General features: G+C 74.4%; 57 protein-coding genes (1 of these 57 only partly in view). 45 read left to right on the top strand and 12 right to left on the bottom strand.

Features of this window, described 5'->3' with window-relative positions; translation table 11 throughout:
- The 5 genes from ACFT5B_RS08330 to ACFT5B_RS08310 all read left to right on the top strand — a co-directional run.
- On the top strand, positions 1–379 hold the 3' portion of the coding sequence (locus ACFT5B_RS08330; protein WP_386797523.1) for a DivIVA domain-containing protein. It extends 254 nt beyond the left edge of the window; the window shows 379 of its 633 coding nt (coding positions 255–633); its start codon lies off the left edge, out of view; the stop codon is at positions 377–379.
- 214 nt (positions 380–593) lie between these two features.
- A complete protein-coding gene (locus tag ACFT5B_RS08325; RefSeq protein ID WP_386797552.1) occupies positions 594–1,055 on the top strand; it encodes a TraR/DksA family transcriptional regulator in 462 nt (153 codons plus the stop codon).
- An 82-nt stretch (positions 1,056–1,137) separates the two neighbouring features.
- On the top strand, positions 1,138–1,803 hold the full coding sequence (locus tag ACFT5B_RS08320) for a signal peptidase II (protein WP_386797522.1): 666 nt from the start codon (positions 1,138–1,140) through the stop codon (positions 1,801–1,803).
- 2 nt (positions 1,804–1,805) lie between these two features.
- Positions 1,806–2,744, top strand: coding sequence for an RluA family pseudouridine synthase (locus tag ACFT5B_RS08315; RefSeq protein WP_386797521.1), 939 nt, complete (start codon positions 1,806–1,808; stop codon positions 2,742–2,744).
- 13 nt (positions 2,745–2,757) lie between these two features.
- Positions 2,758–3,252: a GNAT family N-acetyltransferase gene (locus ACFT5B_RS08310; RefSeq protein WP_386797520.1), complete on the top strand. Its 495-nt coding sequence runs from the start codon at positions 2,758–2,760 to the stop codon at positions 3,250–3,252.
- 188 nt (positions 3,253–3,440) lie between these two features.
- Here the strand turns inward: ACFT5B_RS08310 and ACFT5B_RS08305 are convergent, their stop codons facing one another.
- Positions 3,441–4,235: a hypothetical protein gene (locus ACFT5B_RS08305; RefSeq protein WP_386797519.1), complete on the bottom strand. Its 795-nt coding sequence runs from the start codon at positions 4,233–4,235 to the stop codon at positions 3,441–3,443.
- A 189-nt stretch (positions 4,236–4,424) separates the two neighbouring features.
- On the opposite strand from ACFT5B_RS08305, the gene dnaE reads away from it, so the two are divergent.
- On the top strand, positions 4,425–7,958 hold the full coding sequence (dnaE, locus tag ACFT5B_RS08300) for a DNA polymerase III subunit alpha (RefSeq protein ID WP_386797518.1): 3,534 nt from the start codon (positions 4,425–4,427) through the stop codon (positions 7,956–7,958).
- 18 nt (positions 7,959–7,976) lie between these two features.
- Here the strand turns inward: dnaE and ACFT5B_RS08295 are convergent, their stop codons facing one another.
- A complete protein-coding gene (locus ACFT5B_RS08295) occupies positions 7,977–8,612 on the bottom strand; it encodes a maleylpyruvate isomerase N-terminal domain-containing protein (RefSeq protein ID WP_386797517.1) in 636 nt (211 codons plus the stop codon).
- A gap of 89 nt (positions 8,613–8,701) precedes the next feature.
- Here ACFT5B_RS08295 and ACFT5B_RS08290 point away from each other — a divergent pair, with 89 nt between their 5' ends.
- The gene (locus ACFT5B_RS08290; protein ID WP_386797516.1) at positions 8,702–9,109 is read left to right on the top strand and encodes a pyridoxamine 5'-phosphate oxidase family protein; all 408 of its coding nucleotides are present in this window, start codon (positions 8,702–8,704) and stop codon (positions 9,107–9,109) included.
- 16 nt (positions 9,110–9,125) lie between these two features.
- On the opposite strand, the gene ACFT5B_RS08285 is transcribed toward ACFT5B_RS08290, so the two are convergent.
- Positions 9,126–9,980 (bottom strand): alpha/beta hydrolase, encoded by an 855-nt coding sequence (locus ACFT5B_RS08285; protein WP_386797515.1) that lies wholly within the window; start codon positions 9,978–9,980, stop codon positions 9,126–9,128.
- Between the two features lie 4 nt (positions 9,981–9,984).
- A complete protein-coding gene (locus ACFT5B_RS08280) occupies positions 9,985–10,224 on the bottom strand; it encodes an RNA-binding S4 domain-containing protein (RefSeq protein WP_386797514.1) in 240 nt (79 codons plus the stop codon).
- Positions 10,225–10,340: 116 nt separating this feature from the next.
- On the opposite strand from ACFT5B_RS08280, the gene hisD reads away from it, so the two are divergent.
- The 3 genes from hisD (at position 10,341) to ACFT5B_RS08265 (ending at position 12,609) form a co-directional block, all read left to right on the top strand.
- Positions 10,341–11,696, top strand: a complete 1,356-nt coding sequence (gene hisD, locus ACFT5B_RS08275) for a histidinol dehydrogenase (RefSeq protein ID WP_386797513.1) — start codon at positions 10,341–10,343, stop codon at positions 11,694–11,696.
- Positions 11,693–12,130 (top strand): ubiquinol-cytochrome c reductase iron-sulfur subunit, encoded by a 438-nt coding sequence (locus ACFT5B_RS08270; RefSeq protein ID WP_386797512.1) that lies wholly within the window; start codon positions 11,693–11,695, stop codon positions 12,128–12,130. The genes hisD and ACFT5B_RS08270 overlap by 4 nt, the downstream gene beginning before the upstream one ends.
- Positions 12,131–12,204: 74 nt before the next feature.
- Positions 12,205–12,609, top strand: coding sequence for a VOC family protein (locus ACFT5B_RS08265; protein ID WP_386797511.1), 405 nt, complete (start codon positions 12,205–12,207; stop codon positions 12,607–12,609).
- On the opposite strand, the gene ACFT5B_RS08260 is transcribed toward ACFT5B_RS08265, so the two are convergent.
- From ACFT5B_RS08260 to adhP, 3 genes are all read right to left on the bottom strand, one after another.
- Positions 12,537–13,295 carry a helix-turn-helix domain-containing protein gene (locus tag ACFT5B_RS08260; protein WP_386797551.1) on the bottom strand — a complete coding sequence of 253 codons (759 nt, stop codon included), beginning with the start codon at positions 13,293–13,295 and terminating at the stop codon, positions 12,537–12,539. The genes ACFT5B_RS08265 and ACFT5B_RS08260 overlap by 73 nt on opposite strands.
- Before the next feature lie 108 nt (positions 13,296–13,403).
- Positions 13,404–15,611: a RecQ family ATP-dependent DNA helicase gene (locus tag ACFT5B_RS08255; protein WP_386797550.1), complete on the bottom strand. Its 2,208-nt coding sequence runs from the start codon at positions 15,609–15,611 to the stop codon at positions 13,404–13,406.
- Positions 15,612–15,698: 87 nt separating this feature from the next.
- Positions 15,699–16,727 carry an alcohol dehydrogenase AdhP gene (adhP, locus tag ACFT5B_RS08250; protein ID WP_386797510.1) on the bottom strand — a complete coding sequence of 343 codons (1,029 nt, stop codon included), beginning with the start codon at positions 16,725–16,727 and terminating at the stop codon, positions 15,699–15,701.
- Positions 16,728–16,954: 227 nt separating this feature from the next.
- On the opposite strand from adhP, the gene ACFT5B_RS08245 reads away from it, so the two are divergent.
- The 6 genes from ACFT5B_RS08245 to ACFT5B_RS08220 all read left to right on the top strand — a co-directional run bounded on the left by ACFT5B_RS08245 (position 16,955) and on the right by ACFT5B_RS08220 (position 21,523).
- Entirely contained in the window at positions 16,955–18,142 is a 1,188-nt protein-coding gene (locus ACFT5B_RS08245; protein WP_386797549.1) for a histidinol-phosphate transaminase, read from the top strand.
- A complete protein-coding gene (gene hisB, locus ACFT5B_RS08240) occupies positions 18,139–18,801 on the top strand; it encodes an imidazoleglycerol-phosphate dehydratase HisB (RefSeq protein ID WP_386797509.1) in 663 nt (220 codons plus the stop codon). Before ACFT5B_RS08245 ends, hisB begins: the two co-directional genes overlap by 4 nt.
- A complete protein-coding gene (locus ACFT5B_RS08235; RefSeq protein ID WP_386797508.1) occupies positions 18,798–19,295 on the top strand; it encodes a hypothetical protein in 498 nt (165 codons plus the stop codon). The genes hisB and ACFT5B_RS08235 overlap by 4 nt, the downstream gene beginning before the upstream one ends.
- Positions 19,292–19,969: an imidazole glycerol phosphate synthase subunit HisH gene (gene hisH / locus ACFT5B_RS08230; RefSeq protein ID WP_386797507.1), complete on the top strand. Its 678-nt coding sequence runs from the start codon at positions 19,292–19,294 to the stop codon at positions 19,967–19,969. The genes ACFT5B_RS08235 and hisH overlap by 4 nt, the downstream gene beginning before the upstream one ends.
- A 91-nt stretch (positions 19,970–20,060) precedes the next feature.
- Positions 20,061–20,792 carry a bifunctional 1-(5-phosphoribosyl)-5-((5-phosphoribosylamino)methylideneamino)imidazole-4-carboxamide isomerase/phosphoribosylanthranilate isomerase PriA gene (priA, locus tag ACFT5B_RS08225; RefSeq protein WP_386797506.1) on the top strand — a complete coding sequence of 244 codons (732 nt, stop codon included), beginning with the start codon at positions 20,061–20,063 and terminating at the stop codon, positions 20,790–20,792.
- Entirely contained in the window at positions 20,789–21,523 is a 735-nt protein-coding gene (locus ACFT5B_RS08220) for an SseB family protein (protein WP_386797505.1), read from the top strand. Before priA ends, ACFT5B_RS08220 begins: the two co-directional genes overlap by 4 nt.
- Before the next feature lie 2 nt (positions 21,524–21,525).
- On the opposite strand, the gene ACFT5B_RS08215 is transcribed toward ACFT5B_RS08220, so the two are convergent.
- Complete coding sequence (locus tag ACFT5B_RS08215) at positions 21,526–22,203, bottom strand: spore germination protein GerW family protein (protein WP_386797504.1); 678 nt, start codon at positions 22,201–22,203, stop codon at positions 21,526–21,528.
- 166 nt (positions 22,204–22,369) lie between these two features.
- Between ACFT5B_RS08215 and ACFT5B_RS08210 the strand changes: the two genes are divergently transcribed.
- Positions 22,370–22,924: a hypothetical protein gene (locus tag ACFT5B_RS08210; protein ID WP_386797503.1), complete on the top strand. Its 555-nt coding sequence runs from the start codon at positions 22,370–22,372 to the stop codon at positions 22,922–22,924.
- Between the two features lie 29 nt (positions 22,925–22,953).
- Here the strand turns inward: ACFT5B_RS08210 and ACFT5B_RS08205 are convergent, their stop codons facing one another.
- Positions 22,954–23,340, bottom strand: a complete 387-nt coding sequence (locus ACFT5B_RS08205) for a DUF1844 domain-containing protein (protein ID WP_386797502.1) — start codon at positions 23,338–23,340, stop codon at positions 22,954–22,956.
- A gap of 339 nt (positions 23,341–23,679) precedes the next feature.
- On the opposite strand from ACFT5B_RS08205, the gene infC reads away from it, so the two are divergent.
- The 17 genes from infC to ACFT5B_RS08120 all read left to right on the top strand — a co-directional run bounded on the left by infC (position 23,680) and on the right by ACFT5B_RS08120 (position 41,045).
- A complete protein-coding gene (gene infC, locus ACFT5B_RS08200) occupies positions 23,680–24,720 on the top strand; it encodes a translation initiation factor IF-3 (protein ID WP_386797548.1) in 1,041 nt (346 codons plus the stop codon).
- Positions 24,721–24,805: 85 nt separating this feature from the next.
- Positions 24,806–25,000, top strand: coding sequence for a 50S ribosomal protein L35 (gene rpmI / locus ACFT5B_RS08195; protein WP_036951275.1), 195 nt, complete (start codon positions 24,806–24,808; stop codon positions 24,998–25,000).
- A gap of 90 nt (positions 25,001–25,090) precedes the next feature.
- Positions 25,091–25,477, top strand: coding sequence for a 50S ribosomal protein L20 (gene rplT / locus ACFT5B_RS08190; RefSeq protein ID WP_284294669.1), 387 nt, complete (start codon positions 25,091–25,093; stop codon positions 25,475–25,477).
- Positions 25,478–25,530: 53 nt separating this feature from the next.
- Entirely contained in the window at positions 25,531–26,412 is an 882-nt protein-coding gene (locus tag ACFT5B_RS08185) for a TrmH family RNA methyltransferase (protein WP_386797501.1), read from the top strand.
- Between the two features lie 102 nt (positions 26,413–26,514).
- On the top strand, positions 26,515–26,988 hold the full coding sequence (locus ACFT5B_RS08180) for a nitroreductase/quinone reductase family protein (RefSeq protein WP_386797500.1): 474 nt from the start codon (positions 26,515–26,517) through the stop codon (positions 26,986–26,988).
- 7 nt (positions 26,989–26,995) lie between these two features.
- A complete protein-coding gene (locus ACFT5B_RS08175) occupies positions 26,996–27,520 on the top strand; it encodes an RrF2 family transcriptional regulator (protein WP_386797499.1) in 525 nt (174 codons plus the stop codon).
- 139 nt (positions 27,521–27,659) lie between these two features.
- The gene (locus ACFT5B_RS08170) at positions 27,660–28,670 is read left to right on the top strand and encodes an extracellular solute-binding protein (RefSeq protein WP_386797498.1); all 1,011 of its coding nucleotides are present in this window, start codon (positions 27,660–27,662) and stop codon (positions 28,668–28,670) included.
- Positions 28,667–29,563, top strand: coding sequence for a sulfate ABC transporter permease subunit CysT (gene cysT / locus ACFT5B_RS08165; protein ID WP_386797497.1), 897 nt, complete (start codon positions 28,667–28,669; stop codon positions 29,561–29,563). The genes ACFT5B_RS08170 and cysT overlap by 4 nt, the downstream gene beginning before the upstream one ends.
- Positions 29,556–30,395 (top strand): sulfate ABC transporter permease subunit, encoded by an 840-nt coding sequence (locus tag ACFT5B_RS08160; RefSeq protein WP_386797496.1) that lies wholly within the window; start codon positions 29,556–29,558, stop codon positions 30,393–30,395. The genes cysT and ACFT5B_RS08160 overlap by 8 nt, the downstream gene beginning before the upstream one ends.
- The gene (locus ACFT5B_RS08155; protein ID WP_386797495.1) at positions 30,392–31,420 is read left to right on the top strand and encodes a sulfate/molybdate ABC transporter ATP-binding protein; all 1,029 of its coding nucleotides are present in this window, start codon (positions 30,392–30,394) and stop codon (positions 31,418–31,420) included. Before ACFT5B_RS08160 ends, ACFT5B_RS08155 begins: the two co-directional genes overlap by 4 nt.
- Entirely contained in the window at positions 31,389–32,003 is a 615-nt protein-coding gene (thpR, locus tag ACFT5B_RS08150; RefSeq protein WP_386797494.1) for an RNA 2',3'-cyclic phosphodiesterase, read from the top strand. Before ACFT5B_RS08155 ends, thpR begins: the two co-directional genes overlap by 32 nt.
- Positions 32,004–32,309: 306 nt before the next feature.
- Entirely contained in the window at positions 32,310–33,428 is a 1,119-nt protein-coding gene (gene pheS / locus ACFT5B_RS08145; protein WP_386797493.1) for a phenylalanine--tRNA ligase subunit alpha, read from the top strand.
- Positions 33,428–36,025: a phenylalanine--tRNA ligase subunit beta gene (pheT, locus tag ACFT5B_RS08140; protein WP_386797492.1), complete on the top strand. Its 2,598-nt coding sequence runs from the start codon at positions 33,428–33,430 to the stop codon at positions 36,023–36,025. Before pheS ends, pheT begins: the two co-directional genes overlap by 1 nt.
- A 23-nt stretch (positions 36,026–36,048) precedes the next feature.
- Positions 36,049–36,699, top strand: coding sequence for an alpha/beta family hydrolase (locus tag ACFT5B_RS08135; protein ID WP_386797491.1), 651 nt, complete (start codon positions 36,049–36,051; stop codon positions 36,697–36,699).
- A 107-nt stretch (positions 36,700–36,806) separates the two neighbouring features.
- Positions 36,807–38,918, top strand: a complete 2,112-nt coding sequence (locus tag ACFT5B_RS08130) for a penicillin-binding transpeptidase domain-containing protein (protein WP_386797490.1) — start codon at positions 36,807–36,809, stop codon at positions 38,916–38,918.
- A gap of 10 nt (positions 38,919–38,928) precedes the next feature.
- Positions 38,929–39,774 carry a bifunctional hydroxymethylpyrimidine kinase/phosphomethylpyrimidine kinase gene (thiD, locus tag ACFT5B_RS08125; protein ID WP_386797489.1) on the top strand — a complete coding sequence of 282 codons (846 nt, stop codon included), beginning with the start codon at positions 38,929–38,931 and terminating at the stop codon, positions 39,772–39,774.
- A gap of 2 nt (positions 39,775–39,776) precedes the next feature.
- Entirely contained in the window at positions 39,777–41,045 is a 1,269-nt protein-coding gene (locus tag ACFT5B_RS08120) for an MFS transporter (protein WP_386797488.1), read from the top strand.
- Positions 41,046–41,072: 27 nt separating this feature from the next.
- Here ACFT5B_RS08120 and ACFT5B_RS08115 read toward each other — a convergent pair whose 3' ends face one another.
- The 3 genes from ACFT5B_RS08115 to ACFT5B_RS08105 all read right to left on the bottom strand — a co-directional run bounded on the left by ACFT5B_RS08115 (position 41,073) and on the right by ACFT5B_RS08105 (position 43,507).
- Complete coding sequence (locus tag ACFT5B_RS08115) at positions 41,073–41,900, bottom strand: NADP-dependent oxidoreductase (protein ID WP_386797487.1); 828 nt, start codon at positions 41,898–41,900, stop codon at positions 41,073–41,075.
- A gap of 151 nt (positions 41,901–42,051) precedes the next feature.
- Complete coding sequence (locus ACFT5B_RS08110) at positions 42,052–43,035, bottom strand: quinone oxidoreductase family protein (RefSeq protein ID WP_386797486.1); 984 nt, start codon at positions 43,033–43,035, stop codon at positions 42,052–42,054.
- 10 nt (positions 43,036–43,045) lie between these two features.
- Positions 43,046–43,507 carry a GNAT family N-acetyltransferase gene (locus ACFT5B_RS08105; protein ID WP_386797485.1) on the bottom strand — a complete coding sequence of 154 codons (462 nt, stop codon included), beginning with the start codon at positions 43,505–43,507 and terminating at the stop codon, positions 43,046–43,048.
- Positions 43,508–43,567: 60 nt separating this feature from the next.
- On the opposite strand from ACFT5B_RS08105, the gene ACFT5B_RS08100 reads away from it, so the two are divergent.
- From ACFT5B_RS08100 to tyrS, 11 genes are all read left to right on the top strand, one after another.
- Positions 43,568–44,662 (top strand): N-acetyl-gamma-glutamyl-phosphate reductase, encoded by a 1,095-nt coding sequence (locus ACFT5B_RS08100; RefSeq protein ID WP_386797484.1) that lies wholly within the window; start codon positions 43,568–43,570, stop codon positions 44,660–44,662.
- Positions 44,659–45,882, top strand: coding sequence for a bifunctional glutamate N-acetyltransferase/amino-acid acetyltransferase ArgJ (gene argJ, locus ACFT5B_RS08095; protein WP_386797483.1), 1,224 nt, complete (start codon positions 44,659–44,661; stop codon positions 45,880–45,882). Before ACFT5B_RS08100 ends, argJ begins: the two co-directional genes overlap by 4 nt.
- Entirely contained in the window at positions 45,879–46,853 is a 975-nt protein-coding gene (gene argB / locus ACFT5B_RS08090; RefSeq protein ID WP_386797482.1) for an acetylglutamate kinase, read from the top strand. The genes argJ and argB overlap by 4 nt, the downstream gene beginning before the upstream one ends.
- Positions 46,850–48,139 (top strand): acetylornithine transaminase, encoded by a 1,290-nt coding sequence (locus ACFT5B_RS08085; RefSeq protein WP_386797481.1) that lies wholly within the window; start codon positions 46,850–46,852, stop codon positions 48,137–48,139. Before argB ends, ACFT5B_RS08085 begins: the two co-directional genes overlap by 4 nt.
- A gap of 1 nt (position 48,140) precedes the next feature.
- Entirely contained in the window at positions 48,141–49,088 is a 948-nt protein-coding gene (argF, locus tag ACFT5B_RS08080) for an ornithine carbamoyltransferase (protein ID WP_386797480.1), read from the top strand.
- A complete protein-coding gene (locus ACFT5B_RS08075; RefSeq protein ID WP_386797479.1) occupies positions 49,085–49,624 on the top strand; it encodes an arginine repressor in 540 nt (179 codons plus the stop codon). Before argF ends, ACFT5B_RS08075 begins: the two co-directional genes overlap by 4 nt.
- A 51-nt stretch (positions 49,625–49,675) precedes the next feature.
- A complete protein-coding gene (locus tag ACFT5B_RS08070; RefSeq protein ID WP_036952437.1) occupies positions 49,676–50,905 on the top strand; it encodes an argininosuccinate synthase in 1,230 nt (409 codons plus the stop codon).
- A gap of 3 nt (positions 50,906–50,908) precedes the next feature.
- The gene (gene argH, locus ACFT5B_RS08065; RefSeq protein WP_386797478.1) at positions 50,909–52,411 is read left to right on the top strand and encodes an argininosuccinate lyase; all 1,503 of its coding nucleotides are present in this window, start codon (positions 50,909–50,911) and stop codon (positions 52,409–52,411) included.
- A 34-nt stretch (positions 52,412–52,445) separates the two neighbouring features.
- Positions 52,446–53,021 carry an AAA family ATPase gene (locus tag ACFT5B_RS08060; RefSeq protein WP_386797477.1) on the top strand — a complete coding sequence of 192 codons (576 nt, stop codon included), beginning with the start codon at positions 52,446–52,448 and terminating at the stop codon, positions 53,019–53,021.
- On the top strand, positions 53,018–53,695 hold the full coding sequence (locus ACFT5B_RS08055) for a DNA-3-methyladenine glycosylase (protein ID WP_386797476.1): 678 nt from the start codon (positions 53,018–53,020) through the stop codon (positions 53,693–53,695). Before ACFT5B_RS08060 ends, ACFT5B_RS08055 begins: the two co-directional genes overlap by 4 nt.
- A gap of 132 nt (positions 53,696–53,827) precedes the next feature.
- A complete protein-coding gene (gene tyrS, locus ACFT5B_RS08050) occupies positions 53,828–55,111 on the top strand; it encodes a tyrosine--tRNA ligase (RefSeq protein ID WP_386797475.1) in 1,284 nt (427 codons plus the stop codon).
- Positions 55,112–55,701: the final 590 nt, after the last annotated feature.

The following is a 55,701-nucleotide window of genomic DNA, read 5'->3' as shown; positions in this document are numbered from 1 at the left end:
CGAGCCGGTGGCCGTGCCCGATCAGCAGCAGCCCGCGGAGCCCGCGTCGGCGACCGGCATGCTGCAGCTGGCCCAGAAGGTGCACGACGACTACGTCAACGCCGGCAAGGCCGAGGGCGAGCGGCTCCTCGCGGAGGCGCAGGAGGAGAGCACCCGCATCGTCCGCGAGGCGGAGAACCAGTCGCAGCGCACGCTCTCGCAGCTCGAGCAGGAGCGTTCGCTCCTCGAGCGCAAGATCGACGAGCTGCGGATCTTCGAGCGTGACTACCGCACCCGGCTCAAGAGCTACCTGCAGAACCTCCTCGGGGACATCGACGCCCGGGGCAGCGCGCTGCCCGCGCGCGGCGGGTCCTCCTCGGACATCACCGCGGGCATCTGAGCCGCGCGGGCAGTACGGGCAGCGCGAGGCACTGGCCGGCACGCCCGGCCGCCGAGCCGTCATCCGCCCCCGGGCGGATGGCGGCTCGTGCTGTCTCATGCGTGACGTCGCAGGTCGAGCGGTCGTTCGACGCGCGCAACCGCGCGGCGTGGTGTGTTGTGGAACCTCGCGAGGGCGTCTACCCTCGCGTGAATCCGAACGAGGGAGGTTCATGATGGCCAAGCGTGACGTGGCGGTACGCGCCGCGACCCGCAAGCAGTTCCCCCACCTCGTCCGGGACGTCAAGTCGTTCCCGGTCCGTGACGGCGAGGAGCCGTGGACCGTGGAAGAGGTCGAGGAGCTCGCTCACGGCCTCATCGAGGAGAACGCCCGGCTGCAGGTCGAGTTCGCCGCCGCAGACCAGGAGCTGTCGGCCCTGCTGCGGGACTCGGGCGAGGGGTCGGGGGACGACCAGGCGGACTCGGGCTCGAGCGCGCTGGAGCGCGACCAGGAGCTCACGCTCGTCAACAACACCCGCGACCTGCTGGCGCAGAACTCGCGGGCGCTCGACCGCATCGCGGCGGGGACGTACGGCGTGTGCGAGTCGTGCGGGAAGGCGATCGGCAAGGCTCGGCTCCAGGCGTTCCCGCGCGCGACGCTCTGCATCGACTGCAAGCAGCGCGAGGAGCGTCGCTAGCCCGGACGGGTCACGCGCCGGACGCGGCGCCCACCGCAGCACTGCGGTGGGCGCCGCGTCCTGCGTGAGACACTGTGCGGCGATGAGCATGCCACCCGAGCGGTCCACCTCCGACGACCGCGAGCCCGAGCACGTGCCCGCCCCCGATCCGCACGACGGGACCGCCGCTGCGCACACCGCGGAGCACGCGGGCCCGACCCGGCCCAGCCGCCGCCTCGTGATCCTCCTCGCGGCGATCGCCGCGGTCGTCCTGCTCCTCGACCAGGTGACCAAGGCATGGGCGCAGCACGCGCTGCGCGACGGCAAGGTGATCGACGTCCCGGGCGGGTTCTTCCACCTGCGGCTCGTCTACAACCCGGGTGCGGCGCTGTCGATCGCGACCGGCATGACGTGGCTGCTCACCATCATCATCGTGGTCGTGGTGGTCTTCATCGTCCGGTCGCTGCGCCGGCTGCGGTCCACCGGTTGGGCCGTGGCGCTCGGGCTCCTGCTCGGCGGCGCCGTCGGGAACCTCGCCGACCGTCTGCTCCGGGCCCCCGGCGTCGCGCGCGGCTACGTCGTCGACTTCATCGGCTACGGCGACTGGTTCGTCGGCAACGTCGCTGACATCGCGATCGTGGTCGCGGCCGTGCTCATCGCGCTGCTGGCGCTCCGAGGCATCGGCATGGACGGCAAGCCGATCTCGGACGAGGCCGCACCCGCCCCGCGCCACGAGGAGCCGGGCGCCGAGAGCACCGAGGGGCGCTGAGCGTGGCCAGCCGCAGCTTCCCCGTCCCGGACAAGCTGGCCGGCGAGCGCGTCGACGCGGCCCTCGCGCGCATGCTCGGCCTGTCGCGCACGCGCGCGGCGGAGGCCGCGGAAGCGGGCGGCGTCCTGCAGGACGGCGCCCCGCTCGGCAAGTCGGACCGCCTGCGCGCGGGCGCGTGGCTGGACGTCGAGCTGCCCGACGAGGACCGGGACGAGGTGGCGGTCGTCGCCGAGCCCGTCCCGGGCATGCGGATCGCCTACGAGGACGACGACGTCGTGGTCGTGGACAAGCCCGTCGGCGTCGCGGCCCACCCGTCGCCGGGCTGGACCGGCCCGACCGTCGTCGGGGCGCTGGCCGCGGCCGGGTACCGGATCTCGACGTCGGGCGCGGCCGAGCGGCAGGGCATCGTGCACCGGCTCGACGTCGGCACGAGCGGGCTCATGGTCGTCGCGAAGAGCGAGCGCGCGTACACGCTGCTCAAGCGGGCGTTCAAGGAGCGCACGGTGGAGAAGGTGTACCACGCGCTCGCCCAGGGCCACCCCGAGCCGACCACGGGCACGATCGACGCGCCGATCGGCCGGCACCCGGGCGCCGACTACAAGTTCGCGGTGACCGCGGACGGCAAGCCGTCGGTCACGCACTACGAGGTCCTCGAGATGGTGCCGTCGGCGTCGCTCGTCGAGGTCCATCTCGAGACCGGTCGCACCCACCAGATCCGCGTGCACTTCCAGGCGGTGCGGCATCCGCTCGTCGGCGACCTCACCTACGGGGCCGACCCGCGCCTCGCCGCGCGCGTCGGGCTCTCGCGCCAGTGGCTGCACGCCGTCCGGCTCGGGTTCGAGCACCCCGGCACGGGCGAGTGGCTCGAGGTCACGAGCGACTACCCTGACGACCTGCAGCACGCGCTCGAGGTCGTGCGCGGCGCCGACGCAGGCCGCTGACGGAGGAACACGCATGAAGATGCCCGAGGGGCCCGCGGCCCAGCACGTGACGGTCGAGCGGGTCCGGTCCCCGGCGCAGCTCGCGGAGGCGCAGGCGCTGCGCATCCGCGTGTTCGTCGAGGAGCAGGGGGTGCCGGCCGACGAGGAAGTCGACGCGCTCGACACCGACCCGACCACCACCCACCTGGTCCTGCGCGACCACGACGGCGCCGTCGTCGCGACGGGCCGGCTGCTCACCGACCCCGCGCACCCCGGCGAGGTGCACGTCGGCCGGGTCGCGGTCGACGCCGCCTGGCGCGGGACGGGGCTCGGCGCTCTGCTCATGCGCGAGCTCGAGGCCGTGGCCCTCGCCGAGCACGCCGACGCCGGTCGCTGCAAGGTCGTCCTGAGCGCTCAGGTGCAGGCCGCGGGCTTCTACGAGCGCGTCGGCTACGTGGTCGAGGGACCGGTCTACCTGGACGCAGGCATCGAGCACCGGGACGCCGCGAAGACGCTGCTCGACCGCTGACGCCTGCCGCGCGGCCCCGGGCGCTCGCCAGGGCGGCGACTCCGCCCCCGCGGCATCGCAGTGATGTGTGTGGCACCGCGCGACGTCGAGGGAAGGCGCGCGTCACGCCACGGGCCGGACCGTCCACGCGAACGGCCGCGCCCACACGACGCGCTGAGCCGAGCGCGCGCGGTGGCGCGTCGGACGCCTCAGCCGTCGAACGTCGGTTGCGCCGGCCGCAGCCCCTCGGCGCGCCGGAACCGCTCGACCCGCGCCGCGACGTCCGGGCCGCCCTCGACGACCTCGCGAGCGGCCCGACGGACCAGCTCGTCGGGGTCGTCGACGAGCAGGCGGGTCACCTCGGGCCACGCCACGCCGCGGTCCAGCGCGACCGACCGCACGAAGCGCGACCGGTCGCGAGCGGCCCGGATCGTCTGCTCCCGGTCGGGGAAGCGGAGGTTCGGCGCGCGATCCGCGGCGGCGGTCCGTACCGTTGCCGAGCGGTCGCCCAGCAGGCGCTCGACGTCGTCACGCGTGGCCCGAGGATTCCCGGCGCACGCGCTCCGCACGAACGGTTCGGCGTCGGCGAGCAGCAGGTCGAACAGGTCGCGCCACGACGTCGTCTCGGCGGTCCGGACGCGGACCTCCCGGAACGAGTCGTGCGCGAGCACGTGCTGCGTCTCGCGCCGCAGCGACCGCCCGGGGTCGCGGGCGTAGGTGTGCGCGAGGACCGCGCGCACCCAGCGGTGCTCCGAGGCGGCCAGCTTCGCTTCCACGCCGGGCCGGCGCCAGGCGTTGGACGCGGCGGTGCCACGGACTAGCTCCTTCGCGTCGCGCGCGAGGAGCAGCACGGTGGCGTCGTCGAGCGCCGGGTGCTCCGCGACCGTCTGCCGCACCATCGCGGACGGGTGCCGAGCGAGCTCGGCGAGCCGCGCCGTCGTCGTGCCTGGGGCCTCGGCCTCGGCGACGAGCGAGGCGACGGATGGGTGCCGAGGAGAGCTCATGTGACGATCCTCTCAGCGCCTCCCGACGAAGCCCCCCCGCCCGGGAGCGCCGGCCGCGCGCAGGTCCGCGGACGGCGCTCGCCGAGTGTCGGCGCGGGGCGACGAAGGGGGCGGTAGGCCGCGCGCCAACACCGCACCGTATCGCCCGAGGTGACGAGCGATGTCGGCACCCACACCTAGACTCGACCCATGCCGACCGGGGAAGACTTCGCCCACCTGCACGTCCACACCGAGTACTCGATGCTCGACGGCGCGGCCCGCCTCGACTCGTTGTTTTCGGAGGTGGAACGCCTCGGCCAGAAGTCCATCGCGATCACGGACCACGGCTATCTGTTCGGGGCGTTCGACTTCTGGAGCAAGGCGCGCGCGCACGGGATCAAGCCGATCCTTGGCGTCGAGGCGTACATCACCCCGGGCACGAGCCGGTTCGACCAGACGCGGGTGCGGTTCGGTCAGCAGGGCCAGGAGTCGGACGACGTGTCGGCGCGCGGCGCGTACACGCACATGACGATGTGGGCGCGGACCAACGAGGGTCTGCACAACCTGCTGCGCGCGAGCTCGTTGGCGTCGCTCGAGGGGCAGATGGGCAAGTGGCCGCGCATGGACCGTGAGCTGCTGGAGACGTACGCGGGCGGGATGGCGGCGTCGACGGGGTGCCCGTCGGGGGAGATCCAGACCCGGCTGCGCCTGGGCCAGTGGGACGAGGCCGTCCGCGTGGCGGGCGAGCTGCAGGACATCTACGGCAAGGACTACTTCTACGTCGAGCTCATGGACCACGGGCTGGACATCGAGCGCCGGGTGATCAAGGACCTGCTGCGGCTCGCGGAGACGATTGGTGCGCCGCTGCTGGCGACGAACGACCTGCACTACGTGCGTCAGGAGGACGCGACGTCGCAGGAGGCGCTCCTGGCGATCAACTCGGGCTCGACGCTGGACGACCCGGACCGGTTCAAGTTCGACGGCGACGGCTACTACGTGAAGTCGGCGGAGGAGATGCGCCGCGTGTGGGCGGAGCTCCCGGAGGCGTGCGACAACACGCTGCGCCTGGCGGAGCAGTGCGACGTCACGTTCAACACGTCGGCCAACTACATGCCGCGCTTCCCGGTGCCCGAGGGCGAGGACGAGACGAGCTGGTTCGTCAAGGAGGTCGAGGCGGGTCTGCACCGCCGCTACCCGGACGGCGTGCCCGAGGCGTCGCGCAAGCAGGCGGAGTACGAGACCGAGGTCATCCTCCAGATGGGCTTCCCGGGGTACTTCCTCGTGGTGGCGGACTTCATCAACTGGGCCAAGTCGCAGGGCATCCGGGTCGGGCCGGGCCGTGGTTCGGCGGCGGGGTCGATGGCGTCGTACGTCATGGGCATCACCGAGCTGGACCCGCTGCAGCACGGGCTGATCTTCGAGCGCTTCCTCAACCCGGAGCGCGTGTCGATGCCCGACGTCGACGTCGACTTCGACGAGCGCCGACGCGGTGAGGTCATCAAGTACGTGACGGACAAGTACGGCGACGACCGGGTCTCCCAGGTCGTCACCTACGGCACCATCAAGGCGAAGCAGGCGCTCAAGGACTCCTCGCGCCTCCTGGGCTTCCCGTTCGCGATGGGGGAGAAGCTCACCAAGGCGATGCCACCGGCCGTCATGGGCAAGGACATCTCGCTGGGCGGGATCTTCAACCCGCAGGACCCGCGCTACGCGGAGGCGGAGCAGTTCCGCCAGCTCCACAACGCCGACCCGGAGGCGCAGCGCGTCGTGGAGCTCGCGCGCGGCATCGAGGGCCTGAAGCGGCAGTGGGGCGTGCACGCGTGCGCGCTGATCATGTCGAGCGTGCCGCTCACGGACGTCATCCCGACGATGCGCCGGCCCCAGGACGGCGCGATCATCACGCAGTTCGACTACCCGACGTCGGAGACGCTCGGGCTGATCAAGATGGACTTCCTCGGGCTGCGGAACCTCACGATCCTCGACGACGCGCTCGGCAACATCGTCGCGAACGGCAAGGAGCCGGTGGAGATCGAGTCGGTCCCGCTCGACGACGAGGCCGCGTACGCGCTCCTGACGCGCGGCGACACGCTGGGCGTGTTCCAGCTCGACGGCGGCCCGATGCGCGCGCTCCTGCGCCAGATGCGACCCGACAACTTCGAGGACATCTCCGCTGTCATCGCGCTGTACCGGCCGGGCCCGATGGGCATGAACTCGCACACGAACTACGCGCTGCGCAAGAACAAGCTGCAGGAGATCACGCCGATCCACCCCGAGCTGGAGAAGCCGCTCGCCGAGGTGCTCGACGAGACGTACGGCCTGATCGTCTACCAGGAGCAGGTGCAGCGTGCGGCGCAGATCCTGGCCGGGTACTCCCTCGGCCAGGCCGACCTGCTGCGCCGTGCGATGGGCAAGAAGAAGAAGGAGATCCTCGACAAGGAGTTCGTGCCGTTCCAGACGGGCATGCGCGAGCGCGGGTACTCCGACGGCGCCATCCAGGCGGTGTGGGACACGCTCGTCCCGTTCGCGGGCTACGCCTTCAACAAGGCCCACTCCGCGGGCTACGGGCTGGTGTCGTACTGGACCGCCTACATGAAGGCGAACTACCCGACGGAGTACATGGCGGCGCTCCTGACGAGCGTGCGCGACGACAAGGACAAGTCGGCGCTGTACCTGTCGGAGTGCCGCCGCATGGGCATCACGGTGCTCCCGCCGGACGTCAACTCGTCGTCCGCGAACTTCACGGCGGTGGGCGCCGACATCCGGTTCGGCCTGACGGCGGTCCGGAACGTGGGCGCGAACGTCGTGGACGCCATCACGGCGACCCGCGAGGAGAAGGGCGAGTTCACCTCGTTCACCGACTTCCTCGACAAGGTGCCGGCGGTCGTCTGCAACAAGCGGACCATCGAGTCCCTCATCAAGGCGGGCGCGTTCGACTCGCTCGGTCACACCCGCCGGGCGCTGCTCGCGGTCCACGAGATGGCCGTCGACTCGGTGATCAGCGTCAAGCGCAAGGAGGCCGAGGGCCAGTTCGACCTGTTCGCCGACTTCGCGGCCGACGACGACGGCACGACGGTCGGCTTCAGCGTCGACGTCCCGGACCTGCCCGACTGGGAGAAGAAGCAGCGTCTCGCGTTCGAGCGCGAGATGCTCGGCCTCTACGTCTCCGACCACCCGCTCTCGGGCCTCGAGCACGTGCTGTCCCGCGCGGCCGAGACGACGATCGCGACGCTCCTGGCCGACGAGGAGCGTGCGGACGGCTCGGTCGTGACGATCGCCGGCCTGCTGACGAACGTCCAGCACCGGTGGTCGAAGAACGGCAACCCGTGGGCGTCCGTGGCCGTCGAGGACCTCGAGGGCTCGGTCGAGGTGATGTTCTTCGGGGAGACGTACCTCGCGTACTCGACGATCCTCGCGGAGGACACGGTCGTGACGCTGCGCGGCCGGGTGCGTCGCCGAGACGACGCCATGCAGCTCCAGGCGATGGAGGTGTCGCTGCCGGACGTCTCGGCGTCGCCCGACGGTCCGGTGACCGTGAGCCTGCCGTCGGTCCGCTGCACCCAGCCCGTCGTGGAGCGGCTGCGCGAGATCCTGCGCACCCACCCGGGCGCGTCCGAGGTGCACCTCAAGCTGACGGAGCCCGGCCGCGCGACCGTCATGCGGCTCGAGGACACGCTCCGCGTCGAGCGGACCCCGGCGCTCTTCGGGGACCTCAAGGCGCTGCTGGGCCCGAGCTGCCTGGTCTGACCCCGCCGGGGCGGGGCGTCAGAACGCGCTGATCGTGTCGGGCATACGCTCGCGCCGGGCGAGAGCACTGACGATGGCAGCCTGCCCGTGCCGCTCGGCGGACAGTTCCACGAGCAGGTGCAGCACCGGCCCGGCGACGTCACGAGGGAACTCGGGCGTGGCTACGCCGACGCTGCGAGCGAGGTCGTCGCTGTGCACCACGACCTCCACGAGACGGGTCAGCAGGAAGTCCTCGCGCCGCAGGCTCCAACCCTGCCAGGGGATCGTCACGACGTCCTGGGCGCCGCCGGCCTCGAGCAGCTGCCCGACCTCCCGCCGCGCCCCACGGCAGCGGTCGAGCATCGGTCCCGGGCCCGCCTCGGCCTCGGCCGCGTCGGTGCTCCGGTCGTTCGCGGGGTCGTCGAGGGACGGCGCACGGACCCAGGCCGCGCGGCGGTAGTGCTCCTCGGGCGCGTCGAGAGGTGCTGCGTTCGCTGGGACGGGCAGGATCTCGGCTGCTCTGACCAGCTGCCGCCCGAGGTGACAGGCCAGCATCCCCACCGTCATCCGCTCGAGCACGCTGTCGGCGGCCCAGCGGGCTTCCACGGCAGGGTCGGCGAGCAGGTCGAGAGCGACGTCGGCGGCGGCGAGGAACGATCGGTCCGGTGTACGCACGGTTCGAACGGTAACCGGCCGGGCGCACGACGGGGTGACGCCCGGCGTCGGGTCCGCCGGACGACCGCGCGCTCGTAGAGTGGGGCCTCGTGGTCCACCTCAACCCCGAGCAGCGCGTCTTCGTGACGGAGCGGCACCTCGCGACCCTGACGACGCTGCGCGAGGACGGCTCGCCGCACGTCGTGCCCGTCGCGTTCACGTGGGACGACGACACCGGCGTCGTCCGGGTCACGACCAACCGGCGCTCGGTCAAGGCACGGAACGCGGGACGCCGCGGGCCGGACGGTGCGCCCGCGCGCGCGTCGGTGTGCCAGGTCGAGGGCGGGCGCTGGATCACGCTCGAGGGGACGGCGGAGATCGTCACGGACCTCGTGGAGATCGTCGACGCCGTCGCGCGCTACGCGCGCCGGTACCGTCCGCTCGAGCCCAACCCGGACCGCGTGGTGCTCCGGATCACCGTGGACAAGGTGATGAGCTCGGCCTACATGGCCGGCTGAGGGCCTCGCGGGCCCCTCAGCGCACGCGGTCGGCGAGCCGCACGACGGCGTCCACCACCGTCGGGCCCGACATGACGGGGTCGTTGTGCCCCGCGCCGTCGATCACGACGGTCTCGACGAGCCGCCGCGCCGCCCGCGCGACCTCAGCGCTCTGCGCCGGCGGCACCACCCCGTCGCGCGTGCCGTAGACGACCGTCACGGGCACGTCGCTGTGCTCCAGCAGCTCCGCGACGGGGAACCGGTCGCGCAGCAGGACGCCGACCGGGAGCAGCGGCACCTGGTGGGACGCGGCGTCGACGAGCGAGGTGAAGGGCGAGCGCAGCACGACCCCGGCCGGCGGCACGTCGGACTGCAGCCGCGCGACGACGCCCGTCCCGAGCGACTCCCCGAAGTAGAGGGTGCGTCCGGGCGGGTAGCCGCGTGCGACGAGCGCCGCCTGGCCGGCGTGCACGTCGAGCGCGAGCCCCTGCTCCGTCGGCCGCCCCGGGTTGCCACCGAACCCGCGGTAGTCGAGCAGCAGCACGGCGAAGCCACGCTCGGCGAGCAGTGCGGCGAACCGGGCACGGCCCTCGCGGTTGCCGGCGTTCCCCGGCGCGACGAGCACGGCCTGGTCGCGGGCCGTGCCTGACGGCGGCACCCACCATGCCGTCAGGGTGAGCCCGTCGGCGGTGGAGAGGACGACGTCGCTCGCCCCGGGGATCACCTCGGCGGCCGGCGGCGGGGTGCGCGTGTCCGGGTGGTAGACGAAGTGCCGCTGGAACACCCACGCGCCGCCGACCACGAGGCCGACGACGAGCACGAGGGCGGCGAGGCCGAACGCCAGGGCGCGCCGCGTCCGGCGCCGCGGGGTCGTCGCGCGCCCGCCGCCCATCGCCTCAGCCGACGACGGCGGACAGCTCGCCCTGCGGTGTCGCCACGACGACGACGTCCCCGCGGACGAGCCGGCGGCCGCGGCGCACGTCGACCTCGCCGTTGACGCGCACCTCGCCCTCGGCGATGAGCTCACGGGCCTCGGAGCCGGACTCGGCGAGGTCGGCGAGCTTGAGGAACTGGCCGAGGCGGATCTCGTCGTCGGCGATGGGCACGCGCGGGGCGTCGGGGGTCGGGTCGCTCACGCCCCTATCCTCCCGCACGACGGGGGTCCGGCGCCGTCGCGCTCCCGCGGCGCGGCGGACGCCCGCACCCGTGGACACCCGGCGGACGCCCAGGTCCGCCGCACTATGCTCGAGACGTGATCCAGCGCATCGACCTGAGGGGCCGCACGCTGTCCCGCCGCGAGCTGACCGACGCCCTGCCGCGTGCCGAGGTGCGCGTCGAGGACGCCGCCGAGCGTGTGGCGCCGATCATCGCGCGGGTGCGCGAGCACGGTGCGGCCGCGCTGCGCGACCTCGCCGAGCGGTTCGACGGGGTGAGGCCGGAGCATCTGCGAGTCCCCGCGGCGGCGCTCGCCGACGCGCTCGCCGGGCTCGACGCCGACGTCCGCGCCGGGCTCGAGGAGGCGATCCGCCGTGTCCGCGCCGTCCACGCCGCGCAGCGGCCCGTCGAGCACACGGTCGAGCTCGCCGACGGCGCGCGCGTCCGCCAGCGGTGGATCCCCGTGCGGCGCGTGGGCCTCTACGTGCCCGGCGGCCTCGCGGTCTACCCGTCGACGGTCGTCATGAACGCCGTCGCAGCGCAGGAGGCCGGCGTCGGCGAGCTCGTCGTGACCTCGCCGCCCCAGCGCGAGAACGACGGCCTCCCGCACCCGACCGTCCTCGCGGCGTGCGCGCTCCTCGGCGTCGACGAGGTCTACGCCGTCGGCGGGGCCCAGGCCGTCGCCATGCTCGCCTACGGTGCCCGCGGCACCGAGCCGCAGGACGGCGACGTGCTGTGCGAGCCGGTCGACGTGGTGACGGGCCCAGGGAACGTCTACGTGGCCGCGGCCAAGCGCCTCGTGCGCGGCGTCGTCGGCATCGACGCGGAGGCCGGCCCCACCGAGATCGCCGTCCTCGCCGACGACACGGCCGACGCCGACCACGTCGCCGCCGACCTCGTCAGCCAGGCCGAGCACGACCCCATGGCCGCCGCCGTCCTCGTGACGCCGAGCGAGGCGCTCGCGGACGCGGTCGAGGCCCGCGTGGCGGTCCGGGCGGGGGCCACCAAGCACGCCGAGCGCGTGGCCGAGGCCCTCGAGGGCTCGCAGTCCGCGGTCGTCCTCGTGGACGACCTCGAGCAGGGCCTCGAGGTCGTCGACGCGTACGGTGCCGAGCACCTCGAGATCCAGACGGCCGACGCCGTGGCGCTCGCCGACCGGGTGCGGAGCGCGGGCGCGATCTTCGTCGGCCCGTACGCGCCCGTGTCGCTCGGCGACTACATGGCCGGGTCCAACCACGTGCTGCCCACGGGCGGCTCCGCGCACTCGTCGTCCGGGCTCGGGGTGCACAGCTTCGTGCGCGCGGTGCACGTCGTCGAGTACTCGCGCGACGCGCTCGGGGAGCTGGCCGACCGGATCGTGGCGGTGGCCGACGCCGAGGACCTGCCCGCGCACGGCGAGGCTGTCCGCGCACGCTTCGAGGCCGCCGCGACGACCGACGAGGCGCACGCATGACCGAGCCGGCCGGAACCTGCTGCGGCGGGGTGTCGCGCCGCGCCGTCCTCGCGGGCGCGGGTGCGGGCGCGACGGCCGTCGTGCTCGCGGCGTGCAGCCCCGGCGGCACGGGCGACGTGCAGATCACCCCGCCCGCGACCGCCGCGAGCGTCGCCCAGCTCTCCGACGTGCCGGTCGGCGGGGCGGTCGCCGCGACGCTGCCCGGTGGCGCGCAGATCCTCGTGACCCAGCCCGCGGCCGGCCAGGTGCACGTGCTCTCGGCGATCTGCACCCACATGGGCTGCGGCGTCGTGCCGGGACGGGGTGACCTCGAGTGCCCGTGCCACGGCTCGACGTTCGACCTCGAGGGCAAGGTCACGCACGGTCCCGCGAAGAAGCCCCTCCAGGAGCTGAAGGCCGCCGTGCAGGACGGCCAGGTCGTCGTCGGCGGCTGACGCCGGGCCGCCGCGTCAGGGGCTGTCCGAATCCTTCAAGACGTGCCACGCCCGCCCGACCTACCGTCGGACGCATGACACCCGTACTGAACCTCGTCGGCCTCGTGACCCACGATCTCGCTGCGTCCCTCGCGTTCTACCGACGGCTCGGGCTCGATCTGCCCGAGCCAGCGGGCCCCGACGATCACGTCGAGACGACGTTGCCCGGGGGCCTCCGCGTCGCCTGGGACAGCGTCGAGCTCGTCCGTTCGTTCACCCCGGACTGGACCGAGCCCACCGGCTCGGCGCGGATCGGCCTGGCGTTCCTGTGCGTCGACGCGGCGGAGGTCGACGCGACGCACGACGCCCTCGTGGCGGCGGGCCACCGCAGCGCGCACGAGCCCTGGGACGCGCCCTGGGGCCAGCGCTACGCGACGGTCCTCGACCCGGACGGCAACCCCGTCGACCTGTTCGCCTGGCTGCCCGGCTCCCAGCCCTGAGCGGTGCGCTTCGACGGCACGAGCGTCGTCGGCGGGACCCCGGCGAGCGCGTGGACGTCGCGCGCGAGGTGGGCCTGGTCGGCGAACCCGGCTTGCACGGCGACGTCGGCCCAGGGGAGTCCGTCGCGCGCGAGCCCGACCGCCCGCTGGAGGCGCAGCACGCGCCCCAGCGTCGCGGGACCGTAGCCGAGCGCGGGCAGGGCCCGGCGGTGGAGGGTCCGGGCGCTCACGCCCAGAGCTCGGGACGACGCGCCGACGCCGAGACCCGCGCGGATCGCCGCCACCAGCGCGAGCACGAGCCCGTCGGGCGGTGGCGCCTCGTCCGCGAGGGCACGGCCGACCCGTTCGAGGCCGGCGACGAGCGCCGCCGCCCCTGCGCCCCGGCCCTGGCCCGCGGCCTCGATCTCGTCCTCCCAGCGAGCGACCCGACGGCCCGGGAGCGCAGCGTCGAGCGGGACCCGCCGGCCCACCACCTCGTCCCCCCTCAGGCCGAGGACGCCGGGGCCCGTCCCCGGGGCGAACCGCAGCCCGGCGACCAGCGCGTCGGGCGCGGTACCGGTGGTGAAGGCCACGACGTCGGGTCCGGCGACCTGAAGGTGTGTCCCGTTCCAGAGCAGGTCGACGCACCCGTCCGGCAGGACGCGTGTCGTGCTCGGCGCGGGTCCCGAGCGTGACCACCACAGCACCGCCCCTGGCACGGTGGAAGCGACCTCGGTATACCCGACCCCGTCGGCGTCGGGCGAGGCAGGGCCGCTAGCCCCGCCCGAGTCGCTCTCCGGCCGGGCCACGGCGACTCAGCCCACGGCCAGGACGAACGGCAGCACCTCGGTGGCCCCGGCGCGTCGGAGTGCCCGGGCCACGACGGTGAGCGTCCAGCCGGAGTCGGTGCGGTCGTCGACGAGCAGGACCCGCTTGCCGGTGACGTCGAGCCCGTCGTCGGCGCCGAGGCGCCGGACCACCGCGGCCAGTCGCGCGGCGGAGTTCACGTCGTGGCTCGTCGGCTCCTCGCGGCCCGCGACCGGGCCGACCGACCCGGCGACCGGCACACCGAGGTAGCGCGCGAGCCCGCCGGCCAGGTGGGAGACGAGCAGCGGCCGGGTCGCCGACCGCACCCCGACGACGCAGTCCACCGTCCCGACGCCCTCGGGACCGAGCCAGTCGTCGAGCACGCGCACCGCGGCCGTGCGCAGCGGCACCGGCGTCTCGCCGTCGGGCGCGCCGGGCGCGAACAGGTCGCGCAGCGGCCCGGACCAGCCGAGTCCGTCGAGGCGTGCCACGGCGCGTCCCGTCTCGGCGCGCTCGTCGGGGTCGATCCGTCCGCGCAGGTCGAGGCCGAGCGTGTCGAGCCCGCTCGGCCACTGCCTCCGCGCGACGACCTCGACGCCGGGCCGGTCGAGGTCGTGCCGCGCCTCCGCAACCGCGTCGGGATCGGGAGCGCCCGGAAGCTCGACGCCGCTGCATCGGTCGCAGCGCCCGCACCGCCAACCGGGCTCGAGCTCGGGATCGTCGAGGACCTCGCGCAGGAACGCCATGCGACAGCCTGCGGTGCGCTCGTAGTCGAGCATGGCCCGCTGCTCGTCCGCGCGGGTCTCGGCCACGCGGGCGTACCGGGCGGCGTCGTACTCCCACGGCACGCCCGTCGCGACCCAGCCGCCGGTGACCCGGCGGACGGCGCCGTCGACGTCGAGGACCTTGAGCATCTGCTCGAGCCGGGAGCGCTTGAGGTCGACGTGCGTCTCGAGCTGCGCGACCGACATGGGGCGCCCGTCCGGCACCGAGCCGAGCACGTCGAGCACGACGCGCACCTTGGGCTCGGGCGGGAACCCGAGCGAGTCGAAGTACTCCCAGATGCGCTGGTCCTCGGTGCCGGGCAGCAGCACGACGACGGCCCGCTCGACCCCGCGGCCCGCGCGCCCGACCTGCTGGTAGTAGGCGATGGGCGACGAGGGCGCGCCGAGGTGGATGACGAACGCCAGGTCGGGCTTGTCGAAGCCCATCCCGAGCGCGCTCGTCGCCACGAGCGCCGTGACGCGGTTCTCCTTGAGGTCGGCCTCGAGCGCCTCGCGCTCGGCGGGGTCCGTCTGGCCCGTGTACGCGGCGACGGCGAGCCCCGTCGCGCGGAGCTGGCTCGCGACCTGCTCGGCCTGCGACACCGTCAGGCAGTAGACGATCCCGGAGCCCGGGGCGTCCTGCAGCACCTCGGCGAGCCAGGCGAGCCGCGTCGACGGGTCGGGCAGGTCGACGACGGCGAGGTGGAGCGACGCCCGGTCGAGCGCGCCGCGCAGCACGAGCACGTCGGAGCCCGCCCCGTGGACCGTGGTGCCCTCGGCCCGGACGCCGAGCTGCTCGGCGACGTCGGCGACCACGCGTGCGTTGGCCGTCGCGGTCGTGGCCAGGACGGGGATCCCGGCGGGCAGGTCGGCGAGCAGCGTCCGGATCCTGCGGTAGTCGGGCCGGAAGTCGTGTCCCCAGTCGGAGACGCAGTGCGCCTCGTCGACGACGACCAGGCCGGCGTCCGCGGCGAGCCGGGGCAGGACGTCGTCACGGAATGCGGGGTTGTTGAGCCGCTCGGGCGAGCAGAGCAGGACGTCGACCTCGCTCGCGGCGATGGCGGCGTGGATCTGGTCCCACTCGGTGACATTCGACGAGTTGATCGTCACGGCACGGATCCCCGCGCGCTGCGCCGCGGCGACCTGGTCTCGCATGAGCGCGAGCAGGGGGGAGACGAGCACCGTCGGCCCGGCTCCGCGGGCGCGCAGGAGTGCGGTCGCCACGAAGTACACGGCGGACTTGCCCCAGCCGGTGCGCTGCACGACCAGCGCACGCCGCGCGTCGGCCACGAGCGCCTCGACGGCGCGCCACTGGTCCTCACGCAGCGCGACGTCCTCGCGCCCGACCAGCGCACGCAGGACACCCTCGGCCTCCTCGCGCAGCGCGGCGCGGTCGGTGGGCGCCGCCCGGAGGGCGGTCGGGGCGTCGGAGGTCGGGTCCGTCGTCGGCACGTTCACCCGGTCGACTCTACGGTGGGCCCCCGACGCGGCCGTCGCCGTCCACAGCCCCGGGGTGCGGACGGCGACGGCGGCCGACGGTCAGGACATGTCCATCACGACGCGCCCGTCGATGCCGCCGTTCTCCATCTCCGTGAAGATCGCGTTGACGTCCTCGAGCGGGCGGACGGTGTACGTCGGGTGGATCAGCCCGCGGGCGAAGAAGTCGATCGCCTCGCTCATGTCCTTGCGCGTGCCGACGATCGACCCGCGGACCGTCAGTCCGAACAGGACGGTCGTGAAGATGTCGAGCGGGAACTGGTCCGGCGGCAGGCCGACGAGCGACACGGTCCCGCCGCGGCGCAGCGCGCCGACGGCCTGCGGGAACGCGTGCGCGTTGACCGCGGTCACGAGCGCCCCGTGCACGCCCCCGCCCGTCTTCTCCTGGAGCTCCGCCGCGGCGTCGGGCGACGTCGCGGCGTTCACCGTGACCTCGGCGCCGTGCTTGCGCGCGAGCTCGAGCTTGTCGTCGGCGACGTCGACGGCCGCGACGCGGCGACCCATCGCCACGGCGTACTGGACGGCGATGTGCCCGAGGCCGCCGATGCCGGAGATCAGGACCCACTCACCGGGCTGGGTGTCGGTGACCTTGAGGCCCTTGTAGACGGTGACCCCCGCGCACAGGATCGGCCCGACGGCGGACAGGTCGACCCCGTCCGGGATGACCGGGCAGTAGCGCGAGTCGACGAGCATGTACTGCCCGAACGAGCCGTCGACCGAGTAGCCGCCGTTCTTCTGGTTCGGGCAGAGGGTCTCCCAGCCCGTCTCGCAGTACTCGCACTCGCCGCACGCCGACCACAGCCACGCGTTGCCGACCGTGTCGCCCACCGCGACCCGCGTCACCGAGTCCCCGACCGCCACGACCGTCCCGACGCCCTCGTGCCCGGGCACGAAGGGAGGGGTGGGCTTGACGGGCCAGTCACCGTGCGCCGCGTGCAGGTCGGTGTGGCACACGCCGGTGTAGTCGACCCTGACGAGCGCCTCGAAAGGCCCAGGGGCGGGCACCTCGACGTCGTCTATCGAGAGCGGGTCGGTGAAGCCGTGCACGACGGCGGCACGCATGGTGGACACGTCGACCTCCTGGGGTCGGCCCTCCCGTGTGTCGGGGGGCCTTGTCTCCGCGGCCCCCGGTCCGTCCGGCGGCCTGCTTCAACGGTGGCATCGGTGCCCCCGCGCCGCGCGGCGTAATCCCGGCATACGGTGCAGGTCAGGTGCCCGCGTGCCGGACGTCACGTCGGTGCCCCGGGCGTCCTCCGTAGACTGTGCCCGTGACTCCGACCCTGCCTGCGCCGTCGTCCGTGCCGTCCGCCTCCGGCGCCCGGCACCACGACGACGCGCGCGCGGGCGGGGGGCGTCTCCCGCTGCGCGCGGACCTCGCCGACGAGGTCCCGTACGGCGCGCCTCAGCTCGACGTGCCGGTGCTGCTCAACGTCAACGAGAACCCGTACCCGCCGTCGGACGGCGTGGTCGCGAGCATCGCCCGCCGGGTCACCGAGGCCGCGCACGGCCTCAACCGGTACCCGGACCGCGAGTTCCTCGACCTGCGCTCCGACCTGGCGGACTACCTCGCGGTCGAGTCCGGCGTGCGGCTCGAGCCGGAGCAGCTCTGGGCGGCCAACGGCTCCAACGAGATCATGCTGCAGCTGCTCCAGGCGTTCGGCGGCCCCGGGCGGTCGGTCCTGTCCTTCGCGCCCACGTACTCCATGTACCCGGAGTACGCGCGCGACGCGATGACGGGCTGGGTCGCGGGCCGGCGCGAGGAGGACTTCACCCTCGACCCCGAGCGTGCCGCGGCGACGGTCGCCGAGGTCCGGCCCGCCGTCGTCCTGCTCGCGAGCCCCAACAACCCCACCGGCACGGCACTGCCCCTGTCGACCGTCGAGGCCGTGCTCGACGCCGCGGACCGCGTGGAGGTCGACGGGTCCGGCGGGTCGCCCGTCGTCGTCGTCGACGAGGCGTACGGCGAGTTCCGGCGACGGGGCGTGCCGAGCGCGCTCGAGCTGCTGGCGGACCGCCCGAACCTCGCGGTGGCCCGCACCATGTCGAAGGCGTTCGGGATGGCGGGGGCACGCGTCGGCTACCTCGCGGCGTCCCGCGCGCTCGTGGACGCGTTGCGCGTCGTCCGGCTGCCGTACCACCTGTCCGCCGTCACGCAGGCGGTCGCCCGCGCGGCCCTCGAGCACGCGGACGAGCTCATGGCCCAGGTCGGTTCGCTGCGCGCCGAACGCGACGCGACGGCCGAGTGGCTCCGCGGGCAGCTGCTGGACGGCCGCCCGCTCGAGGTCGCCGACTCGGACTCGAACTTCGTGCTGTTCGGGCGCTTCGCCGATCGGCACGCGGTCTGGCAGGGGTTGCTCGACGAGGGCGTGCTGATCCGCGAGGTCGGGCCCGAGGGCTGGCTGCGCGTGTCCGTCGGCACGCCGCAGGAGATGGAGACGTTCAAGGCCGCCCTCGTGCGGGTGGCCGGTCTGGAGGAGGCACGATGAGCGCACCGACCACCGGCGCAGCGACCGGGACCCCGGGCGCCGGCGACCAGGCGCAGCCGGGGCACCGCACCGCCCGCGTCGAGCGCGCCACGAGCGAGTCGAGCGTCGTCGTCGAGCTGGACCTCGACGGCTCCGGCCGCACGGACGTCTCGACGACCGTGCCGTTCTTCGACCACATGCTCACGGCGCTCGGCAAGCACGCGGTCTTCGACCTGACCGTGCGGTCGACGGGCGACACCCACATCGACGCGCACCACACCGTCGAGGACACGGCGATCGTGCTCGGAGAGGCGCTGCGCCAGGCGCTCGGCGACAAGCGTGGCATCTCGCGCTTCGGCGACGCGACCGTCCCGCTCGACGAGGCCCTCGCGCTCGCGGTCGTCGACGTGTCCGGCCGCCCGTACCTCGTGCACTCGGGCGAGCCGGAAGGACAGGAGTACCACCTCATCGGCGGCCACTTCACCGGCTCGCTGACGCGGCACGTCCTCGAGTCGCTCGCGCACCACGCCGGGATCTGCCTGCACGTGCGCGTCCTCGCGGGCCGCGACCCGCACCACATCGTGGAGGCGCAGTTCAAGGCGCTGGCCCGGGCGCTGCGCGCCGCGGTCGCGCTCGACCCGCGCGTCGACGGCGTGCCCTCGACCAAGGGGGCGCTGTGAGCGCCGCGACGGGGCCGGGCGAGGTCCCCGAGGTCACGCCCGCCGCCGAGCCCGTGCGCGCCGTCGTCGTGACCCAGCTCGGCGCGGCCGAGCCCGTGGCCGCGATCTGCGCGATCGCGGGTCTGGAGGTCGACGCGGTGCTGTCCGCCGTCGGCGTCCTCGTGTGGTGCCGGGACACCGCCCCGGGTGCGCCCGAGCAGGTCGCCGCCGCGCTCACGCGCGCGACGCCCGGCCTGCCGGCCGTGCTGCTCGTGCACCGGGACGGGCGGATCGTCGCGCACACGTGGCTCGACGGCGCCGCGGGCGACGAGCTGGCGTCCGGCCTCGTCCTCGACGGAGCGCCCGAGGCGCTCAGCAACCTCCTGATCGGCACGGAGACGATGGACGGCTTCCCCGACGTCGTCACGAGCGTGGGCGTCGGGCGGCTCAAGGCCATGCGCATGATGGCGAAGGCCGGACGCGCGGCCCGGCGCGACCGGAAGAAGGCAGTGTGAGCGCCGTGAGCGGCGCGGCTCGTCCCAGCGTCGTCGTCCTCGACTACGGCTTCGGCAACGTCCGTTCGGCCGTGCGCGCCCTCGAGCGCGTCGGTGCGGACGTCGAGCTGACGCGCGACCGCGCCGCGGCCCAGGAGGCCGACGGCCTGGTCGTCCCCGGAGTGGGCGCGTTCGCCGCGTGCATGGCGGGGCTGCGGTCGGTGCGGGGCGACGAGGTCGTCGAGCGCCGGCTCGCGGGCGGCCGCCCCGTGCTCGGCATCTGCGTCGGCATGCAGATCCTGTTCGACGCGGGTGACGAGCACGGCGTCGTGACCGACGGTATGGGGGAGTGGCCCGGCGTCGTGCGGCGCCTGGACGCCCCCGTGGTCCCGCACATGGGCTGGGCGACCGTCGAGCCGGCCGAGGGCTCGCGCCTGTTCGCGGGCGTCGAGGACGAGCGGTTCTACTTCGTCCACTCGTACGCCGCGCAGGAGTTCCCGCTCGAAGCCGACATCCCCGCGGACTCGCCGTTCGCCCGGGTCTCGATCCGCCCGCTCGTCACCTGGGCCACGCACGGCGGCCGCTTCGTCGCGGCGGTCGAGAACGGCCCGCTGTCGGCGACGCAGTTCCACCCCGAGAAGTCCGGCGACGCCGGCGCGCACCTGCTCGAGAACTGGGTCTCGACGCTGCGCTGACCCGCCCACCGGCGGCCCCGGCCGCCCGACGACGCCGCTCGTCGCACGCCCCCGACCGGCCCGCCGGTCCCGATCCCCTGGAGCACCACCGATGACCGATCGCCTCGTCCTGCTGCCTGCCGTCGACGTCGCCGACGGCCAGGCCGTGCGCCTCGTCCAGGGCGCCGCCGGCTCGGAGACGTCGTACGGCGACCCGTTGACCGCCGCGCTCGACTGGCAGTCCGGCGGGGCCGAGTGGGTCCACCTCGTCGACCTCGACGCCGCGTTCGGCCGCGGGTCGAACGCCGAGCTCCTCGCGGAGGTCGTCGGGCGGCTCGACGTGCAGGTCGAGCTCTCGGGCGGCATCCGCGACGACGCGAGCCTCGAGCGCGCGCTCGCGACCGGCTGCCGCCGGGTCAACCTCGGCACGGCCGCGCTCGAGAACCCCGAGTGGACCGCCCGCGTCATCGCCGAGCACGGCGACCGGGTCGCCGTGGGCCTCGACGTGCGCGGCACGACCCTCGCGGCGCGCGGCTGGACGCAGGAGGGCGGGGACCTGTGGGAGGTCCTCGACCGGCTCGAGGCCGCAGGCTGTGCCCGCTACGTCGTGACCGACGTGACCAAGGACGGGACGCTTCGCGGCCCGAACCTCGACCTGCTCCGCGACGTGGCGGCCCGCACGGCGTCGCCGGTCGTCGCGTCCGGAGGCATCTCGAGCCTCGAGGACCTCGAGGCGCTGCGCTCGCTCGTCCCCGCCGGGGTCGAGGGCGCGATCGTCGGCAAGGCCCTCTACGCGGGCGCGTTCACGCTGCCCCAGGCGCTCGACGTCGCGGGCCGTCCGTGAGCGCGACCGGAGGCCGGGCGCTCCCGCCGTCGTCCGGGTTCGCGGGCGACGACGGCTCTGCCGACGCCGAGCTGGCGCGGCTGCTCGCCGCCCACGCCGCCGGTGCGGCGCCGCTCCGCGAGGTCGTCGCGCGGCTCGCGCAGACCCGCGTGCTGGTCCCGGTGCTCGCCGAGCTCGGCGAGCTGGACCAGACCGAGGACGGACTTCACGTCGACAAGGAGGCGTCGGCCGGCGTCGTCGCGCTCGAGGCACCCGACGGCCGCCGCGCGCTCCCGGTGTTCACGTCCGTCGCGACCATGACGGCCTGGCGGGCCGACGCACGCCCCGTGCCCGTCGAGGCACCCCGTGCCGCGCTGTCCGCGGTCAGCGAGGACTGGTCGCTCCTGGTCGTCGACCCTGCCGGCCCCGCGACGGTGCTCGTCCCGCGGCCGGCCGTGTGGGCGCTCGCGCAGGGCAAGGAGTGGCGCCCGGCGGTCGAGGACGGCGTCGTCGACCCCGGGGTCGTGGACGCCGTGACGTCCGCGGTCGCGCCGCTCCAGCACGTCGCGAGCGTCGGCGCCGAGCCGGGCCGGACCGCCGAGGTGGCGGTCGTGCTCCGGCTCGACCCGGGCCTGGACCGCGCGGGTCTCGACGCGGTGCTCGCCGCGGTCAACGCCCGCCTCGGCGCGAGCGACGTCGTGGGGGAACGCGTCGACTCGCTCGAGCTGCGGATCGGCGCCGCGCGGCCCTGAGGTCAGCGCCGACGGCGCCCGATCGCCCACGCCAGCGCGACCGCCGCGACCGCGGCGACGGCCTGGCCGCCGACGACGGTCCGGTTGAGGTCGAAGACCGGGATCCAGCGCGTGCTGCCGTTCTCGACGACCACGACGCCGACGGGCTTGACCCGGACGCCGTACGCCCCTGCGCCGGCTCCCGCCTCGCCGCGTGCGTCCCCGCGGGCCTCGCCGGTCGCCTCGCCGCGCGCCTCGGCCTGGAGGTCGCCCTTCGCCTCGGCCTGGGCATCGCCGTTCGCGCCGCTCTCGTTCCCGGGGGCGGCGTCGTCGGGCGAGGGAGGTACGAGCTCGGTGCCTTCCTCGCCGGTGGGCTCTGCCGCGCCGAGCTGCCGGCTCCCCGAGAACGATCGCTGCCGCAGGAACGAGAAGCTTCCGCGCCCGGACCCGCGCCCGGTCCCGCCGCCCGAGCCCCGGCCGGTGCCGTTGCCCGAGCCGCTGCCGCTGCCGGCGCCCGAGCCGTTGCCGGCCCCGCCGCCCGCGCCGGTGCCGGCAGCGCCCATCACCCGGGCCACCGGGATGACGAGCGTTCCCTGGTGCTCGTAGGCCTGGCCGAACACGCGTCCGACCGTGAAGGCGTCGTCGGCAGCCTGCGTGAGGCGGCCGAGATCAGGGGTCCACTCGCGCTCGTCGTCGCTCATGTCGCCCACGGTACGAGCACGGGGGCGAGGCGGCGCGCCGACGCGCCCGCGGGCCCGGCACCGCGTCGATCCTGAGAGACCCCGTGCGGGCGCTGGACGGCGTGGTAGCGTCCGCCGACGCCGCGCTCGCGGCGGCGCTGCGACGACGCTCCGAGAGGACCCCACGATGGACGACCCTGGCCTCGCCGTGGATCCGGCATCGCCGCTGTCCGGCTCCGTCCCGGACGGTCCGGGGCAGCGCCGCCAGGCGTTCGCCCTGTTCGGAGCCGCGCTCGCGGTCGCCGCGGCCGGGATCGCCACGATGTTCGCAGCCTCCGGAGCGAACGGTGGCATCGTCTGGCGGGGCGCGTTCTTCGTCGCCCTCGGTGCCATCGTCGGCGCGATCGTCCGGTACCGCGCATCGGTCCGCGCGGGCGCTTCTGACGCGTCCGCCGACAGCGGGCTCCTCGCGTGCGCCGGGCTGCTCGTCGCGGCCTGCCTCGTGGTTGGCGTCGTGGCGAACGACAAGGTCGGCGAGCACGTGAAGGACACGCACGCGTCGACCGGCGTTGGGTCGTGCTGGCGGGAGACGGCCGGGGACCGGCTCCGGGCGGTGGACTGTGCGCACGACCATGCGTACGTGGCGACGAAGATCGTCGACGACCCGGCTGCGTGCGGCGAGGAGGCGGCAGGGTCGCTGCCGACCGGCGACGGTCGTCGGCTCTGCCTGGTCGGCGCCTGAGCCCCGGTCGGTGCCTCTCGCTCCGGCCCTCAGACGACGGAGCCGGTGAACTTCTCGCCGGGGCCCTCGCCGGGCGCGTCGGGGTAGACCGACGCCTCGCGGAACGCGAGCTGCAGGGACTTGAGCCCGTCACGCAGCGACCGGGCGTGCTGGTTGCCGAGGTCGGGGGCGCTCGCGGTGACGAGCGCCGCGAGCGCGTTGATGAGCTTGCGTGCCTCGTCGAGGTCGAGGTGCCCCTGGGAGTCCGCGTCCTCGGCGAGCCCGCACTTCACGGCCGCGGCGCTCATGAGGTGGACGGCGGCCGTCGTGATGACCTCGACGGCGTTGACGTCGGCGATGTCGCGCGTCGCCTGCGCGACGTCGTCGGCGGCGTTCGGCTGGTCGCCCGCGGGCGAGGTCGGGGAGTCGGTGCTCATGCCACCATCGTCCCATCCGCTCGAGCGAGACCCGACGCCGTGCGCACCGGGAGAGCGCGGTTGGCCCGGAGCGGTGCGGCGGCTCTGCTAGACTTGATGGCTGACCGACTCGTGCGCGGCTCCGGTGACGGATCCGACGTGCGAGTGCGCAAGTGGATTCGTCCCACCCGGGTCTCGACCGACGGCTCACGCCGCGACGGAGGCCGGGTCTGTCGCCGGGCACGTTCCTCCGGGAGCGGCCCGGTTCCGTGCTGCGGCTCCTCGTGGGGGCCGCGGGTGCGGTGACGGCCTCCGCCTGCGTCCAGGTTCGGGGGCCTTTCCCGTTCCTGGGGGTCGGCCATCACGACTGCCAAGGAGCCAGACATCAGCGAGCCTCGCATCAACGATCGGATCCGCGTCCCCGAGGTCCGACTCATCGGTCCCGACGGGGAGCAGGTCGGAGTCGTCCGCACCGAGGTCGCCCTGCGTCTTGCGCAGGACGCCGATCTCGACCTGGTCGAGGTCGCCCCCGACGCACGCCCGCCCGTGTGCAAGCTCATGGACTTCGGCAAGTACAAGTACGAAGCCGACATGAAGGCGCGCGAGGCCCGGCGCAACCAGGCGAACACCGTGCTCAAGGAGATCCGGTTCCGCCTGAAGATCGACCCGCACGACTACGAGACGAAGAAGGGCCACGTCGTCCGCTTCCTCTCGGCCGGCGACAAGGTCAAGGTCATGATCATGTTCCGTGGCCGCGAGCAGTCGCGCCCGGAGATGGGCATGCGCCTTCTCCAGCGTCTCGCCGAGGACGTCGCCGACCTGGGCTTCGTCGAGAGCTCGCCCAAGCAGGACGGGCGCAACATGACGATGGTGCTCGGGCCGGTCAAGAAGAAGGCCGACGCCAAGACGGAGCAGCGCAAGCGTTCGACCGAGATCGACGCGGCCCGCATGACGAAGTCCGAGCGCAAGGCCGCCGAGCGTGCCACCGAGGAGCCGAGCGACCAGGTCGCGGCTGAGACCGCTGCCGCGGTCGAGGCGCCCGCGCCCGAGGAGACCCCGGCGCCCTCCGTGCCCGAGCCCGTTGCCACGGCCGAGCCCGTTGCCGCGGCGAAGCCTGCTGCTGCCGAGCCTGCTGCCGCGGCGAAGCCTGCTGCTGCCAAGCCTGCGGCTGCGGCGAAGCCCGCTGCTGCCAAGCCTGCCGCTGCGGCGAAGCCCGCCGCCGCTGCCAAGCCTGCCTCCGCGAAGCCGGCAGCGGCGACGCCCAAGCCCGCCGCGACGCCGAAGCCGGCCGCCCCGGCGCCTCGGCCGAGCGCGCCGCGCGCCGCAGCCCCCAAGCCCGCGGCCCCCAAGCCTGCACCGCGCCCCGGCGCGCGTCCGGGCGGCGGAGCAGCGAAGGGCTGACCCCATGACATGGGTCGCGTCCGCGCGGCCCGCACCCGTCGGGCACCGTCTGGTGCCCGGCCAGACCCGAGGAGAGACGGCAGCCATGCCGAAGAACAAGACGCACTCCGGCGCGAAGAAGCGGTTCCGCAGCACCGGTAGCGGCAAGCTCATGCGCGAGCAGACGAACGCCCGGCACTACCTCGAGCACAAGTCGAGCCGCCGCACCCGCCGTCTGGCGCAGGACCAGGTCGTCGCCCCCGCCGACGCCAAGAAGATCAAGAAGCTGCTCGGTAAGTGAGTCCCGGGCCGGCGTGACCCGCCGGCCGGAGCTCGAGCCCCGCCGGGCTCGACCCTCACCCCCTGAGCCCCGAAACCCAAGGAGCATCACGTGGCACGCGTGAAGCGGGCGGTCAACGCCCAGAAGAAGCGCCGTACGACCCTCGAGCGCGCCAGCGGCTACCGCGGCCAGCGCTCGCGTCTGTACCGCAAGGCCAAGGAGCAGGTCACCCACTCGCTCGTCTACTCCTACCGCGACCGCAAGGCGCGCAAGGGTGACTTCCGCAAGCTGTGGATCCAGCGCATCAACGCTGCGTCCCGCGCGCAGGGCCTGACCTACAACCGCCTCATCCAGGGCCTCAAGGCCGCTGGTGTCGAGGTGGACCGCCGCGTGCTCGCGGACCTGGCCGTCAACGACGTCGCGACGTTCAACGCGCTCGTCCAGGTCGCCAAGGACGCCCTGCCCGAGGACGTCAACGCGCCCAAGGCTGCAGCCTGACCCGCGGACCTCAGGGGCGCGCGCTCGGCGCGCGCCCCACGGACGCCCGGTCGGTGTCCGCCCCTGCCCCCGCGCTGCGCAACCCGCGCAGCGACCGGGTGCGGCAGGTGCGGGCGCTGGCCGGGCGTTCGGCGCGTTCGCGCGCGGGACGCTTCCTCGTCGAGGGCCCGCAGGCGGTGCGCGAGGCGGTCAGGTTCGCCCCCGAGCGCGTCGTCGACGTCTACCTGACCGCAGCCTCGGCCGAGCGGTACCCCGAGATCGCCGACGCCGCCCGGGACGCGGGGCTGTGGCTGCACGAGACCGCGGACGACGTCCTCGCCGCGATGAGCGCGGACGCGCAGGGTGTGCTGGCCGTCGCACGCACCTGGACGACGTCGCTCGACGACGTGCTGCCCCGCGCGAGCGGTGAGAGGTCCGACGGTCAGGCCACCGTGCCGCGGCTCGTCGCCCTGCTCGCCGCAGTGCGCGACCCGGGCAACGCGGGAACCGTGATCCGCGCCGCCGACGCCGCCGGAGCGGACGTCGTCGTGCTCGCTGCGGGCTCCGTGGAGCCCTTCAACCCCAAGGTCGTCCGCTCGACGGCCGGCTCGCTCTTCCACCTGCCCGTCGTCACGGGCGTCACCACGAGCGACGCGGTGGCGGCGCTGCGGGCGTCGGGCCTGACGGTCCTCGCCGCGGACGGAGGCGGCGAGCACGACCTCGACGACCTGTCCGACCGGGCCGCCGGCGTCGCGGGCGAGGCCGAGGACGCCGCGCCCGACCTGCGTGCGCCCACGGCGTGGCTGTTCGGCACGGAGGCCCAGGGCCTGTCCGACGCCGAGCTGGCGCTCGCGGACTCGAGCGTCCGCGTCCCTATCCGTGGCCACGCGGAGTCGCTGAACCTCGCGACGGCCGCGACCGTGTGCCTCTACGCGTCGAGCCGCGCGCAGCGTTGAGCCGTCGGGGCCCGGCGTCGCCGGACCCGGTGCGCCGCCGGCGGCACCGTGCCACCCTGGTGGGAGGCGCCGCTGACGGCGGCCCGACGACGGGAGCCGACCGTGACCGAGCAGTCGACCGGGCCGAGCGCCGAGCGCTCGCCGCGCCTCCCGCCGCGCTGGTTCGTCCGGAGCGCGTGGGTGGTGCACCGCGGCTACTACCGGTTGACGGGTGGTCGCCGTGGGCTGTGGCGCCCCACGCCCGACAAGTGGGGGACGCTCCTGCTGAGGACGACGGGCCGGCGCACCGGCCGGGAGCACGCGGTGATCGTGGCGTACGTCGAGGACGGGCCCGCCTGCGTCACGCTCGCGATGAACGGCTGGGCGGCCCCCGAGCCCGCCTGGTGGCTGAACCTGCAGGCGCACCCGGACGCCGTCGTCGTGACGCGGGACGGGCCGCGCGAGGTCCGGGCGCGCGAGGCGCACGGCGACGAACGCGACCGTCACTGGGCAGCCTTCCGCGAGCACGGGACGGACGTCGACGGGTTCTCGGTGCGTCGGCCCCACACCGCCGTGGTGGTGCTCGAACCGCGATAATGGCCGCGTGCGCATCTCGTCGAAGTCCGACTCCGCCGTCCGCGCGTGCGTCGAGCTGGCGGCCCGGCACGAGGCGGGGACGCCGTTCATCAAGGCGACTACGGTCGCCGAGGCCCAGGACCTCTCGCTGTCGTTCGTGCTCGTGATCCTCAACGAGCTCAAGCAGGCCGGTCTCGTCGAGAGCCGGCGCGGCTCGGACGGCGGGTACCGGCTCGTCGCCCCTCCGGACCGGATCGTGGTCGCCGACGTCGTGCGGGCCATCGACGGTCCGCTCGCGAACGTCGCGGGCAGCCACGTCGAGGACGTCGAGTACGGGGGAGCGGCGGGTTCGGTCCGCGACCTGTGGGTCGCCCTGCGGGCAGCCATCCGGTCGGTCCTCGACGAGGTGACGCTCCACGACCTGGCGGCGGGCGCGATGCCGGCCGACGTCGCGGCGCTGATCCGCGACGAGGACGCCTGGCGGACGCGCCCGAACCGGAGGAGCGCGGGCGCCGCGTTGACGCGACCAGAGGCTCCCGCGGGCCCCGCGTGACGGTGCCCGGGCGTCGCGTCGAAACGTGAGACAAACGTCCGGATCATGGACATCTTCTTGAGTCATCTGGTCAAGAAGGGTTGGGTGGTGCACGCCCCGGTGCCGCCGGGGTACACCCTCGAGTCCGAAGGACACCCCCATGAGCCGCACCCGCCCGCGCCCCGCTGCCCGAGCCGCCGTCGCCGTCGCGACCGCCGCCCTCGCGCTGGGACTCGCCGCGTGCTCGGGCTCGAGCTCCGCGGCCGACAAGGTCGCCGTCGTCGGGTACTCGGTGCCGCAGCCCGCCTATGACGCGCTCGAGGCGGCCTTCCAGAAGACGGACGCCGGCAAGGGCGTGGCCTTCACGTCGTCGTTCGGCGCGAGCGGCTCGCAGTCCAAGGCCGTCGCGGCCGGGCAGAAGGCCGACTACGTCGCGTTCTCCGTCGAGCCCGACGTCCAGAACCTCGTCCCCGCCAAGGTCGACGCGGGGTGGAACGCCGACGAGACGAAGGGCAACGTGTCCGACTCCGTCGTCGTCATCGTGACCCGCAAGGGCAACCCGAAGCAGATCACCGGATGGGACGACATCGTCGAGCCGGGCGTGAAGATCGTCACGGCCGACCCGGCGTCGTCGGGCTCCGCCAAGTGGAACATCCTCGCCGCCTACGAGCACGAGGTCGCGACGGGCGGCACCGAGGCCGACGCGAAGGCGTACCTCACGGAGTTCTTCGGGAACACCGTCTCCCGGGCGTCGAGCGGCGCGATCGCGATGACGCAGTTCCTCGGCGGGACGGGCGACGTGCTCATCTCGTACGAGAACGAGGTCATCGCGGCCCGTCAGGCCGGTAACGACGTCGACTACGTCGTGCCGGACGACACGTTCCTCATCGAGAACCCGGCGGCCGTCACGAAGACCGCGTCGAAGCCCGCCAAGGACTTCCTCGCATTCGCGAAGTCCGACGACGGCCAGAAGATCTTCGCCAGCAAGGGCTTCCGCCCGGTCTCGACGACGGTCGACGTCGGCACCGTCGAGGGTGCGAACGACCCGTCGAAGCCGTTCCCCGAGGTCGCGAAGCTCACGACCATCGCCGACCTCGGCGGCTGGGACGCCGTGAACAAGAAGTTCTTCGGCGACAGCGGCCTGGTGACCGCGATCGAGGGCGACGCGTGACCGTCGCCACCCGGGCCCCCGAGCGGCCGGCTGTCGTCTCTGCGGAGACGGGGGCCGGCCCTCGGTCGCGCCGGGACCGTGCCGGGCTGAGCCGCCTCCGGCCGGCGACCGCGGCGGGGCTCGGCCTCGTCACGCTCTGGCTCAGCCTCGTCGTCCTCATCCCGCTCGCGGCCGTCGTCGTCACGGGCGCGCAGGGGGGCTGGTCTGCCTTCGCCAGCGCCGTCACCTCGCCGGCGGCGTTGTCCGCGCTCACGCTCTCGGCCGGGCTCTCGTTCGCCGTGGCGCTCGTCAACGCGGTCGTCGGCACGACGATCGCGTGGGTGCTCGTGCGCGACCCGTTCCCCGGTTCGCGCCTGCTCGACCACGTGATCGACGTCCCGTTCGCCCTCCCCACGATCGTGACCGGCGTCGTCATGATCGCGCTGTACGGGCCGGCGTCCCCGGTCGGCGTGAACCTCGTCGGGACGCGGGTCGGCCTGTTCGTGACGCTCCTGTTCGTCACGCTGCCCTTCACCGTCCGGACGGTGCAGCCCGTGCTCGCGGCGCTCGACCGCGACGCCGAGCAGGCGGCCGCGTCGCTCGGTGCGTCCGGTCGGGTGGTGTTCCGGCGCGTCGTGCTGCCGGTCATCGTCCCCGCGATCGCGTCGGGGGCGTCGCTTGCGTTCGCCCGGGCACTCGGCGAGTACGGGTCCCTCGTGCTGATCTCGAGCAACATCCCGAAGCAGACGCAGGTCGCGTCCGCGCTCATCTACGGCAAGCTCGAGGACGCCACCAACCCGGTCACCTCCACGCAGCAGGCCGCGTCGCTCGCGATCGTCCTGCTCGCGGTGAGCGTGCTCGTGCTCGTCGCCGTCGAGCTGCTCCAGCGCAAGGGGGCGCGCCGCCATGTCTGAGACGACGGCCACCCGCCCCGCCGGCGAGCGCCGCACCGGCCGCCACGTCGTGCGCGCCCTCGTCGTGACGTACGTGACGGTGCTCGTGGTGCTGCCTGTCGGCGTGCTCGTGTGGCGGGCGTTCGCGCCCGGCCTCGGCGCGTTCGTCGACGCGGTCGCGGACCCGCTCTCGGTGCACGCCTTCCAGATGACGGCGGAGGTCGCGCTCATCGCGGTCGCGCTGACGACGGTCTTCGGCACGATCGCCGCGTTCCTCATCGCCCGGTCGGGGCTGCCCGGGATGCGGGTCCTCGACGCGCTGCTCGGGCTGCCCGTGTCCGTGTCGCCGATCGTCGTCGGCCTGGCGCTGATCCTCGTCTACGGGAGCACGGGCTGGTTCGGCGGGGCGCTCGCGTCCGCCGGCATCCAGGTGATCCTGTCCGTGCCCGGGATGGTCCTCGCGACCATGTTCGTGTCGATGCCGCTCGTCACCCGCGCGATCGTGCCCGTCCTCGTGGCGCGCGGGACCGACCAGGAGCAGGCCGCCGAGTCGCTCGGCGCGAGCGCGCCCGTGCGGTTCTGGCGCATCACCCTGCCCGGGATCCGCACGGCCCTCGTCACCGGCGTCGTGCTCGCGCTCGCGCGGAGCATCGGCGAGTACGGCGCGGTCCTCGTGGTCTCCGGCAACATCCAGGGCCAGACCGAGACCGCGACGCTCCGCGTCGACACGCTGTACCAGACGCTCCTCCAGCCCGACGCGGCCTACGCCGTGACCTTCGTCCTCGTGGCCGTCGCGATCCTCACGATCGTCGCGACGAGCCTGCTCCGCCGGTCCCAGGGAGGAACCCGATGAGCATCCAGGTCCGCGGTCTGACCAAGCGCTTCGGAGCGTTCGTCGCGCTCGACGACGTCGACGTCACCGTCCGCTCCGGCACCCTCACCGCGCTCCTCGGCCCGTCCGGCGGCGGCAAGACCACGCTGCTGCGCGTGATCGCCGGCCTCGAGCAGGCCGACTCCGGGACCGTCGTCATCGACGACCGGGACGCGACCCGCGTCCCCGCCCGGCGCCGCGACGTGGGCTTCGTGTTCCAGCACTACGCGCCCTTCGGCCACCTGAGCGTCGCGCGGAACGTCGCGTTCGGGCTCGAGATCCGCAAGCGCCCCCGGGCCGAGATCGCGGCCCGCGTGGACGAGCTCCTGCACCTCGTTCACCTCGAGGCCTTCGCGGACCGGCTGCCGTCCGAGCTTTCGGGCGGCCAGCGCCAGCGCATGGCGCTCGCCCGGGCGCTCGCCGTCGAGCCCAAGGTGCTGCTGCTCGACGAGCCGTTCGGGGCGCTCGACGCGACCGTCCGCAAGGAGCTGCGGCAGTGGCTCCGGCGCCTGCACGACGAGGTCCACGTGACCACCGTCTTCGTGACCCACGACCAGGCTGAGGCGCTCGAGGTCGCCGACGAGATCGTCGTCGTCAACGGCGGGCGGGTCGAGCAGGTCGGCGCGCCCGACGAGATCTACGACCGCCCCGCCAACGAGTTCGTCATGCGGTTCCTCGGTCCGACGACGTCGCTGGGGGGCCGCCTCGTGCGCCCGCACGACGTCGAGGTACTGGGTTCGGCCGAGCCGGGAGCCGTGGCCGCGGAGGTCGGCTCGCTGCGGCGGGTCGGCTTCGAGGCGCGGCTCGAGGCGCGCGTCGTCGGCTCGGGCGGCGTCGTCGAGGTCCTCGGCTCGCGCTCCGACCCGGCCCTGCGCGACCTCCGCGCCGGTGACCGGGTGTGGCTCCGCGCCGCCGGGCCCGTGGTCGAGGCGCGCGTGGCGGTCGGCGCCGGTACGGACGTGGCAGCATCGTCGGGTGCGCCTGTTCGCGGCGGTGTTCCCGCCTGAGCCCGTCCTCGACCACCTCGCGCTCGCCCTCGACGCCGTGGGCGCGGGGCTGACCCTGCCCGACGCGCCCGACGGGCGGCGCGGCTCGCCCCGCTGGGTGCCCCGTGACGCGCAGCACCTGACGCTCGCGTTCTACGCGGACGTGCCCGAGGGCGCGGTCCCGGAGCTCGCCGAGTCGCTCCACGACGTCGCGCGCGCGACGTCACCCTTCGAGCTGCGGCTCCGCGGCGCGGGCTCGTTCGCGGGCCGGGTGCTGTGGGTCGGCGTGCACGGCGCCACCGACACCCTGCGCGAGCTCGCCGAGGGGGCGCTCGCCGCGAGCGTCCGCGAGGTGCCGGGTGACGTCCGCCCGCACCGCGCGCACCTCACCGTGGCGCGCGCCCGCTGGGGCCGGAGCAAGGTCAGCCGGTCGCGCGACGCCTACCGCTCGCAGCTCGACCCTGCCGCCCGGGCCCTCGCGGTCTACTCGGGCCCGGCGTGGACGGTCGACGGGTTCTCGCTGGTCGAGTCGCGCCCCGGCGAGGGGCCGCAGGGTGGCCCGCTGTACCGCGAGCTCGAGCGCTGGGCGTTCGCGCCCTCCTGACACCGGGCGAGCGGGTGTCCACGCCGAGCGAGCGCCGGGATCCTGCTTGCTCGGCGGGGAGCCCCTTGCTCGACGGCGCCGGCCGGGGCGCAGGGCCGCCGTCGTGCGGGAAAGAGCGCCGCCGACGACGAGGGCGTGTGCGACCATGAGGACGTGCTTCGGGGAGCGGGTCGTCGATTTCCGTGGCCCGTTCGCGGGCCGCGTCGCTGAGCTGCGACGTCGAAGGTGCGAGCGGGCCGCATAGAATCCCCGAGCACCCCCGCCGACCCCGATGGTCCTGACCCGGACCTGTCACGAGAGGCACGCATGCCCAGCCCTGACCAGGCATCCCAGACCCCTGCCGTCGCCGGCGAGACCCCGGCCGACGCCGTCCACGCCGCCCCGTCCCCGCTCGACGAGGCAGCGCTCGACGCGGCGCTCGACGCGGCGCTCGCGGACGTCGCCGCCGCGCCCGACCTCGACGCGCTCAAGACGGTGCGCACCGCCCACACGGGTGATCGCTCCGCGCTCGCGCTCGCCAACCGGGCCATCGGCGGCCTGGAGCCGGCGGACAAGGCCCGCGCCGGCAAGCTCGTCGGCCCGCGTCGCGGGCGGCTCAACCAGGCGCTCGCGGCCCGGCAGACGGAGCTCGAGGCCGAGCGTGCGGCCCGGGTGCTCGTCGAGGAGGCCGTCGACGTGACGCTCCCGACGGAGCGTGCGGCCCGCGGCGCCCGGCACCCCCTCGAGCTGCTCTCCGAGCGCATCGCCGACCTGTTCGTGTCGATGGGCTGGGAGATCGCCGAGGGCCCCGAGCTCGAGGCCGAGTGGTTCAACTTCGACGCCCTGAACTTCGGCCCGGACCACCCGGCCCGCCAGATGCAGGACACCTTCTACGTCGACTCCGGCGAGCCGGGCGTCGCGTCGAACCTCGTGCTGCGCACCCACACGAGCCCGGTGCAGGCGCGCACGCTGCTCGAGCGCGGCGTGCCCGTCTACATCGCGTGCCCCGGCAAGGTGTTCCGCACCGACGCGCTCGACGCGACCCACACCCCGGTGTTCCACCAGGTCGAGGGCCTCGCGATCGACAAGGGCCTCACGATGGCGCACCTCAAGGGCACGCTCGACCACTTCGCCCGCGCGATGTTCGGCCCCGAGGCGCGCACGCGCCTGCGGCCGAGCTTCTTCCCCTTCACCGAGCCCAGCGCCGAGATGGACCTGTGGTTCCCCCAGAAGAAGGGCGGCCCGGGCTGGATCGAGTGGGGCGGTTGCGGGATGGTCAACCCGGGCGTCCTGCGGTCGGCCGGGATCGACCCCGAGGAGTACTCGGGCTTCGCGTTCGGCATGGGCATCGAGCGCACGCTCATGCTGCGCCACGCGATCGCTGACATGCACGACATGGTCGAGGGCGACGTCCGCTTCTCGGCCCAGTTCGGGACGGAGATCTGATGCCGTACGTCGTCACCGAGTGGCTCGGTGAGCACACCGAGCTCCCCGACGGCCTCACCGCGGAGCAGCTCGCCGCGGACCTCGTGCGCGTCGGCCTGGAGGAGGAGGCGATCCACGGGACCGACGTGACGGGACCGGTCGTCGTCGGGCGCGTCGTCGCGATGAGCCCCGAGCCGCAGAAGAACGGCAAGACGATCAACTGGTGCCAGGTCGACGTCGGCGAGCACAACGCCACCGACGACGAGGGCAACCTGGTCCCGCGCGGCATCGTCTGCGGCGCGCACAACTTCGTCGTCGGCGACGAGGTCGTCGTGGCGCTCCCGGGCGCCGTCCTCCCGGGGCCGTTCCCGATCGCGAGCCGCAAGACCTACGGCCACGTGTCCGACGGGATGATCTGCTCCGCGCGCGAGCTCGGCCTCGGGCAGGACCACGAGGGCATCATCGTGCTCGAGAAGCACGGGTTCTCCGCCGAGCTCGGGCACGACCTCACGCCCGGCTCGGACGCGATTGCGCTCCTTGGCCTCGGGCAGAAGGTCCTCGAGATCAACGTCACGCCCGACCGCGGCTACTGCTTCTCCTACCGCGGCGTCGCGCGCGAGTTCTCGCACTCGACCGGCGCGGCCTTCACCGACCCCGGGCTCCCGAGCGCGCTCGACGCACCGCTCCCGGCGCCCACCCCGGACGGGTTCCCCGTCGAGGTGTCGGACGACGCCCCGATCTACGGCCAGGTCGGCTGCGACCGGTTCGTCACGCGCGTCGTGCGCGGCATCGACCCGGCCGCGGTCAGCCCGCAGTGGATGCAGCGCCGCCTGACGCTGTCCGGCATGCGCCCGATCTCGCTGCCCGTCGACGTGTCGAACTACGTCATGCTCGACCTGGGCCAGCCGACGCACTGCTACGACCTCGCCACGGTCGAGGCGCCGATCGTCGTGCGCCGCGCCCGTGCGGGCGAGCGCCTCGTCACGCTCGACGACGTCGACCGCGCCCTCGACCCCGAGGACCTGCTCATCACGGCGTCGCCGGCGCTCGCGGACGGCGAGGAGGGCACGCACGTCCTCGGCCTCGCGGGCGTGATGGGCGGCGCGTCGACCGAGGTCTCGGCATCGACCACGGACGTGCTCGTCGAGGCGGCGCACTTCGACCCCGTGACGATCGCGCGGACCGCGCGTCGCCACAAGCTCGCGTCGGAGGCGTCCAAGCGGTTCGAGCGCGGCGTGGACCCGCAGCTCGCGGCCGTCGCGGCGCAGCGGGTCGTGGACCTGCTCGTGCGGTACGGCGGCGGGACCGCCGACCCGGCCGTGAGCGACCTCGACCGGACGACGGCGCCCGTGCCCGTCCTGTTCCCCGTCGCCGAGGCGGAGCGGCTGACGGGCGTCGCGTACGCCCCGGAGCGCGTCGGCGAGCTGCTCGCGCTCATCGGCTGCGGCGTCGAGAACTCGGGCGAGCACGGGGTGCTGCGCGTCGTCCCGCCGAGCTGGCGGCCCGACCTCACCACGCCGGCCGACCTCGTCGAGGAGGTCGCGCGGCTCGACGGCTACGACAACATCCCGACGGTGCTGCCGCCGTCGCCGGCCGGCACGGGTCTCACGCCCGCGCAGCGCGGACGGCGCACGGTCGCCCGCGCGCTCGCCGACGCGGGCTTCGTCGAGGTGCTCACGTACCCGTTCGTCGCGGACGCCCAGCTCGACGCGCTGCTCGTCGGTGCCGACGACCCGCGCCGCCGCGCGGTCCGCCTCGTCAACCCGCTGTCCGACGAGCAGAACGCGATGCGCACCTCGCTGCTCGTCACGCTGCTCCAGGCCGTCCGGCGCAACGTCGGCCGCGGCCTGACGGACGTGGCGGTCGTCGAGCAGGGCCTCGTGACGCGGCCGGGCCAGGGCGTGCTCGCCGCGCCGTCGCTGCCGGGCGGCGCCCGCCCGACCGAGGAGCAGCTCGCCGCGCTCGCGTCCGCGCTGCCGGACCAGCCCCGCCACGTGGCGGGCGTCCTGGCGGGCGAGCACGTGCCGACGGGCTGGTGGGGCGGCGGCCGTCGCGCCGACTGGGCCGACGCGGTCGAGGCCGTGCGCCTGGTCGCCGACACCCTCCGCGTGCCCGTCGTGGTCGCCGCCGACCCGGACCAGCGCCCGTGGCACCCCGGCCGCTGCGCGCGGGTCACGCTGGCCGACGGGACGCTCGTCGGGCACGCGGGCGAGCTGCACCCGCAGGTCGTGGAGAACCTCGACCTGCCGGCGCGCACCGTCGCGTTCGAGCTCGACCTCGACGTCCTGCTCGATGCCGCGCCCGCCGAGCCGGTGGAAGCCACCCCGGTCTCGGCGTTCCCGGCCGCGAAGGAGGACGTCGCGCTCGTCGTCGACGACGCGGTCCCGGCCGCGGACGTGCGGGCGGCCGTCGAGCGCGGGGCCGGCGAGCTGCTCGAGGACCTCCGGCTCTTCGACGTGTTCACCGGCCCGCAGGTCGGTGAGGGCAAGAAGTCGCTCGCGTTCTCGCTGCGCCTGCGCGCCGCCGACCGTACGCTCACGGCCGAGGACATCGCCGGGGTGCGGGAGGGCGTCGTGACGGCCGCCGCGGAGGCGGTCGGAGCGACCCTGCGCGCCTGACCGGACCGGACGAGGGGAGCGCCGTGGCACGCCCGACGCGGCTCGAGGTGCCGACCGGCAAGGGGCCGGGCGAGCTCGTGCTCGAGCGCCCGACCGGCACGCTGCGGGGCGTGCTGGTGCTCGGGCACGGGGCCGGCGGCGGGATCGACGCCCCGGACCTCGTCGCCGCGCGCGACGCGGCGCTCGCGTCCGGCCTCGTGGTGGCCCGGTTCCTGCAGCCCTACCGGGTCGTGGGACGGCGCGCCCCCGCGCCCGCAGTCCAGCTCGACGCCGCGTGGCTCGAGGCCGTCGGCGTGGTGCGCGGGCGCCGCGGGCTGCGCCGTCTTCCGCTCGTCGTGGGCGGGCGGTCGTCGGGGGCGCGCGTCGCGTGCCGCACCGCGCTCGCCGCGGGCGCGGTCGGTGTCGTCGCCCTCGCGTTCCCCGAGCACCCGCCGGGCAAGCCGGACCGGAGCCGGCTCGCGGAGCTCGACGGGGCGGGGGTCCCGGCGCTCGTCGTGCAGGGGGAACGCGACCCCTTCGGGCTTCCGCCCGCTGCCCCGTCGCGGCGTGTCGTCGTCGTGCCGGGCGCCGACCACACCCTGGGCAGGCGCGGGGCTCCGGTCGTGGCGGCCGAGCTCCCGGCCTTCCTGGACGAGGTCCTGGGCGCCCGCCACCCGGAGCCCGCGCCGGCCTGACCTTTCGCGCCCGCTCGCCGGCCCGACCGGCGGCCGTGGTTCCGTGTTTCCGGACATGTCGCATAGTCTCCTCGGGACACGATCCACGGACACGGGGGGAGGCGACGGTGCCGGAGCCCACGAGCACGCGCGCCACGGTCAGGGCGGTGCGCCGCCGGCAGCGGGACGAGAGCGGGCGTCGGCGGGGCGGTCCCGCCCTGCTCGCGGTCACCGGCCTCGTGCTGGTGGGCAGCCTCGCGGGCTGCACGCACAAGCCGGACGACACACCCCTCCAGGACGCGGCGGCGCAGCTCGCGTCGTCCCTCGCGGGCGGCTCGCTCGACGGCGTCGCGCTGACGGGCGCCGCACCCGCCGAGGCCACCGCGGAGCGCAAGGACGTGTTCGCCGCCGTGCCGGTCCGCCCGACGGTCACCGTCAAGGACGTGGCCCGCGTCAAGGACCACGACGACCAGGCCACGGCCACGCTCGCGTGGACCTGGCCGGTGGCGGCGGGGCACCCGTGGTCGTACACGACGACGGTCCACCTCGACCAGGGTGCGAAGGACGCGACCTCGACCGCCACCGGGACGGCGACGGCGGCGCCGTCGGCGGGCGACGACGCGTGGTCGGTGCGGTGGGACCCGACGGTCCTGCTCCCGGACCTGGCCGACGACCAGCACGTCACGTTCTCGCGCGTGCGCCCGCAGCGGGCGAACATCGTCGACGGCTCGGGCAAGGCGATCGTCGAGGACCGTGCGGTCAACGTGATCGGGGTGGACAAGACCCGTACCGACGAGGCGAAGTGGGAGTCGTCGGCCCGGTCGCTCGCGAAGGCGCTCGACCTCGACGCCGACGCGTACGCGAAGCAGGTCGCAGCGGCCGGCCCCAAGGCGTTCGTCGAGGCCATCGCCCTGCGCGCGTCGGACCCGACGGACGTCTCGAAGCTCACCGCGATCCCCGGCGTCGTCGCGCTCGCGCAGAAGATGCCGCTCGCACCCACGCACGACTGGGCGCGCCCGCTCCTCGGGACGGTCGGCGACGCGACGGCAGAGATCGTGAAGGCCTCGGGCGGCCGCGTCCAGTCGGGCGACCAGACCGGGCTCTCGGGGATCCAGAAGCAGTACGACGCGCAGCTCGCGGGGCAGGCCGGCATCGCGATCCGGCTCGTCGACGACGGCGACGGCGGGCTGAGCAGCGGCGGCGACGGCTCCGACGACAAGGGCACCGAGCTCTTCTCTGTCGCGGTCGTCGACGGCACGCCCGTGAAGCTCACGCTCGACAGCGCGCTCCAGTCCGACGCCGAGAAGGTCCTCGCCGACCAGAAGGTCGCGGCCGCGATCGTCGCGGTGTCCACCTCGGGCAAGGTGCTCGCCGCGGCGAGCGCGAGCGCGGGGGGCGGCCTCTCGACGGCGACGACGGGGAAGTTCGCGCCCGGCTCGACCATGAAGGTGGCGAGCTCGCTCGCGCTGCTGCGCGAGGGCGCGAAGGCCACCACGACCGTCCCGTGCACGCCGTCCCTCACGGTCGACGGACGGAAGTTCACCAACGACGCCGACTACCCGCCGGGGCGCCTCGGCGACATCGCGCTGAAGACGGCGTTCGCGAACTCGTGCAACACGGCGTTCATCTCGCAGGCGAAGAAGATCGACCAGCAGGAGCTGCACGACGCCGCGGCCGACCTCGGCATCGGCGTCCCGTCCGCGCTCGGCGTGCCCGCGTTCTTCGGGTCGGTCCCGACGACGGGCGGGGGAGCGACCGACCACGCGGCCTCGATGATCGGGCAGGGTCGGGTCGAGGCGTCGCCGTTGACCATGGCGACGGTCGCGGCGACCGTCGCCGCGGGTCACCGGGTCTCGCCCGTTCTCGTCGAGCCCGCGAAGTCCGCCGCGACCGAGGCGGGCGCGGCCACGGCGAGCCCGACCGACGTGGCGACCCTCAGCCCGACCGCCGCGCCCAGCAAGCTCACGAAGTCGGAGGCGAGCACCCTGCACGGGTTCATGCGCGCGGTCGTGACCGAGGGGACCGGCACGATCCTGTCGTCGCTGCCCGGTGACGTCGCCGCCAAGACGGGCACGGCGCAGTTCGGCGACGGCGGCAAGGCGCACGCCTGGATGATCGCGGCCGACGGCGACGTCGGCGTCGCTGTCTTCGTCGACGAGGGCGAGTACGGCGCGACGACCGCCGGCCCGCTCCTCAAGGAGTTCCTGCAGGACCTCGCGCAGGACCACCCGTCGAAGTGAGCACGAGCAGATGAGCGGCAGCCGACCTCGTGTCCTGACGATCGCGGGCACCGACCCGACGGGTGGCGCGGGGGTCGCGGCGGACCTCAAGACCTTCGCGGCGCACGGGGCGTACGGGATGGCGGTCGTGACGGCGATCGTCGCGCAGAACACGCGCGGCGTCCGGTCGGTCTACGACCCCCCGGTGCAGGTCCTGGCCGCCCAGCTCGACGCGGTGTCCGACGACGTCACCATCGACGCCGTGAAGATCGGGCTCGTGGGGAGCGCCGCGTACGCGCGTGCGATCGGCGCGTGGCTGGACCGGGTCCGCCCGCCGCACGTCGTCCTCGACCCGGTGCTCGGCGCGTCGGCTGCGGGCAGGCCGCTCCTGGGCCGGGGTGAGCGGGCCGACGACGCGCTCGCGGCCCTGCGCGACCTCGCGGCACGCGCCGACGTGGTCACGCCGAACGTCGACGAGCTCGCCGCCCTGGCCGGCGTCCCGGCGCCGACCTCCGTGACCGGGTTGGTCGAGACGACGCGGGCGCTCGCGGCGAGCCTGGGGACGCGCGTGCTCGTCACGGGAGGCCATCTCGGCGGGCGCCGGTCGCCCGACACGCTCGTCGCGCCGTCGGGCGCGGTCGTCACGGTCGACGGCGAGCGGGTCGAGACCGCGCACACGCACGGGACGGGCTGTGCGCTGTCCAGCGCGCTCGCGGCCCTGCGGCCGGTCCGACCGTCGTGGGAGGCGGCCCTGCGTGACGCGAAGACCTGGCTCACGGGTGCGCTCCGTGACGGCGGCCGGCTGGACGTCGGGCGCGGCCCGGGACCGGTCGACCACCTGCACGGCGTCCCGGCCCCGGTCCGGCAGCCGGCCTGAGGATGACGGCGGGCGGCGGTCCGGCGCCGGCGGAGCCGGGGCGCGACGTCCTGACCGAGCCGGCGTTCGCGCGCCTGTGGACCGCCGCCACGCTGAGCGGGCTCGGCTCGGCCGTGACGACGGTCGCGGTCCCGGTGCTCCTCGTGAGCGTGCTGCACGCGACGCCGGTGGAGCTGGGCGTCGTGAACGCCGTCCAGCTCCTCCCGTACCTGCTCTTCGGCCTCGTGGTCGGTGTGCTGCTCGACCGCGTCCGACGCCGGCCCGCGCTGGTCTGGGCGAGCGTCGGCCGCGCCGTCGTGCTCGCGGTCGTCCCGGTGGCTTGGTGGGCCGGGGCCCTGTCGCTGCCGCTCGTGGCCGCGACCCTGTTCGTGTTCGGCCTCCTCTCGCTGGTCGGGACGGCCGCCGTTCAGGCCTACCTCCCGACCGTGGTCGCCTCGGACCGCCTGCTCCCCGCGAACGCTCGCCTCGACCAGAGCGCCGCCGTCGCGCAGACCGGCGGCCCCGCCGTCGGCGGCGCGGTGGTCGGGCTCCTCGGGGCGCCCGTCGCGCTCCTCGTCGACGCCGTGAGCTACGTCGTCGACGCGGTCCTGATCGCCCGGATCGCGGTGGAGGAGACGGTCGTGGCGCCGGTCGTGCGGGAGCGGGTGCGCGACCAGATCGCCGACGGCCTGCGCTGGGCCTACCGGCACCGGTCCCTGGCGCCCCTCGCGTGGTCGACGCACGTGTGGTTCTTCGGGAACGCGCTCGCCCTCACGGTTCTCCCGCTGTTCGTGCTGCGGGAGCTCGCCCTGTCGTCGCTGGGCTACGGGCTCTTGCTCGCCGGGACGGGCGTCGGCGCCCTCGCCGGCGCGTTCGGGGCGGCCCGGGCGGGGCGTGCGTGGGGCCCGGGCCGGGTCATCGGGCTCGCGCGGCTGGGCTACCCGCTCGCCTGGGCGCTGATCGCCCTCGCCCCGGCCGGGGACGGGGCCGGGACCTGGACCGCGCTGGCGGCGGGCTCGGTGCTGGCCGGGGTGTCCGCGGGCCTCGAGAACGCCAACGAGATGGCGTACCGCCAGGTCGTCACGCCGGCCCGGCTGCAGGGCCGGACGAACGCGACGCTGCGGTCGGCCAACCGCTCGGCCGCCGTGGCGGGCGCCCTGGTGGGCGGCGTCGTCGCGACCGCGTGGGGCAACCGTGGGTCGCTGTGGCTGGCGGTGGGCGTGTTCCTCGCAGCGGCGGTCGTCGTGCTCGCCTCGCCGGCGCGGGCCGCGGCGTACGACGACGCGGCGTGACGCCCCGTCGCGCGGCCGCCGACCGTCCTACCGGTCGTCGCGCACGCTGATGATCGTCTTGCCGTGGCGCCGCTCGGTCGGGTTGAGGGCGGCGACGGCGTCGTCGAGGGGCGCCACCGTGTCGACGTTCGCCCGCAGCCGGCCGTCGCGGACCCGTTGCACGATCTCGCCGAGCTGCGCCCGGTCGGACTCGACGACGAAGTCGACGGTGCGGCCGTCCGCGGGCCGCGCCTCGGCCGGCCCGACGACCGTCACGCGCGCTCCGCCCGGACGCACGAGCCGCGCGGACCGCCGCTGGACGTCGCCGCCGATGACGTCGAAGACCAGGTCGACCCCGCCGACGTCCTCGAGCGCGTCGGAGCCGAGGTCGAGGAACTCGGCGGCGCCGAGGTCCAGCACTTTCGCCCGGTCCGCCGCACGGCCGGTGCCGATCACGTAGGCGCCCGCCTCGCGGGCGAGCTGGACCACCGCGTTCCCGACGGCCCCCGCGGCGCCGTGGGCGAGGACGGTCCGCCCGGCCTCGAGGCGCCCGTGCTGGAACAGCCCCTGCCACGCGGTGAGGCCCGAGATCGGCAGGCTCGCGCCCACCGTGGGCTCGACGTCTCCGGGTAGCGGCGCCAGGTTGCGGGCCTCGACGGCGACGTACTCGGCGAGCGTGCCGTCGCGGTGCCAGTCGGTCAGGCCGACGACGCGCTGGCCCACGCTCAGGCCGGTCGTGCCGTAGCCGAGCGCGGTCACGACCCCGGCGAGCTCGTGGCCGAGGATCGACGGGGTCCGGTCGCGCCCGGCGCGGTCCTTCCAGGTGGAGGGCCACTCGACCTCGGTCGGGACGTAACCCGCGGCGTGGACCTGCACCACGACCGTCGTTGATGGCCGCGGTCGGCTCCGGCCGCTCCGTGAGCCTCATCCCCGCCGCGCCCGCGGCCGGGTCCGTCACCGTGATCGCCTTCATCGGAACCTCTCTCGCTGGGGAACCCGCGCGGCGCGGGCGGTGTGAATCGGCCCGCTAGGGCACGAGCAGGACCTTGCCGGTGGTCTGCCGGCCTTCGAGCGCGCGGTGCGCGTCTGCGGCGTCGGCGAGCGGGTAGGTCGCGCCGACGCGGACGTCGAGCGTGCCGTCCTCGACGGCGGCGAAGAGCTCCGTCGTCCGGGCCAGCAGCTCGTCCCGCGTGGCGACGTAGTCGCCGAGCGTGGGGCGCGTGAGGAAGAGCGATCCGGCGCGGTTGAGGCGCTGGATCTCGAAGGGCGGCACCTGCCCCGACGCGCCGCCGAACAGCACGAGCATGCCCCGCCGCCGCAGGGAGGCCAGCGACGCGTCGAACGTGTCCTTGCCGACACCGTCGTACACGACGTGCACGCCCGCGCCGCCGGTGAGGTCGCGCACGAGGCGCGGCAGGTCGCTCGTGAGGTCGTCGAGCTCGCGGTACCGGACGACGTCGGACGCGCCCGCTCCCCGCGACAGGTCCTCCTTGGCCGCGTCGCCCACCGTCGTGATGACGCGGCCGCCCCTGGCGACCGCGAGCTGGGTCGCGAGCAGCCCGACGCCGCCCGCGCCCGCGTGCAGGAGGACGTCGTCGCCGTCGTGCACGGGGTAGGTGGACGTCACGAGGTAGTGCGCCGTCAGCCCTTGGAGCATGAGGGCGGCGGCGGTCTCGAGCGCGACGCCGTCGGGCACGGGCACGGCCCGGTCGGCGGGGACGACGACCCGTTCGGCGTACGAGCCGGGCGCGGACTCCCACGCGACGTGGTCGCCCTCGGCGACGCCTGTCACGCCGTGGCCGACCCCGACGACGACCCCCGCGCCCTCCGAGCCCGGCACGTGGGGATAGGACGTGGGGTAGACGCCTGCCCGGAGGTAGGTGTCGATGAAGTTGACGCCGGCGGCGGCGAGCTCGACGACGAGCTCACCCGGCCCCGGCGTCGGGTTCGGACGGTCGGTCACGGTGAGGACTTCCGGTCCTCCGGCCTGCTGGGCGACGACGGCACGCATGCGCCCTACGCTACGACGCGCGGTGCCAGACGAGCGTGTGGCCGGTCGCCTCGAACGCCTCGTTGCCCGCGAGCTTGCCGTGCGTCGTGGCCTCGTGGACGAACCCGACGGCCTCGTAGAACGCGCGGGCGGCGACGTTCGCGTCGAGGACCTCGAGCTCGACGCGGTCGCCCGCGCGCTCGAGCACGTCAGCGACGAGGGCTCGTGCCACGCCCCGGCGGTAGAGCGCGGGGTCGACGTAGAGCCAGGTGATCTCGTCGGTCGAGGCGGCGACGAAGCCGGCGACGCGGCCGTCGACCTCGGCGACGCGGACCGGCTGGGAGAAGAGCTCCTCGTTCTCGTACGTCTCGGCGAGGGGCAGGTACGCGGCGAGCCCGACCGTGTCGCGCAGCTCGTCGAGGCGGGCGGCGTCGTGGATGCGGCAGAGGTCGTCCCAGTCGCGCTCGGCGTAGGGGCGGACGACGATCGGCATGGGTCGAGTATCCGAGCTCCCGCCATGACTTTTCCTCTCGGCGCATAGGTATGTAAGATCATGCATATGACGATCAGAGTGGCGGTCGCCGGTGCGAGCGGCTACGCGGGCGGGGAGACCCTGCGTCTCCTCGCCGACCATCCCGACGTCGAGGTCGGCGCGCTCACGGCGCACTCCAACGCCGGCACGCTGCTGGGCGAGCACCACCCGCACCTGCGCGCGCTCGCCGCTCGCGAGCTCGTCGCGACGACGCCCGAGAACCTCGCGGGGCACGACGTCGTGGTGCTCGCGCTGCCGCACGGCGCGAGCGGCGCGATCGCCGCGCAGCTCCCGGCCGACGTCCTCGTCCTCGACCTCGGCGCGGACCACCGGCTCGCCTCGGCCGACGACTGGCAGACCTACTACCGCTCGGAGCACGCGGGCACCTGGCCCTACGGGATGCCCGAGCTCCTGCTCGCCCCGTCCGCCCAGGTCGGCCCGACCGAGGACACGCCGCTCACCAAGCAGCGCGAGAACCTCGCGGGCGCCCGCCGGATCGCCGTCCCCGGCTGCAACGTCACCGCGGTCACGCTCGGCCTGCAACCCGGCGTCGCGTTCGGCCTGCTCGACCCCACCGACCTCGTCGCGGTCCTGGCCGTCGGATACTCCGGCGCGGGCAAGTCGCTCAAGCCGCACCTGCTCGCCGCGGAGGCCCTCGGCTCGGCCCAGCCGTACGCCGTCGGCGGCACCCACCGGCACATCCCCGAGATCGCTCAGAACCTGCGGGCCGCGGGCGCGCACGACGTCTCGATCAGCTTCACGCCCGTGCTCGTCCCCATGTCGCGGGGCATCCTCGCCACCGCGACCGCGCGGCTCGCGCCGGGCCGCGAGGGCACGACCACCGCGCAGCTGCGCGAGGCGTGGGCGGAGGCGTACGCGGGGGAGCCGTTCGTCGAGCTCCTGCCCGAGGGCGAGTGGCCGACGACGGCAGCGACCCTGGGCGCGAACACCGCCCTCGTGCAGGTCGCGCTCGACGAGCGCGCGGGCCGCGTCGTGACCGTCACCGCGATCGACAACCTTGTCAAGGGCACCGCGGGCGCCGCGGTGCAGTCCATGAACATCGCCCTGGGCCTCCCGCAGACCCTCGGCCTGACCGTGCAGGGGGTCGCCCCGTGACCGTCACCGCCGCCGACGTCGTCGCCTACCCGGGCTCGCCGGGCACCACCGCCGCCGCGGGCTTCCGTGCCGCCGGTGTGACGGCGGGCCTCAAGGCCTCGGGCAACCGCGACCTGGCGCTCGTCGTCAACGACGGCCCGCTCCAGGTGGGTGCCGCCGTCTTCACGACGAACCGCGTCGTCGGGGCGCCCGTGCTGTGGTCGCGCCAGGTCGTGAGCGACGGCGTCGTGCACGCCGTCGTCCTCAACTCGGGCGGTGCGAACGTCTGCACCGGCCCGGGGGGCTTCCAGGACGCGCACGCGACCGCGGAGAAGGTCGCCGAGGTGCTGGGGGCCTCGGCGGCCGACGTGGTCGTCGCGTCGACGGGTCTGATCGGGGAGCGCCTGCCGATCGAGAAGCTGCTCGCGGGCGTGGACGTCGCGGCCGGGACCCTGGCCGGCGACGCCGGCGCTGGCGAGGCCGCGGCCGACGCCATCCGCACGACGGACACGGTCGCCAAGACCGCGCACGTGACGGTCGAGACCCCCGCCGGGTCGTTCACGGTCGGCGGCATGGCCAAGGGCGCGGGCATGCTCGCGCCGGCGCTCGCCACGATGCTCTGCGTCGTCACGACGGACGCCGTCGTCGACGCGGCCACCGCCGACGCCGCGCTGCGCACCGGGACGCGCGCGTCGTTCGACCGCGTCGACTCCGACGGGTGCATGTCCACGTCGGACACGGTCACCCTCCTGGCCTCCGGGGCGAGCGGCGTCACGCCCGACGACGCCACGTTCGCGGCCGCGGTCCGGGCGGTCTGCGCCTCGCTCGCCCGCCAGCTCGTGGCGGACGCCGAGGGCGCGTCGCACGACATCGCCGTGACCGTGACCGGGGCGGAGACCGAGGACGCGGCGCTCGCCGTCGCCCGGGCCGTGACGCGCTCCAACCTCTTCAAGACTGCGGTGTTCGGCAACGACCCCAACTGGGGCCGCATCCTCGCCCAGGTCGGGACGGTGCCCGTCGAGGTCGCCGCGTTCGACGCGGACCAGCTCGACGTCAGCGTCAACGGCGTCCAGGTCTGCCGGGCGGGCGGCGCCTACCGGCCCCGCGACGAGGTCGACATGGCCGCGCAGCGCGAGGTGCGCGTCGACATCGACCTCCACGCCGGCGACTCGACCGTCACGGTCTGGACCAACGACCTCACGCACGACTACGTCCACGAGAACAGCGCGTACTCCACATGAGCGAGACACCCACCGAGCTTCCGCCCGCCCACCCCGGCTTCGACACCCGCACCGCCCTGCGGCCCGACCAGAAGGCCGAGGTCCTCGTCGAGGCCCTGCCGTGGCTCGAGCGCTTCCGCGGCGCGCTGGTCGTCGTCAAGTACGGCGGCAACGCCATGGTCGACGACGAGCTCAAGCGCGCCTTCGCGCAGGACATGGTGTTCCTGCGCAGCGTCGGGCTGCGCCCCGTCGTCGTGCACGGCGGGGGGCCGCAGATCTCCGCGATGCTCGACCGGCTCGGGATCGAGTCCGAGTTCCGCGGCGGTCTGCGGGTCACCACGCCCGAGGCCATGGACGTCGTCCGGATGGTGCTGACCGGGCAGGTCTCGCGCGAGCTCGTCGGGCTGATCAACGCGCACGGCCCGTTCGCCGTCGGGCTGTCGGGGGAGGACGGCCGCCTGTTCGAGGCCGAGCGCCGGACGGCGACCGTCGACGGCGAGCAGGTCGACGTCGGCCAGGTGGGCGACGTCGTCGCCGTGCACCCGCGTGCCGTCCAGGACCTGCTCGACGCCGGGCGCATCCCCGTCGTCTCGACGGTCGCCCCGGACGTCGACGACCCGACCCAGGTGCTCAACGTCAACGCGGACACCGCGGCGTCGGCGCTCGCGGTCGCCCTCGGCGCGCGCAAGCTCATCGTCCTCACGGACGTCGAGGGCCTGTACACGCGCTGGCCGGACAAGGACTCGCTGGTCTCCCAGATCAGCGCCGACGACGTCGAGGCGCTCCTCCCGTCCCTCGCGTCGGGCATGATCCCCAAGATGGAGGCGTGCCTGCGCGCGGTGCGCGGCGGCGTGCACGCGGCGACGGTCATCGACGGCCGCGTCCCGCACTCCGTGCTGCTCGAGATCTTCACGCCCGAGGGCAACGGCACCATGGTCGTGCCCGAGATCCTCGGCGCCACCACCCCGACCCAGGAAGGCGTCCCCGCATGAGCGAGCTGCTCGCCGCGTCCACCGGCGACCTGACGCACCCCGAGCCCGGCTCGGTGGCCGAGTGGACGGACCGCTACACGCACGCGGTCATGGACACGTTCGGACCCCCGCAGCGGGTGCTCGTGCGCGGCGAGGGGGCGTATGTGTGGGACGCCGACGGCAACCGCTACCTCGACCTGCTCGGCGGCATCGCGGTGAACTGCCTCGGGCACGCGCACCCGACGCTCACCGCCGCGATCAGCGCGCAGCTCGGGACGCTCGGGCACGTGTCGAACTTCTTCGGCTCGCCCACGCAGATCGCGCTCGCGGAGAAGCTGCTCGGCCTCGCCGGCGCGCCCGAGGGCTCGCGCGTCTTCTTCACGAACTCCGGCACCGAGGCCAACGAGGCCGCGTTCAAGATGGCGCGCCGCAACAACCCCGACGGCACCCGGACGCGGATCCTCGCGCTCGAGGGCTCGTTCCACGGCCGCACGATGGGCGCGCTCGCGCTCACGTCGAAGGCCGCGTACCGCGAGCCGTTCGAGCCGTTGCCGGGCGGGGTCGAGTTCTTGCCGTTCGGCGACGAGGCCGCCCTGCGCGACGCCTTCTCACCCGACGTCGTGCGCGAGCGCGGGGAGGTCGCGGCGTTCGTCCTCGAACCGATCCAGGGCGAGGTCGGCGTGCGGCCCCAGCCCGCGGGTTACCTCGCGCTGGCCCGGGAGCTCACGGCGAGCAACGGCGCGCTGCTGATCCTCGACGAGGTCCAGACCGGCGCGGGCCGCACGGGCGCCTGGTTCGCGTACCAGCTCCCCGAGCTCGCCCCCGAGGGCTTCCTGCCCGACGTCGTCACGCTCGCGAAGGGCCTCGGCGGCGGCTTCCCCGTGGGTGCCGTGCTCGCGTACGGCGACCGGGCGGCGCACCTGCTCGGCCGGGGCCAGCACGGCACGACGTTCGGCGGCAACCCCGTCGCCGCGGCCGCGGCGCTCGCCACGATCGGCGTGATCGAGCGCGACGACCTGCTCGCCAACGTGCGCGCCGTCGGCGCCTACCTCGCGGAGCGCGTGACCGGCCTCGGCCACCCGCTGGTGGCGGGGGTCCGCGGCGCGGGCCTGCTGCGCGGGATCACGCTCGCCGCGCCCGTCTCCGCGGACGTCGCGCAGCACGCGCTGGCCGCGGGCATCGTCGTCAACCCGGTCGCGCCCGACGCCCTCCGCGTCGCGCCGCCCTACCTGCTCACGCGCGACCAGGTCGACGACCTGGTCGCGTTCCTCGCGGAGCTTCCCCACGACCTCGGACAGGAGTCCTGACATGGCATCGACGCAGGCCCCGCGGCACTTCCTGCGCGACGACGACCTCACGCCCGCGGAGCAGCGCGAGGTCCTCGAGCTCGGGCTCGCGTTCCACGACGACCGCTTCGTCCGCACCCCGCTGGCCGGCCCCCGGGGCGTCGCGGTGATCTTCGACAAGCCGTCCACGCGCACGCGCGCCTCGTTCTCGGTGGGCGTCGCGGAGCTCGGCGGGTACCCGCTCGTCATCGACTCCCAGACCAGCCAGCTCGGCCGCGGCGAGCCCGTCGCCGACACTGCCCGGGTCCTCGGCCGGATGTGCTCGGCGATCGTCTGGCGGACGTTCGGCCAGGAGCTCATCGAGGAGATGGCGGCGGCGTCGGCGGTGCCGGTCGTGAACGCGCTCACCGACGCGTTCCACCCGTGCCAGATCCTCGCGGACCTCATGACGGTCGCCCAGCACCGCGGCGGCGTCGGCTCGCTCGCCGGCACGACGTTCGCCTACCTGGGCGACGCCGCGAACAACATGGCCAACTCCTACCTCCTCGGCGGCGCGACCGCGGGCATGCACGTCCGCGTCGCAGGCCCGGCGGGCTACCTGCCGGACCCGGCGGTCGTCGCCGACGCGGAGCGCATCGCCGCGCAGACCGGCGGATCCGTGCTCGTCACGACCGACCCCGCCGCCGCCCTCGCGGGCGCCGACGTCCTCGCGACCGACACCTGGGTGTCGATGGGGCAGGAGGACGAGAAGGGCGACCGGGAGGCCCCGTTCCTTCCGTACGCGATCGACGCGGCGGCGCTCGCCCAGGCCGCCGACGACGCGATCGTCCTGCACTGCCTCCCGGCCTACCGGGGCAAGGAGATCTCCGCCGACGTCATCGACGGCCCGCAGTCCGTCGTGTGGGACGAGGCGGAGAACCGGCTGCACGCGCAGAAGGCGCTGCTGACCTGGCTCCTGGAGCGGTCGTGACCGACCCCTCCGCGACCGGGACCCAGGCGGCTCCCGCCACCACCCCCGCGACGAAGGCCGCCCGCCACGCGCGCATCGTCCAGGTGATCGCGCACGGAGAGATCCACTCGCAGGCCGAGCTCGCGCGCGAGCTCGCGGCCGACGGCCTGGGCGTCACGCAGGGCACGCTCTCCCGCGACCTGATCGAGCTGCGGGCCGAGAAGGTCCGCAGCCCGTCCGGCGCCCTCGTCTACGCTGTGCCCGGCGAAGGCGGGGACCGGTCCGTGCAGGCCGCGGCCGACGCCGGCTACCTCTCGGCACGCCTCGCGCGCCTGTGCGCGGAGATGCTGGTGTCGGCGGAGGCGTCGGGCAACCTCGTCGTCCTGCGCACCCCGCCGGGCGCCGCGAACTACCTGGCCTCCGCGATCGACCACTCGGTCCTTCCCGACGTGCTCGGCTGCGTCGCAGGGGACGACACGATCCTCGTCGTCGCGCGCGGCGGCGGCGACGGCGGCGACCGGGTGGCCCAGCGCTTCCTGGCGCTCGCGGGCGACTGACCACCTTGACCACATCACGCACCACCACGGACCAGAAAGAGATGAACCGCCATGACTGATCGCGTCGTGCTCGCCTACTCGGGCGGCCTGGACACCTCCGTCGCCATCGGCTGGATCGGCGAGGCCACGGGGGCCGAGGTCATCGCCGTCGCGGTCGACGTCGGCCAGGGCGGCGAGGACCTCTCCGTCATCCGCCAGCGCGCCCTCGACTGCGGCGCCGTCGAGGCGTACGTCGCCGACGCCCGCGACGAGTTCGCGGCCGAGTACTGCATGCCCGCGCTCCGCGCGAACGGCATGTACGAGGGCCGCTACCCGCTCGTCTCCGCGCTGTCGCGCCCGGTGATCGTCAAGCACCTCGTGCGCGCCGCCCGCCAGTTCGGGGCCGACACCGTCGCGCACGGCTGCACCGGCAAGGGCAACGACCAGGTCCGCTTCGAGGTCGCGACGACGTCGCTCGCCCCCGAGCTCAAGTCGATCGCTCCCGTCCGTGACCTGGCGCTCACGCGCGAGAAGGCCATCGACTATGCCGAGAAGCACGACCTGCCGATCGCGACGACCAAGCACAACCCGTTCTCGATCGACCAGAACGTGTGGGGCCGCGCCGTCGAGACGGGCTTCCTCGAGGATATCTGGAACGAGCCCACCAAGGACGTCTACTCCTACACGGACGACCCGACGTTCCCGCCCGTCGCCGACGAGGTCGTCATCACGTTCGAGCAGGGCGTCCCGGTCGCGATCGACGGCACTGCCGTGACCCCGCTCCAGGCCATCCAGGAGATGAACCGCCGCGCGGGCGCCCAGGGCGTGGGCCGGATCGACATCGTCGAGGACCGCCTCGTCGGGATCAAGTCACGCGAGATCTACGAGGCGCCGGGCGCGATCGCCCTCATCGCCGCGCACCAGGAGCTCGAGAACGTCACGCTCGAGCGCGAGCAGGCCCGCTACAAGCGGCTGATCGAGCAGCGCTGGTCGGAGCTCGTCTACGACGCGATGTGGTTCAGCCCGCTCAAGCGCTCGCTCGACGCGTTCATCGACGACACCCAGAAGTACGTCTCGGGTGACATCCGCATGGTCCTGCACGGTGGTCGCGCGACGGTCACGGGCCGCCGCAGCGAGGCGTCGCTCTACGACTTCAACCTCGCCACCTACGACGAGGGCGACGCGTTCGACCAGTCGCAGGCCCGCGGCTTCATCGAGATCTACGGCCTGCAGGCCAAGCTCTCGGCCGCGCGTGACGTGAAGTTCGGCAACGGCGTGGACTTCGGCACCGGGGCGCTGTGAGCCATGGCTGACGAGACTCCCCACGCCGCGGACGGCGCGGCGCCGGGCTCCGACGTCGCCGCGGGTGCAGCGGGCGCCGGCGGCGTCGTCGCGGACCGCGAGGAGCGCGTGAGCCTCTGGGGCGGCCGGTTTGCCGGCGGCCCGTCGCGCGAGCTCCAGGCGCTCAGCCAGTCGACGCACTTCGACTGGCGCCTCGCGCCGTACGACATCGCGGGCTCGCGGGCCCACGCCCGCGTGCTCGCGCAGGCCGGGCTCCTGACGGGTGATGAGCTCACGGGCATGCTCGACGCCCTGGACCGTCTCGAGCAGGACGTCGCGGCGGGGGAGTTCCTGCCGGTGCTGGCCGACGAGGACGTGCACACGGCCCTCGAGCGCGGCCTGATCGAGCGGGCGGGTACCGAGCTGGGCGGCAAGCTCCGCGCCGGCCGGTCCCGCAACGACCAGATCGCCACGCTCGTGCGGTCGTTCCTGCGCGAGCAGGCGCGCACCCTCGCGAACCTCGTGCTCGACGTCGTCGACGCGCTCGTCGAGCAGGCGGCCGCTCACCCGGACGCGCCCATGCCCGGGCGGACGCACCTGCAGCACGCGCAGCCGGTGCTGCTCGCGCACCAGCTGCTCGCGCACGCGTGGCCGCTGCTGCGCGACGTCGACCGCTGGATCGACTGGGACGTCCGCGCCGCGCGCTCGCCGTACGGGTCGGGTGCGCTCGCGGGCTCGTCGCTGGGGCTCGACCCCGCGGCGGTCGCGACCGACCTCGGCTTCGACGGCCCGGTCGAGAACTCGATCGACGGCACCGCCTCGCGCGACGTCGTGGCCGAGTTCGCGTTCGTCGCCGCGATGACGGGCATCGACCTGTCCCGGTTCGCGGAGGAGATCATCCTCTGGAACACCAAGGAGTTCGGCTTCGTCCGCCTCGACGACGCCTACTCCACGGGCTCGAGCATCATGCCGCAGAAGAAGAACCCGGACATCGCCGAGCTCGCGCGTGGCAAGGCGGGCCGCGTGATCGGCGACCTGACGGGTCTGCTTGCGACGCTCAAGGGCCTCCCGCTCGCGTACAACCGCGATCTGCAGGAGGACAAGGAGCCGGTGTTCGACCAGGTCGACACGCTCGCGGTCCTGCTGCCGGCGTTCGCGGGCATGGTCCGCACGCTCACCTTCGACACCGACCGCATGGCGGCGCTCGCGCCGCAGGGCTTCTCGCTCGCGACCGACGTCGCCGAGTGGCTCGTGCGCCAGGGCGTGCCGTTCCGGGTGGCCCACGAGGTCGCCGGCGCGTGCGTGAAGTTCTGCGAGGACCGCGGCATCGAGCTGTGGGACCTCACGGACGCCGAGCTCGCCGAGATCTCCGAGCACCTGACGCCCGACGTGCGCACCGTGCTCAGCGTGGAGGGCTCGCTCGCCTCCCGCGACGCCGTCGGCGGCACGGCCCCGGCCCGGGTCGCGGAGCAGCTCGACGCCGCCCGGGCCCGCGCGGCGGAGTACCGCGTGTGGGCGCAGGACTGACCGCGCGCCGTCGCAGGACGCCGGGGACGCACGCATGAGCGTGTCCCCGGCGGTCCTCGCCGAGCTCGTGACCCGCACCCGCGACGGTGAGCCGCGCCTCGGTCCGGTGGGGGACCGGGCGCGGCTCGTCGTCGTGGACGGCCCCGCGGGCTCGGGCAAGACGACGCTCGCCGCGCAGCTCGGTGGGGCGCTGCCCGCGCAGGTCGTCCACATGGACGACCTCTACGAGGGCTGGTCGGGCCTGCGAGCCGGCACGGACCGGCTCGTCGGGCAGGTGCTCGAGCCCTGGGCGGAGGGCCGCGACGGCCGCTACGCGCGGTACGACTGGGAGGCCGGCGCCTTCGCCGAGGAGCACGACGTCCCGCGCGCCCCGTTCCTCGTGGTCGAGGGCTGCGGCGCAGGCGCCCGCCGGCTCGCCGGCCACACGACGCTCCTCGTCTGGGTCGAGGCCCCCGACGACGTCCGGCTGGCCCGCGGCCTCGCCCGCGACGGCGCGGACGCCCGCGAGCACTGGCTCGCCTGGATGCGCGAGGAGCGCGAGGTCTACACGTCCGAGGGGACGGCGCAGCGCGCCGACGTCCGGCTCGACGGCTGGGGCGAGCCGGCGTGACGCGCCTCGACCCCGCCACGGTCCCGTCCCGCTCGTGGTTCGAGCGGGACGTGCACGACGTCGCCCGTGAGCTTCTCGGCGCGTTCGTCACCCGTCGCAGCCCGCTGGGTGACGTGACGCTCCGCGTCACCGAGGTCGAGGCGTACGACGGCGAGCGAGACCCGGGCTCGCACGCCTTCCGCGGCCCGTCGCAGCGCAACCGGGCGATGTACGGCGAGGCGGGACGGCTGTACGTGTACCGCCATCTCGGCCTCCACCACTGCGTGAATGTCGTCTGCGCGCCCGAGGGCCGCGCGTCGGCCGTGCTGCTGCGCGCGGGGGAGGTGACGGACGGCGTCGAGCTTGCCCGGTCCCGTCGCCTCGCCAAGGGGCGCTGCGACACCGACCGGCAGATCGCCCGCGGTCCCGCGCGGCTCGCGGTGGCGCTCGACCTCGACCTCGACGAGTACGGTGCCGACCTCGTCGACCCGGCGGGCGCGATCGTGGTCCACCTTCCGCCGCCGTCGGGCGCGGACACGGCCGACGTGAGCCACGCCGCGGGGGAGATCCGCACCGGGCCGCGCGTCGGCGTCTCGGGAAGCGGCGGTGACGCCGCACTCTTCCCGTGGCGGTACTGGCTGGCCGGCGACCCGACCGTCTCCGACTATCGCGCGGTGCGCGCACGCAAGCGGTGACGGTCCGCCGGGGCCGCGGTCGTCCGTGGAATGACGGCGCCGCGGACCCTGCCGACACGGCACACTAGGAACGCGGTCCGTCCAGGGCCGCCCAGCGCGCGTCCCCGTGGGGCGCCGGACGAAGGAGTGGTTGTGAGCGACGTTCTCGACGAGCTGCAATGGCGAGGCCTGGTGGCGCAGTCCACCGACGAGGCCGCGCTGCGCGACGCGCTGGGAGCAGGTCCGGTCACGTACTACTGCGGCTTCGACCCGACGGCGCCGAGCCTGCACCACGGTCACCTCGTCCAGCTGATCCTCCTGCGCCACCTGCAGCTCGCGGGTCACCGGGCGCTCGCTCTCGTCGGCGGCGCTACCGGCCTCATCGGCGACCCCCGGCCTTCGAGCGAGCGCACGCTCAACACCAAGGAGGTCGTGGCCGAGTGGACGGACCGGCTGCGGTCCCAGATCTCGCGCTTCCTGGACTTCGAGGGCGACAACCCGGCCAAGCTGGTCAACAACCTCGACTGGACGGGCGAGCTCACGGCGATCGACTTCCTGCGCGACGTCGGCAAGCACTACCGGCTGGGGACCATGCTCGCCAAGGACATCGTGGCGCGCCGCCTCGACAGCGAGCAGGGCATCAGCTTCACCGAGTTCAGCTACCAGATCCTGCAGGGCATGGACTACCTGGAGCTGTTCCGCCGTGAGGGGTGCACCCTGCAGACCGGTGGGAACGACCAGTGGGGCAACCTGCTCTCGGGTGTGGAGCTGATCCGCAAGGCCGAGCAGGCGTCCGTCCACGTCCTCACGACTCCGCTCATCACCAAGGCGGACGGGACCAAGTTCGGCAAGACCGAGGGCGGCGCCGTCTGGCTCGCGCCGGACATGATGACGCCGTACGCGTTCTACCAGTTCTGGGTCAACGCCGACGACGCCGACGTCGTCCGGTTCCTGAAGATCTTCACCTTCCGCACGCGGGAGGAGATCGCCGAGCTCGAGCTGGCGGTGCAGGAGCGGCCGGCGGCGCGCGAGGCGCAGCGGACCCTGGCGTCCGACGTCACGACGCTCGTCCACGGCGAGGAGGCCACGAAGGCCGTGATCGCCGCGAGCCAGGCGCTCTTCGGTCGCGGCGACCTCGCGGAGCTCGACGAGGCGACGCTCGCCGCCGCGGTGGCAGAGCTCCCGCGTGTCGATGTCGCCCCGGGGACGCCGGTGGTCGAGGCGCTCGCGGGAGCGGGACTCGTCGCCGGGCGCTCCGCGGCGCGACGCGCGATCGCGGAGGGCGGTGCCTACGTGAACAACGCGAAGGTCGCGGGTGAGGACGCCGTCCTCGAGCCTGCCGAGCTGCTGCACGGGCGGTACGCGCTCCTGCGCCGGGGGAAGCGCACGCTCGCGCTCGCCGTCGTCGACGAGGCCGCGGGCGCCGCGCAGGCCTAGCGCGCCCGTCGCCGTAAGGGAGAGGAGGGTCGGGAGCAGTCCCGACCCTCCTCTCCGTCGTCGGGGTCAGGGCCCTCGACCAGCCGTGGGGGACCAGTCGAGCCTCCGGCCGGGTTCACCCGCAGCGAGGATCCGGCAGTCAGACGGGCCGAGCCGCCCGAGGCCAGCTTCGTCGGCGGCGGCACGAGGCGCCCGCAACCCTCTGACCAGCGCTGACGCCGGCTCGGTCAGCGTCGGCGGACTCGCAGAACTGGGCTCCCGCCGGACGCGCGACCGGGATTTGACCTCGACGCCGGGCGCCCCGTAGTGTTCTCGATGTCGCCCGGCAGGGAGGAACGGACAAGCTGGCTCAGGTCAGCGAGGCTGGTCCCCGCGGGCGTCGCCCCGAGATCTGATTCCTTGGCTCGTCTGAGCCGGGTAGGGCTCGGTCCGGTTCTGATCCTGGTTGTGAGCTCGGGTCGCCGCTGTGCGCGGCGGCTGATCGAGTTTGCCGGCGGGGTGGGGGTCGGGTAAGATGGAGAAGTTGCCCCAGTGAGAGCCCGGGAGGGTTTGAGCGGGTGAGCGTCCGTTTCTTGAGAACTCAACAGTGT

Source organism: Luteimicrobium sp. NPDC057192 (assembly GCF_042670205.1).
Taxonomy (GTDB): domain Bacteria; phylum Actinomycetota; class Actinomycetes; order Actinomycetales; family Cellulomonadaceae; genus Luteimicrobium.
The sequence above is the reverse complement of the archived record's forward strand: the minus strand, read 5'-3'. Positions and strand labels throughout refer to the sequence as shown.

Excerpts from the sequence above, each read along its gene's own strand:
- ACFT5B_RS08110 (WP_386797486.1), bottom strand. The coding sequence starts at position 43,035 with ATGCGTGCCGTCGTCGCCCAGCAGGCCGGAGGACCGGAAGTCCTCACC.
- ACFT5B_RS08265 (WP_386797511.1), top strand. The coding sequence starts at position 12,205 with ATGACACCCGTACTGAACCTCGTCGGCCTCGTGACCCACGATCTCGCT.
- pheT (WP_386797492.1), top strand. The coding sequence starts at position 33,428 with ATGCCGTACGTCGTCACCGAGTGGCTCGGTGAGCACACCGAGCTCCCC.
- ACFT5B_RS08270 (WP_386797512.1), top strand. The coding sequence starts at position 11,693 with ATGACCGAGCCGGCCGGAACCTGCTGCGGCGGGGTGTCGCGCCGCGCC.
- ACFT5B_RS08205 (WP_386797502.1), bottom strand. The coding sequence starts at position 23,340 with ATGAGCACCGACTCCCCGACCTCGCCCGCGGGCGACCAGCCGAACGCC.
- pheS (WP_386797493.1), top strand. The coding sequence starts at position 32,310 with ATGCCCAGCCCTGACCAGGCATCCCAGACCCCTGCCGTCGCCGGCGAG.
- ACFT5B_RS08310 (WP_386797520.1), top strand. The coding sequence starts at position 2,758 with ATGAAGATGCCCGAGGGGCCCGCGGCCCAGCACGTGACGGTCGAGCGG.
- ACFT5B_RS08070 (WP_036952437.1), top strand. The coding sequence starts at position 49,676 with ATGACTGATCGCGTCGTGCTCGCCTACTCGGGCGGCCTGGACACCTCC.
- ACFT5B_RS08085 (WP_386797481.1), top strand. The coding sequence starts at position 46,850 with ATGAGCGAGCTGCTCGCCGCGTCCACCGGCGACCTGACGCACCCCGAG.
- ACFT5B_RS08105 (WP_386797485.1), bottom strand. The coding sequence starts at position 43,507 with ATGCCGATCGTCGTCCGCCCCTACGCCGAGCGCGACTGGGACGACCTC.
- rpmI (WP_036951275.1), top strand. The coding sequence starts at position 24,806 with ATGCCGAAGAACAAGACGCACTCCGGCGCGAAGAAGCGGTTCCGCAGC.
- ACFT5B_RS08120 (WP_386797488.1), top strand. The coding sequence starts at position 39,777 with ATGACGGCGGGCGGCGGTCCGGCGCCGGCGGAGCCGGGGCGCGACGTC.
- hisB (WP_386797509.1), top strand. The coding sequence starts at position 18,139 with ATGAGCGCACCGACCACCGGCGCAGCGACCGGGACCCCGGGCGCCGGC.
- ACFT5B_RS08100 (WP_386797484.1), top strand. The coding sequence starts at position 43,568 with ATGCATATGACGATCAGAGTGGCGGTCGCCGGTGCGAGCGGCTACGCG.
- argF (WP_386797480.1), top strand. The coding sequence starts at position 48,141 with ATGGCATCGACGCAGGCCCCGCGGCACTTCCTGCGCGACGACGACCTC.
- ACFT5B_RS08320 (WP_386797522.1), top strand. The coding sequence starts at position 1,138 with ATGAGCATGCCACCCGAGCGGTCCACCTCCGACGACCGCGAGCCCGAG.
- ACFT5B_RS08170 (WP_386797498.1), top strand. The coding sequence starts at position 27,660 with ATGAGCCGCACCCGCCCGCGCCCCGCTGCCCGAGCCGCCGTCGCCGTC.
- ACFT5B_RS08060 (WP_386797477.1), top strand. The coding sequence starts at position 52,446 with ATGAGCGTGTCCCCGGCGGTCCTCGCCGAGCTCGTGACCCGCACCCGC.
- argB (WP_386797482.1), top strand. The coding sequence starts at position 45,879 with ATGAGCGAGACACCCACCGAGCTTCCGCCCGCCCACCCCGGCTTCGAC.
- ACFT5B_RS08305 (WP_386797519.1), bottom strand. The coding sequence starts at position 4,235 with ATGAGCTCTCCTCGGCACCCATCCGTCGCCTCGCTCGTCGCCGAGGCC.
- ACFT5B_RS08160 (WP_386797496.1), top strand. The coding sequence starts at position 29,556 with ATGTCTGAGACGACGGCCACCCGCCCCGCCGGCGAGCGCCGCACCGGC.
- thiD (WP_386797489.1), top strand. The coding sequence starts at position 38,929 with ATGAGCGGCAGCCGACCTCGTGTCCTGACGATCGCGGGCACCGACCCG.
- ACFT5B_RS08215 (WP_386797504.1), bottom strand. The coding sequence starts at position 22,203 with ATGAGCGACGACGAGCGCGAGTGGACCCCTGATCTCGGCCGCCTCACG.
- ACFT5B_RS08325 (WP_386797552.1), top strand. The coding sequence starts at position 594 with ATGGCCAAGCGTGACGTGGCGGTACGCGCCGCGACCCGCAAGCAGTTC.
- ACFT5B_RS08210 (WP_386797503.1), top strand. The coding sequence starts at position 22,370 with ATGGACGACCCTGGCCTCGCCGTGGATCCGGCATCGCCGCTGTCCGGC.
- priA (WP_386797506.1), top strand. The coding sequence starts at position 20,061 with ATGACCGATCGCCTCGTCCTGCTGCCTGCCGTCGACGTCGCCGACGGC.
- argH (WP_386797478.1), top strand. The coding sequence starts at position 50,909 with ATGGCTGACGAGACTCCCCACGCCGCGGACGGCGCGGCGCCGGGCTCC.
- dnaE (WP_386797518.1), top strand. The coding sequence starts at position 4,425 with ATGCCGACCGGGGAAGACTTCGCCCACCTGCACGTCCACACCGAGTAC.
- ACFT5B_RS08285 (WP_386797515.1), bottom strand. The coding sequence starts at position 9,980 with ATGGGCGGCGGGCGCGCGACGACCCCGCGGCGCCGGACGCGGCGCGCC.
- ACFT5B_RS08155 (WP_386797495.1), top strand. The coding sequence starts at position 30,392 with ATGAGCATCCAGGTCCGCGGTCTGACCAAGCGCTTCGGAGCGTTCGTC.